The sequence below is a fragment of the Serratia sp. G204Y genome (assembly GCF_051172435.1).
GTDB classification, from domain to species: domain Bacteria; phylum Pseudomonadota; class Gammaproteobacteria; order Enterobacterales; family Enterobacteriaceae; genus Serratia; species Serratia sarumanii.
Genome location: NZ_JBPIZA010000005.1, coordinates 56358 through 110649, shown reverse-complemented (window position 1 = coordinate 110649; position 54292 = coordinate 56358). Strand labels below are relative to the sequence as shown.

At 60.3% G+C, this 54292-nt stretch carries 59 protein-coding genes (2 of these 59 only partly in view); 22 read left to right on the top strand and 37 right to left on the bottom strand.

The window, feature by feature from the left end; genetic code table 11:
- Together elbB and arcB are read right to left on the bottom strand one after the other, a co-directional pair.
- Positions 1-76 carry the beginning of an isoprenoid biosynthesis glyoxalase ElbB gene (gene elbB / locus ACSBQQ_RS20160; protein WP_049196178.1) on the bottom strand. The gene continues 578 nt to the left of window position 1, outside the view, so the window shows 76 of its 654 coding nt (coding positions 1-76); its start codon is at positions 74-76; its stop codon lies beyond the left edge, outside the window.
- A gap of 237 nt (positions 77-313) precedes the next feature.
- Positions 314-2653 carry an aerobic respiration two-component sensor histidine kinase ArcB gene (arcB, locus tag ACSBQQ_RS20155; protein WP_033649005.1) on the bottom strand — a complete coding sequence of 780 codons (2340 nt, stop codon included), beginning with the start codon at positions 2651-2653 and terminating at the stop codon, positions 314-316.
- 411 nt (positions 2654-3064) lie between these two features.
- Here arcB and ACSBQQ_RS20150 point away from each other — a divergent pair, with 411 nt between their 5' ends.
- Positions 3065-3772: an acid phosphatase gene (locus ACSBQQ_RS20150; protein WP_033649004.1), complete on the top strand. Its 708-nt coding sequence runs from the start codon at positions 3065-3067 to the stop codon at positions 3770-3772.
- Here ACSBQQ_RS20150 and ACSBQQ_RS20145 read toward each other — a convergent pair.
- A complete protein-coding gene (locus ACSBQQ_RS20145) occupies positions 3767-4699 on the bottom strand; it encodes a TIGR01212 family radical SAM protein (RefSeq protein ID WP_033649003.1) in 933 nt (310 codons plus the stop codon). The genes ACSBQQ_RS20150 and ACSBQQ_RS20145 overlap by 6 nt on opposite strands.
- A 691-nt stretch (positions 4700-5390) precedes the next feature.
- Here ACSBQQ_RS20145 and gltB point away from each other — a divergent pair.
- The 3 genes from gltB (at position 5391) to ACSBQQ_RS20130 (ending at position 11929) form a co-directional block, all read left to right on the top strand.
- The gene (gltB, locus tag ACSBQQ_RS20140) at positions 5391-9851 is read left to right on the top strand and encodes a glutamate synthase large subunit (RefSeq protein ID WP_060428855.1); all 4461 of its coding nucleotides are present in this window, start codon (positions 5391-5393) and stop codon (positions 9849-9851) included.
- A 14-nt stretch (positions 9852-9865) separates the two neighbouring features.
- Complete coding sequence (locus ACSBQQ_RS20135; protein ID WP_033649001.1) at positions 9866-11284, top strand: glutamate synthase small subunit; 1419 nt, start codon at positions 9866-9868, stop codon at positions 11282-11284.
- A gap of 165 nt (positions 11285-11449) precedes the next feature.
- Entirely contained in the window at positions 11450-11929 is a 480-nt protein-coding gene (locus ACSBQQ_RS20130) for a hypothetical protein (RefSeq protein ID WP_033649000.1), read from the top strand.
- 63 nt (positions 11930-11992) lie between these two features.
- Here the strand turns inward: ACSBQQ_RS20130 and sspB are convergent, their stop codons facing one another.
- The 5 genes from sspB to zapE all read right to left on the bottom strand — a co-directional run bounded on the left by sspB (position 11993) and on the right by zapE (position 15694).
- Positions 11993-12493 carry a ClpXP protease specificity-enhancing factor gene (gene sspB / locus ACSBQQ_RS20125; protein ID WP_004937084.1) on the bottom strand — a complete coding sequence of 167 codons (501 nt, stop codon included), beginning with the start codon at positions 12491-12493 and terminating at the stop codon, positions 11993-11995.
- Positions 12494-12498: 5 nt separating this feature from the next.
- Positions 12499-13140: a stringent starvation protein SspA gene (sspA, locus tag ACSBQQ_RS20120; protein WP_025304366.1), complete on the bottom strand. Its 642-nt coding sequence runs from the start codon at positions 13138-13140 to the stop codon at positions 12499-12501.
- A 325-nt stretch (positions 13141-13465) separates the two neighbouring features.
- Positions 13466-13858: a 30S ribosomal protein S9 gene (rpsI, locus tag ACSBQQ_RS20115; protein ID WP_004937080.1), complete on the bottom strand. Its 393-nt coding sequence runs from the start codon at positions 13856-13858 to the stop codon at positions 13466-13468.
- A gap of 15 nt (positions 13859-13873) precedes the next feature.
- Entirely contained in the window at positions 13874-14302 is a 429-nt protein-coding gene (gene rplM, locus ACSBQQ_RS20110) for a 50S ribosomal protein L13 (protein WP_004937079.1), read from the bottom strand.
- Positions 14303-14566: 264 nt separating this feature from the next.
- A complete protein-coding gene (zapE, locus tag ACSBQQ_RS20105) occupies positions 14567-15694 on the bottom strand; it encodes a cell division protein ZapE (RefSeq protein ID WP_060428853.1) in 1128 nt (375 codons plus the stop codon).
- A 231-nt stretch (positions 15695-15925) separates the two neighbouring features.
- Between zapE and zapG the strand changes: the two genes are divergently transcribed.
- The 3 genes from zapG (at position 15926) to degS (ending at position 19025) form a co-directional block, all read left to right on the top strand.
- On the top strand, positions 15926-16327 hold the full coding sequence (zapG, locus tag ACSBQQ_RS20100; protein WP_004937074.1) for a Z-ring associated protein ZapG: 402 nt from the start codon (positions 15926-15928) through the stop codon (positions 16325-16327).
- A 180-nt stretch (positions 16328-16507) separates the two neighbouring features.
- Positions 16508-17878, top strand: a complete 1371-nt coding sequence (gene degQ / locus ACSBQQ_RS20095) for a serine endoprotease DegQ (protein ID WP_033636125.1) — start codon at positions 16508-16510, stop codon at positions 17876-17878.
- Positions 17879-17966: 88 nt separating this feature from the next.
- Positions 17967-19025, top strand: coding sequence for an outer membrane-stress sensor serine endopeptidase DegS (gene degS / locus ACSBQQ_RS20090; protein WP_033636127.1), 1059 nt, complete (start codon positions 17967-17969; stop codon positions 19023-19025).
- Positions 19026-19096: 71 nt separating this feature from the next.
- Here degS and murA read toward each other — a convergent pair whose 3' ends face one another.
- The 7 genes from murA to mlaF form a co-directional block, all read right to left on the bottom strand.
- Complete coding sequence (gene murA, locus ACSBQQ_RS20085; RefSeq protein WP_004937068.1) at positions 19097-20356, bottom strand: UDP-N-acetylglucosamine 1-carboxyvinyltransferase; 1260 nt, start codon at positions 20354-20356, stop codon at positions 19097-19099.
- 55 nt (positions 20357-20411) lie between these two features.
- Positions 20412-20666 (bottom strand): BolA family iron metabolism protein IbaG, encoded by a 255-nt coding sequence (ibaG, locus tag ACSBQQ_RS20080; protein ID WP_004937066.1) that lies wholly within the window; start codon positions 20664-20666, stop codon positions 20412-20414.
- Positions 20667-20806: 140 nt separating this feature from the next.
- Positions 20807-21109, bottom strand: a complete 303-nt coding sequence (mlaB, locus tag ACSBQQ_RS20075) for a lipid asymmetry maintenance protein MlaB (protein ID WP_016930202.1) — start codon at positions 21107-21109, stop codon at positions 20807-20809.
- On the bottom strand, positions 21109-21738 hold the full coding sequence (mlaC, locus tag ACSBQQ_RS20070) for a phospholipid-binding protein MlaC (protein WP_033636128.1): 630 nt from the start codon (positions 21736-21738) through the stop codon (positions 21109-21111). Before mlaC ends, mlaB begins: the two co-directional genes overlap by 1 nt.
- Before the next feature lie 14 nt (positions 21739-21752).
- On the bottom strand, positions 21753-22301 hold the full coding sequence (mlaD, locus tag ACSBQQ_RS20065) for an outer membrane lipid asymmetry maintenance protein MlaD (RefSeq protein WP_033636129.1): 549 nt from the start codon (positions 22299-22301) through the stop codon (positions 21753-21755).
- 4 nt (positions 22302-22305) lie between these two features.
- Positions 22306-23088 (bottom strand): lipid asymmetry maintenance ABC transporter permease subunit MlaE, encoded by a 783-nt coding sequence (mlaE, locus tag ACSBQQ_RS20060; RefSeq protein ID WP_004937059.1) that lies wholly within the window; start codon positions 23086-23088, stop codon positions 22306-22308.
- A 4-nt stretch (positions 23089-23092) separates the two neighbouring features.
- Positions 23093-23908 (bottom strand): phospholipid ABC transporter ATP-binding protein MlaF, encoded by an 816-nt coding sequence (gene mlaF, locus ACSBQQ_RS20055; RefSeq protein ID WP_028127533.1) that lies wholly within the window; start codon positions 23906-23908, stop codon positions 23093-23095.
- A gap of 303 nt (positions 23909-24211) precedes the next feature.
- Between mlaF and ACSBQQ_RS20050 the strand changes: the two genes are divergently transcribed.
- The 11 genes from ACSBQQ_RS20050 to npr all read left to right on the top strand — a co-directional run bounded on the left by ACSBQQ_RS20050 (position 24212) and on the right by npr (position 32246).
- Positions 24212-25189, top strand: a complete 978-nt coding sequence (locus ACSBQQ_RS20050; RefSeq protein ID WP_025160120.1) for a calcium/sodium antiporter — start codon at positions 24212-24214, stop codon at positions 25187-25189.
- A gap of 16 nt (positions 25190-25205) precedes the next feature.
- Positions 25206-26192, top strand: coding sequence for an arabinose-5-phosphate isomerase KdsD (kdsD, locus tag ACSBQQ_RS20045; RefSeq protein WP_033648998.1), 987 nt, complete (start codon positions 25206-25208; stop codon positions 26190-26192).
- 17 nt (positions 26193-26209) lie between these two features.
- Complete coding sequence (kdsC, locus tag ACSBQQ_RS20040) at positions 26210-26764, top strand: 3-deoxy-manno-octulosonate-8-phosphatase KdsC (protein ID WP_021505108.1); 555 nt, start codon at positions 26210-26212, stop codon at positions 26762-26764.
- Positions 26761-27339: an LPS export ABC transporter periplasmic protein LptC gene (gene lptC / locus ACSBQQ_RS20035; RefSeq protein ID WP_033636134.1), complete on the top strand. Its 579-nt coding sequence runs from the start codon at positions 26761-26763 to the stop codon at positions 27337-27339. Before kdsC ends, lptC begins: the two co-directional genes overlap by 4 nt.
- On the top strand, positions 27308-27847 hold the full coding sequence (gene lptA / locus ACSBQQ_RS20030; RefSeq protein ID WP_004937045.1) for a lipopolysaccharide ABC transporter substrate-binding protein LptA: 540 nt from the start codon (positions 27308-27310) through the stop codon (positions 27845-27847). Before lptC ends, lptA begins: the two co-directional genes overlap by 32 nt.
- 6 nt (positions 27848-27853) lie before the next feature.
- A complete protein-coding gene (gene lptB, locus ACSBQQ_RS20025; protein WP_004937040.1) occupies positions 27854-28579 on the top strand; it encodes an LPS export ABC transporter ATP-binding protein in 726 nt (241 codons plus the stop codon).
- 52 nt (positions 28580-28631) lie between these two features.
- Positions 28632-30065 (top strand): RNA polymerase factor sigma-54, encoded by a 1434-nt coding sequence (rpoN, locus tag ACSBQQ_RS20020; protein WP_060428849.1) that lies wholly within the window; start codon positions 28632-28634, stop codon positions 30063-30065.
- 23 nt (positions 30066-30088) lie between these two features.
- A complete protein-coding gene (gene hpf, locus ACSBQQ_RS20015) occupies positions 30089-30376 on the top strand; it encodes a ribosome hibernation promoting factor (protein WP_004937038.1) in 288 nt (95 codons plus the stop codon).
- 155 nt (positions 30377-30531) lie between these two features.
- Entirely contained in the window at positions 30532-30993 is a 462-nt protein-coding gene (ptsN, locus tag ACSBQQ_RS20010) for a PTS IIA-like nitrogen regulatory protein PtsN (RefSeq protein ID WP_016930212.1), read from the top strand.
- 129 nt (positions 30994-31122) lie between these two features.
- A complete protein-coding gene (rapZ, locus tag ACSBQQ_RS20005; RefSeq protein WP_015379177.1) occupies positions 31123-31977 on the top strand; it encodes an RNase adapter RapZ in 855 nt (284 codons plus the stop codon).
- The gene (gene npr, locus ACSBQQ_RS20000; RefSeq protein WP_033648996.1) at positions 31974-32246 is read left to right on the top strand and encodes a PTS phosphocarrier protein NPr; all 273 of its coding nucleotides are present in this window, start codon (positions 31974-31976) and stop codon (positions 32244-32246) included. The genes rapZ and npr overlap by 4 nt, the downstream gene beginning before the upstream one ends.
- Before the next feature lie 33 nt (positions 32247-32279).
- On the opposite strand, the gene ACSBQQ_RS19995 is transcribed toward npr, so the two are convergent.
- The 10 genes from ACSBQQ_RS19995 to ACSBQQ_RS19950 all read right to left on the bottom strand — a co-directional run bounded on the left by ACSBQQ_RS19995 (position 32280) and on the right by ACSBQQ_RS19950 (position 41089).
- Entirely contained in the window at positions 32280-34196 is a 1917-nt protein-coding gene (locus ACSBQQ_RS19995; protein WP_060426828.1) for a BglG family transcription antiterminator, read from the bottom strand.
- A 51-nt stretch (positions 34197-34247) separates the two neighbouring features.
- Positions 34248-35462 carry a lactonase family protein gene (locus tag ACSBQQ_RS19990; RefSeq protein ID WP_060426830.1) on the bottom strand — a complete coding sequence of 405 codons (1215 nt, stop codon included), beginning with the start codon at positions 35460-35462 and terminating at the stop codon, positions 34248-34250.
- Positions 35463-35556: 94 nt separating this feature from the next.
- Complete coding sequence (dagF, locus tag ACSBQQ_RS19985) at positions 35557-36297, bottom strand: 2-dehydro-3-deoxy-phosphogluconate aldolase (RefSeq protein ID WP_004937022.1); 741 nt, start codon at positions 36295-36297, stop codon at positions 35557-35559.
- A complete protein-coding gene (locus ACSBQQ_RS19980) occupies positions 36294-37412 on the bottom strand; it encodes a DgaE family pyridoxal phosphate-dependent ammonia lyase (RefSeq protein WP_033648992.1) in 1119 nt (372 codons plus the stop codon). The genes dagF and ACSBQQ_RS19980 overlap by 4 nt, the downstream gene beginning before the upstream one ends.
- A complete protein-coding gene (locus tag ACSBQQ_RS19975) occupies positions 37396-38535 on the bottom strand; it encodes an amidohydrolase/deacetylase family metallohydrolase (RefSeq protein WP_060428847.1) in 1140 nt (379 codons plus the stop codon). The genes ACSBQQ_RS19980 and ACSBQQ_RS19975 overlap by 17 nt, the downstream gene beginning before the upstream one ends.
- Before the next feature lie 60 nt (positions 38536-38595).
- Positions 38596-39246 (bottom strand): DUF4310 family protein, encoded by a 651-nt coding sequence (locus ACSBQQ_RS19970; RefSeq protein WP_033636148.1) that lies wholly within the window; start codon positions 39244-39246, stop codon positions 38596-38598.
- 11 nt (positions 39247-39257) lie between these two features.
- Positions 39258-40034: a DUF4311 domain-containing protein gene (locus tag ACSBQQ_RS19965; protein WP_004937006.1), complete on the bottom strand. Its 777-nt coding sequence runs from the start codon at positions 40032-40034 to the stop codon at positions 39258-39260.
- Positions 40035-40064: 30 nt separating this feature from the next.
- Complete coding sequence (locus ACSBQQ_RS19960; RefSeq protein ID WP_041036832.1) at positions 40065-40361, bottom strand: DUF4312 family protein; 297 nt, start codon at positions 40359-40361, stop codon at positions 40065-40067.
- A complete protein-coding gene (locus ACSBQQ_RS19955; RefSeq protein WP_033636151.1) occupies positions 40361-40726 on the bottom strand; it encodes a glycine-rich SFCGS family protein in 366 nt (121 codons plus the stop codon). The genes ACSBQQ_RS19960 and ACSBQQ_RS19955 overlap by 1 nt, the downstream gene beginning before the upstream one ends.
- 36 nt (positions 40727-40762) lie before the next feature.
- Complete coding sequence (locus ACSBQQ_RS19950; RefSeq protein ID WP_086557014.1) at positions 40763-41089, bottom strand: glycine dehydrogenase; 327 nt, start codon at positions 41087-41089, stop codon at positions 40763-40765.
- Positions 41090-41533: 444 nt separating this feature from the next.
- On the opposite strand from ACSBQQ_RS19950, the gene rnk reads away from it, so the two are divergent.
- Complete coding sequence (gene rnk / locus ACSBQQ_RS19945; RefSeq protein WP_004936993.1) at positions 41534-41944, top strand: nucleoside diphosphate kinase regulator; 411 nt, start codon at positions 41534-41536, stop codon at positions 41942-41944.
- A gap of 37 nt (positions 41945-41981) precedes the next feature.
- Here rnk and ACSBQQ_RS19940 read toward each other — a convergent pair whose 3' ends face one another.
- Genes ACSBQQ_RS19940 through ACSBQQ_RS19930 form a run of 3 tightly spaced genes read right to left on the bottom strand, consistent with a single transcriptional unit; the run spans position 41982 to position 45095 of the window.
- Positions 41982-42770: a sulfite exporter TauE/SafE family protein gene (locus ACSBQQ_RS19940; protein ID WP_033636153.1), complete on the bottom strand. Its 789-nt coding sequence runs from the start codon at positions 42768-42770 to the stop codon at positions 41982-41984.
- The gene (locus ACSBQQ_RS19935; protein WP_060388258.1) at positions 42763-43644 is read right to left on the bottom strand and encodes a formyltransferase family protein; all 882 of its coding nucleotides are present in this window, start codon (positions 43642-43644) and stop codon (positions 42763-42765) included. Before ACSBQQ_RS19935 ends, ACSBQQ_RS19940 begins: the two co-directional genes overlap by 8 nt.
- Positions 43641-45095, bottom strand: coding sequence for an FAD/NAD(P)-binding protein (locus ACSBQQ_RS19930; protein WP_049234175.1), 1455 nt, complete (start codon positions 45093-45095; stop codon positions 43641-43643). The genes ACSBQQ_RS19935 and ACSBQQ_RS19930 overlap by 4 nt, the downstream gene beginning before the upstream one ends.
- Positions 45096-45378: 283 nt before the next feature.
- On the opposite strand from ACSBQQ_RS19930, the gene ACSBQQ_RS19925 reads away from it, so the two are divergent.
- Positions 45379-46161 carry an AraC family transcriptional regulator gene (locus tag ACSBQQ_RS19925; RefSeq protein ID WP_041036839.1) on the top strand — a complete coding sequence of 261 codons (783 nt, stop codon included), beginning with the start codon at positions 45379-45381 and terminating at the stop codon, positions 46159-46161.
- A 4-nt stretch (positions 46162-46165) separates the two neighbouring features.
- On the opposite strand, the gene cybC is transcribed toward ACSBQQ_RS19925, so the two are convergent.
- The 4 genes from cybC to ACSBQQ_RS19905 form a co-directional block, all read right to left on the bottom strand.
- Entirely contained in the window at positions 46166-46552 is a 387-nt protein-coding gene (gene cybC, locus ACSBQQ_RS19920; protein ID WP_060388259.1) for a cytochrome b562, read from the bottom strand.
- 138 nt (positions 46553-46690) lie between these two features.
- Positions 46691-48031: a metalloprotease PmbA gene (gene pmbA, locus ACSBQQ_RS19915; RefSeq protein ID WP_033648986.1), complete on the bottom strand. Its 1341-nt coding sequence runs from the start codon at positions 48029-48031 to the stop codon at positions 46691-46693.
- Between the two features lie 175 nt (positions 48032-48206).
- The gene (locus tag ACSBQQ_RS19910; protein WP_033648985.1) at positions 48207-48545 is read right to left on the bottom strand and encodes a helix-turn-helix domain-containing protein; all 339 of its coding nucleotides are present in this window, start codon (positions 48543-48545) and stop codon (positions 48207-48209) included.
- Positions 48529-48891, bottom strand: coding sequence for a type II toxin-antitoxin system RelE/ParE family toxin (locus ACSBQQ_RS19905; protein WP_033648984.1), 363 nt, complete (start codon positions 48889-48891; stop codon positions 48529-48531). The genes ACSBQQ_RS19910 and ACSBQQ_RS19905 overlap by 17 nt, the downstream gene beginning before the upstream one ends.
- Before the next feature lie 190 nt (positions 48892-49081).
- On the opposite strand from ACSBQQ_RS19905, the gene yjgA reads away from it, so the two are divergent.
- On the top strand, positions 49082-49630 hold the full coding sequence (gene yjgA / locus ACSBQQ_RS19900; RefSeq protein ID WP_004936968.1) for a ribosome biogenesis factor YjgA: 549 nt from the start codon (positions 49082-49084) through the stop codon (positions 49628-49630).
- Positions 49631-49660: 30 nt separating this feature from the next.
- On the opposite strand, the gene ACSBQQ_RS19895 is transcribed toward yjgA, so the two are convergent.
- The 5 genes from ACSBQQ_RS19895 to aaeX all read right to left on the bottom strand — a co-directional run bounded on the left by ACSBQQ_RS19895 (position 49661) and on the right by aaeX (position 53827).
- Positions 49661-49960: a barstar family protein gene (locus tag ACSBQQ_RS19895; RefSeq protein ID WP_004936963.1), complete on the bottom strand. Its 300-nt coding sequence runs from the start codon at positions 49958-49960 to the stop codon at positions 49661-49663.
- 5 nt (positions 49961-49965) lie between these two features.
- A complete protein-coding gene (locus ACSBQQ_RS19890; protein WP_033648983.1) occupies positions 49966-50433 on the bottom strand; it encodes a ribonuclease in 468 nt (155 codons plus the stop codon).
- Between the two features lie 280 nt (positions 50434-50713).
- Complete coding sequence (gene aaeB, locus ACSBQQ_RS19885; RefSeq protein ID WP_049234171.1) at positions 50714-52681, bottom strand: p-hydroxybenzoic acid efflux pump subunit AaeB; 1968 nt, start codon at positions 52679-52681, stop codon at positions 50714-50716.
- The gene (aaeA, locus tag ACSBQQ_RS19880) at positions 52681-53616 is read right to left on the bottom strand and encodes a p-hydroxybenzoic acid efflux pump subunit AaeA (protein ID WP_033648981.1); all 936 of its coding nucleotides are present in this window, start codon (positions 53614-53616) and stop codon (positions 52681-52683) included. The genes aaeB and aaeA overlap by 1 nt, the downstream gene beginning before the upstream one ends.
- 7 nt (positions 53617-53623) lie before the next feature.
- Positions 53624-53827 carry a p-hydroxybenzoic acid efflux pump operon protein AaeX gene (gene aaeX / locus ACSBQQ_RS19875; protein ID WP_004936952.1) on the bottom strand — a complete coding sequence of 68 codons (204 nt, stop codon included), beginning with the start codon at positions 53825-53827 and terminating at the stop codon, positions 53624-53626.
- A gap of 314 nt (positions 53828-54141) precedes the next feature.
- Between aaeX and aaeR the strand changes: the two genes are divergently transcribed.
- On the top strand, positions 54142-54292 hold the start of the coding sequence (gene aaeR, locus ACSBQQ_RS19870; RefSeq protein ID WP_033636163.1) for an HTH-type transcriptional activator AaeR. It continues 761 nt past the right edge of the window; the window shows 151 of its 912 coding nt (coding positions 1-151); its start codon is at positions 54142-54144; its stop codon lies off the right edge, out of view.

The window sequence follows — 54292 nt, the reverse complement described above, 5'->3', positions numbered from 1 at the left end:
GCGTCAGCACCGCTTCATGGATCTCCGTACCGTCATAAACGCCGCTGCCGCTGAGGACTACACCCACCTTTTTCATCACTCTTACTCCTGTCGCTGCTGTCAACTGGTTCGTACTCGGAGTTGACAAACACTAATCTACATCACACATTTTAATGAATCTTCTAACAAGAGCGCTTACATTTGCTATGTTGTTGGCTGTATGATGTTTAGGAATTCGCTACAACCTGCTCGACCAGAACACTGAAACCAATACGCAGGTTCACAATTTCCCTGGTGTTGGCGCAATATTCGCGCACCCCGGCTTAGGTCGGGGTCATTTTTTTTCAGCGTTCTCTACCCAAGCCCGCAGTACCTGCACGTCGTTGCGCCACTCTTGCTTCAACTCATCCACCCAATCCTGCACGTTATCCCACCAGGCCGGCAGCGTCGGCGTTTGAATCTGCTGAGCCAGCTGCTGCAGATGGCGCAGACCGACCGAACCGGCGGCGCCCTTGATCTTGTGCCCTTCCTCGGTGATACCTTTCTGATCGCGCGCCGTCATGTTGGAGTCCAGCACCGCCAGATAGCCCGGCATCATCTGTTCGAACATTTCCAGGCTTTGGTGGATCAGCTGCGGGCCAACCAGATCCATGTACTGTTCCAGCATCGCGGTATCGAGTAACGACTCATTAATCTGCATCGCCTTGTGCTCCGTTTTCTTTGAAGTGTGAGAAGGTTGATGATCCCAATAGTGTTTGATGACCTGGGTCAACGCCGGCACCGACAGCGGCTTGCTCAGCACATCGTCCATGCCCGCCTCGAGGTACTCTTTTTTGTCTTTCAGCACGTTGGCGGTCAGCGCAACCAGCGGCGGCAGCGCCTGACCGGCATAGCGCTCACGCAGCGCCCGGGCGATGTCCAGCCCGGTCATGTCCGGCAGTTGAATGTCTAGCAGCACCAGATCGAACTCGTCCGGATCGAACATCGCCAGCGCATCGTGGCCGTTCATCGCCACCTCGACGCTGTTGCCCAGCTTCTCCAGCACCGAGCGCGCCACGATCACGTTCAGTTCGATATCCTCCACCAGCAGGATGTGCAGCGCCGGCAACGGCAGCTCCTCTTCCTCCGGCGCCGCGCTGACGGCTTCCTGCACCGCCGGCGCCTGGATGGTCAGAGTGAAGCAAGAACCGTGCCCCTGTTCGCTGCGCACGGTGATGTCGCCGCCCATGCTCTGCGCCAGCCGCTTGGAGACCGCCAGCCCGATGCCGGTGCCGGTGGCCGGGCGGCCGCCGCGCTGATCTTTCACCTGGTAATACATGGCGAAGATCTTGTCCTGCTCGTCCTGCGGGATGCCCATGCCCGAGTCTTCCACCTCGAACACCAGCTTCTCCTGCGCCTCGCGCCGCACGCGCACCACGATTTGCCCCTGCTGGGTAAATTTCACCGCGTTGCCGATCAGGTTCCACAAAATCTGCCGCAGGCGCGTGCCGTCGGTCACGATCTGCTGTGGCAGCGGCGTTTGCGGCTCCATGATGAACTGCAGCCCTTTCGGCTGCGCCAGCAGGCCGGAGAGATTCTCCAGATCCGCGAGGAAACCGGTGAAGTCCACCGGCTGGTTGTCGAGCTGCACCTTGCGCCGCTCGAGCTTGTCCATTTCGATAATGTCGTTGAAGATATTGCCGAGGGTGATGGCGCTGACGTGAATGGTCTTCAGGTATTTCAGCTGCTCGTCGTTCAGCTCGGTATCGAGCAGGATGCGGCTCAGGCCGACGATGCCGTTAAGCGGCGTACGCAGCTCGTGGCTGATGGTGGAGATAAAGGTGGTCTTCTCCCGGCTGGCGTTCTCCAGCGCGTCCTGGTAGCGCTTACGCTCGGTAATATCGCGGCCGAAGCCCATCAGCCCGTGGCGTTTGCCCACCCGGTCGTAAAACGGCACCTTGCGCAGTTCGAAACAGGCCTTGCGGCCGTCGGGATACACCAGCCATTGTTCGTAGGTCAGCGAGACGTTGTGGCGGAACACCTTCTCGTCGGTCTCAATGACCTTTTCGGCGATCTCCTGGCCGTAGACGTCGAACGGCGTCAGGCCGATCAGCTGCTTCTCGCTCTTGCCGGTCAGCAGCTCCATCGCGCGGTTGCAGCCGGAGAACTCTTTGTCTTCGTTGCGGTAGTAGACCAGGTCCGGCGAGGCGTCGAGGAAGGAACGCAGCAGCGCCGACTGCTGGCCCAGCTCAATCTGCGCCAGCTCGCGCTGTTCCATCTCTTCCGTCAGCTTCTCCATCACCTGCAGGCGCTCTTCTTCCGCCTTGATGCGATCGGCGATCTCCTGATTCAGCTGGCTGATATTGTCTTTGAGCTGCTGATTGAGCTCCAGATCGCGGTGGCGCATCTCTTCCAGCTTGTCCACCAGCCGCGCCAGCCGTTGGCGCGACTCCTCCAGCTGCTCCACCACCACCGAGAGGAAGTAGACCGCCCACGGGGTGATCAACAGGCCGAAGAAGATTGAACGCACCACGTCGATGCTTTCCACTTCGCCGCGCAGCAGCATGGTCACCGCCATCTGCACCACCATCGCCAGCACCACCAGCGCCGAGGCCAGCAGCAGCGAGAAGCGCACCAACCCCAGTTTCACCATTAAATCAACGTAGTACTGGGCCAACACCCGGATTTGCTTCATAGCGGCTCCCATCAGACACAATCTTTTGAATCATACCGTAAATTTTTCCGCCGTGTCTGAGAGTCAAGTCCTGCTAACGGAAAATAGCGGCGTCTGGCGTGCATCGGGCGGTTCATTGCCGTCGACACCGTGGAAAAGCACGTTGATCAATCCGCTCATACTTAGGGATTAATCACTTGTAACTAAAAGACTTTTTATGTGACGCACCCCACACCTCAGCCGCTTGAGAAGGCCTTTCCGTTAATATATTAATGATGCACCGTGCATGACGCATGCTTTAGCAGACACGGATAGCGAAGCCCTGAGGCTTGAAGTAAGGGAAAGGATGTTATCCCGCGGTTTACTTTCACCGGCAGCAGCGTTGTGGCCAGCCCGGCAGGCTTCCTCATTTCCCTGACGTGAGGATTGACCATGTTAACCATCTATCGCACTACCCTGTTCGTCCTGTCTTTGACCGTTATTTTGCCCCTGAAGGCCGCCACTGCCGTGACCGGCTATCTGAGTGCAGAGCAACGGCAAATCGCCACGCTGTTGCCGCCGCCACCTTCAACGGATACGCCGCAGAATCGGGCGGATCTGCAGGCGGTGCTGGCCATTCAGGCTAACCGCACGGCGGAACAAATCGCCAAAGCCAAGCGGGATGACCACCTGGAAGACGCCGCCTTCCCCTTCGCCCGCGAGATCTTCGGCCCGACCTTTACCGTCGATCGCCATCCGCTCACCGCCGCCCTGTTCCGCCGGGTCTATCAGGACTTTGAACAAAGCCTGATGCCCGCCAAGGCCTTCTATGGCCGCCCGCGCCCCTATGAGGCCGACAGCCGCGTGAAACCGCTGCTGCCGCCGCCGGAAGGCGATTCCTACCCTAGCGGACACGCGATGGACAGCTACCTGACGGCGCTCCTGTTGGCGCAGATGGTGCCGGAAAAACGCAGCGCGCTGTTTGAGCGGGCGGCAAGCAATGCGCAAAGCCGGGTGATTGCCGGCGTTCACTACCCGAGCGATCTTGAAGGCGGCAAGTTGGCGGCGACGGCGCTCGCCGCACGACTGCTGGCGAATCCGCAGCTGCAGGCCGATCTGCAGCGCGCCCGCGTGGAGGTGCGCGCCAACCTGCAGTTATAACGTCGGTGAATAATGCAGGGCGGCATCCAGCGCGCTGCCCTGCCCGCCGTATTGCTGCAGATAAGCGCCCACCGCCTGCATGCCGCGCCAGCGGTTTTCGCACCACAGCGGCGCCAGCAGCGTAGGCCGACGGGCGCTGGCGGACAGGCGGTGATACACCACCTCGCCCGGCGTGTGGCGGATCATCTCCCCGGCGCTGACGGCGTAATCTTCCAGCGCCAGTTCGGACAAGCGCCCGGCGCGCCACGCGCGGGCCAGGGTGCTGCCGGTAACGACGTGCAGCGGATGCAGCTTGATGCCATCCACGCCGCTCTCCACCACCCGCTGCAGCGTGAGCAGATGATCGCGCTGGGTTTCTCCCGGCAGCCCGACGATCAGATGGCAGCACACCTTCAGCCCGCGCTGCCGAGCCCGTTGCGCGGTCTGCTGATAGCAGCGGAAATCATGGCCGCGGTTGATGCGTTTGAGCGTTTTATCGTGCGCCGTCTGCAGCCCCAGTTCCAGCCACACTTCATAACCCTCTTCGCGATACCCCGTCAGCAGATCCAATGCGGCGGACGGCACGCAGTCCGGGCGAGTGCCGACGCACAGGCCGACCATGTCGCTCTGCGCCAACGCCTGCCGATACATCGACGCCAGCAGTTCGACCTCCGCATAGGTGCTGGTATAGGCCTGAAAATAGGCCAGATAGCGCCGCGCCCGGTCGACCCGCGCGGCCTGCTGCGCCAGCTGTTCGGCGATACTTTGCCGCTGCATCGCCTCATCGGCGAATGAAGCGACGTTGCAAAACGTACAGCCGCCGCGCCCCAACGTGCCGTCGCGGTTAGGGCAGCTGAATCCGCCATGCAGCGTGAGTTTATGGATCTTTTCGCCATGGCGGCGCTGGAGATCTGCGCCAAACATATTGACTAATTGCGGCAACTGCATAATCTTGGTGATTCTCTGTGTTCAAAGCCGCGATGCTAATAAGAAACGGCTTTTCCCGCGATGACAGAGATCAACGCTTTCCCCGCAAGGCGCCACCAAGCATAACTATTCATCATAAACGCAAATCAATTCACTATAATTCTGATGAATTATTCTAATCGTCACGCAACCGTTAACGGCAATATGACAACACGGTGAAAAATAGTCATAAACATCAACCAAGCAATATCTTATAGAATAAAACTCTGACATTAACCCCCGCACTAGCATGGTGCAGAGATTAAGGGGTTGCACTATAGTGAGACAGCTCACACTTCTGCGGGGATCGGCGTTGCCCCACGATAGTGCAAAAATGCATTAAACACCTTATTTTTCAAATAAATAAATACCATAAATTCGATAAGAATCTATCTTAAGCCCACATTTGACCTGCGAATTCTTTCTCGCTAAGTTGGAAGTCCGCTGGAAGCTTTCTGGACGGGCAAACGTCTCGTCATATTTATGCAGTAATTGAAGACTCCCTCTTAAAACAAGTCCTATACCACTTGTGAGACCGTCACGAGAGGCCATTGATGGAGGGCGGAAAAGCAGATTGGCGGGGTTAACTTGCTGATTGGACTTCTGCCTGAAATTGGGAAGCCCCCTCGCAGTAGGTTGTGAGAGTCACGCAGAGCCTGGGGAGGTTCACGATATGTTGTACGATAAATCCCAAGAGAGGGACAACTGTGGTTTCGGCCTGATCGCCCACATAGAAGGCGAACCTAGCCACAAGGTGGTGCGCACCGCCATTCACGCGCTGGCCCGCATGCAGCACCGCGGCGCGATCCTGGCCGACGGCAAGACCGGCGACGGCTGCGGCCTATTGCTGCAAAAACCCGATCGCTTCTTCCGCATGGTGGCGGAAGAGCGCGGCTGGCGTTTGGCCAAGAACTACGCCGTCGGCATGATGTTCCTCAGCCAGAATGAAGAGGAAGCGCGCCTCAGCCGCCGCATCGTGGAAGAAGAGCTGCAAAATGAAACGCTGTCGATCGTCGGCTGGCGCGAAGTGCCGACCAACCCGGACGTGCTGGGTGAAATCGCCCTCTCCTCCCTGCCGCGCATCGAGCAAATCTTCGTTAACGCCCCGGCCGGCTGGCGCCCGCGCGATATGGAGCGCCGCCTGTTCGTGGCGCGCCGCCGCATCGAGAAACGCGTGCAGGACAACAGCTTCTACGTCTGCAGCTTCTCCAATCTGGTGACGATCTATAAAGGCCTGTGCATGCCTGCGGATCTGCCGCGCTTCTATCTCGATCTGGCGGACCTGCGCCTGGAATCGGCCATTTGCCTGTTCCACCAGCGCTTCTCCACCAACACTGTGCCGCGCTGGCCGCTGGCGCAGCCGTTCCGCTACCTGGCGCACAACGGCGAAATCAACACCATCACCGGCAACCGCCAATGGGCGCGTGCCCGTACCTACAAATTCCAAACGCCGCTGATCCCGGATCTGCAGGCCGCCGCGCCGTTCGTCAACGAAACCGGCTCCGACTCCAGCTCGCTGGACAACATGCTGGAGCTGCTGCTGGCGGGCGGGATGGATCTCATCCGCGCCATGCGCCTGCTGGTGCCGCCGGCCTGGCAGAACAACCCGGACATGGACGGCGATCTGCGCGCCTTCTTCGACTTCAACTCGATGCACATGGAGCCGTGGGACGGCCCGGCCGGCATCGTGATGTCCGACGGCCGCTACGCCGCCTGTAACCTCGATCGCAACGGCCTGCGCCCGGCGCGCTATGTGATCACCAAAGACAAGCTGATCACCTGCGCCTCCGAAGTCGGCATCTGGGATTACCAGCCGGATGAAGTGGTGGAAAAAGGCCGCGTCGGCCCCGGCGAGCTGATGGTGATCGACACCCGCAGCGGCCGCATCCTGCACTCGGCGGAAACCGACAACGATCTGAAAAGCCGCCACCCGTATAAAGAGTGGATGGAGAAAAACGTCAAACGTCTGGTGCCGTTCGAAGATCTGCCGGACGATCAGGTCGGCAGCCGCGAACTCGACGACGCGCAGCTCGAAACCTACCAGAAACAGTTCGGCTACAGCAGCGAAGAGCTGGATCAGGTGATCCGCGTGCTGGGCGAGATCGGCCAGGAAGCCACCGGTTCGATGGGCGACGATACCCCGTTCGCCGTGCTCTCCAGCCGGCCGCGCATCGTTTACGACTATTTCCGCCAGCAGTTCGCGCAGGTCACCAACCCGCCGATCGATCCGCTGCGCGAAGCGCACGTCATGTCGCTGGCCACCAGCATCGGCCGTGAAATGAACGTGTTCTGCGAAGCCGAAGGCCAGGCGCACCGCCTGAGCTTCAAATCGCCGATCCTGCTGTACTCCGATTTCAAACAGCTCACCACGCTGGAAGGCGAATACTATCGCGCCGAGACGCTCGATCTGACCTTCGATCCGCAGCAACAGGATCTGGAGCAGACCATTCGCGCCCTGTGCGACGAAGCGGAACGCAAGGTGCGCGAAGGCGCGGTGCTGTTGGTGCTGTCCGACCGCGCCATCGCGCCCGGCCGCCTGCCGGTCCCGGCCCCGATGGCCGTTGGCGCCGTGCAAACCCGCCTGGTGGAGAAAAGCCTGCGCTGCGACGCCAACCTGATCGTTGAAACCGCCAGCGCCCGCGATCCGCACCACTTCGCCGTGCTGCTCGGCTTCGGCGCGACCGCCATCTACCCGTACCTGGCCTATGAAACCCTGGCCAAGCTGGTGGACAGCCAGGCGATCGACAAGAAATACCGCGACGTGATGCTGAACTACCGCAACGGCATCAATAAAGGCCTGTACAAGATCATGTCCAAAATGGGCATCTCGACCATCGCCTCTTACCGCTGCTCCAAGCTGTTCGAAGCGGTCGGCCTGCATCGCGATCTGGCGGATCTGTGCTTCCAGGGCGTGGTCAGCCGCATCGGCGGCGCCAGCTTCAGCGACTTCCAGCAGGATCTGCAGAACCTTTCCAAGCGCGCCTGGCTGAAACGCAAACCGCTGGAGCAAGGCGGTCTGCTGAAATTCGTGCACGGCGGCGAATACCACGCCTACAACCCGGACGTGGTGAACTCGCTGCAAAAAGCGGTGCACAGCGGGGAATATAGCGACTATCAGGCCTACGCCAAGCTGGTGAACGAGCGGCCGGTCGCCATGCTGCGCGATCTGCTGGCCATCACGCCGAAAGGCGAACCGATCCCGGTCGATCAGGTTGAACCGGCGGAGTCGCTGTTCAAACGCTTCGACACCGCGGCGATGTCGATCGGCGCACTGAGCCCGGAAGCGCACGAGTCGCTGGCGATCGCCATGAACGGCCTCGGCGGCTTCTCCAACTCCGGCGAAGGCGGCGAAGATCCGGCGCGCTACCGCACCAACAAGTTGTCGCGCATCAAACAGGTGGCCTCCGGCCGCTTCGGCGTGACGCCGGCCTACCTGGTGAACGCCGACGTGATCCAGATTAAGGTGGCGCAGGGCGCCAAGCCGGGCGAAGGCGGCCAGCTGCCGGGCGACAAGGTGACTCCGTACATCGCCAGACTGCGTTACTCGGTGCCGGGCGTAACGCTGATCTCCCCGCCGCCGCACCACGACATCTACTCGATCGAAGATCTGGCGCAGCTGATCTTCGACCTGAAGCAGGTCAACCCGAAGGCGGTGATCTCGGTGAAACTGGTGTCCGAGCCGGGCGTCGGCACCATCGCCACCGGCGTGGCGAAAGCCTATGCCGATCTCATCACCATCGCCGGTTACGACGGCGGCACCGGCGCCAGCCCGCTGTCCTCGGTGAAATACGCCGGCTGTCCGTGGGAGCTGGGCCTGGTGGAAACCCAGCAGGCGCTGGTGGCCAACGGCCTGCGCCACAAGATCCGCCTGCAGGTGGACGGCGGCCTGAAAACCGGCGTCGACATCGTCAAGGCGGCGATCCTGGGCGCGGAAAGCTTCGGCTTCGGCACCGGGCCGATGGTGGCGCTGGGCTGCAAATACCTGCGCATCTGCCACCTCAACAACTGCGCGACCGGCGTCGCGACTCAGGACGACAAGCTGCGCCGCGATCACTACCACGGCCTGCCGGAACGCGTGACGAATTACTTCCAGTTTATCGCGCGTGAAACCCGCGAGATCATGGCACAGCTGGGCGTGAGCCAGCTGGTGGATCTGATCGGCCGCACCGAGTTCCTGACCGAGCTGGACGGCATCTCCGCCAAGCAGAACAAGCTGGATCTGTCGCCGCTGCTGAAAACCGCCACGCCGCATCCGGGCAAAGCGGTGTACTGCACCGAAAGCAGCAACCCGGCGTTCGACAAGGGCCTGCTGAACAAAGAGCTGCTGGCGCAGGCGCAGCCGCATATCGAAGCGAAGCAGGGTAAAACCTTCTACTTCGACATTCGCAACACCGACCGCTCCGTGGGCGCCATGCTGTCCGGCGCAATCGCCGACGTGCACGGCGATCAGGGCATGGCGGCCGATCCGATCAAGGCGCACTTCTCCGGCACCGCCGGGCAGAGCTTCGGCGTCTGGAACGCCGGCGGCGTCGAGCTGACCCTGACCGGCGACGCCAACGACTATGTCGGCAAAGGCATGGCCGGCGGCAGCATCGCGGTGCGTCCGCCGATCGGCTCCGCCTTCCGCAGCCATGAAGCCAGCATCGTCGGCAACACCTGCCTGTACGGCGCCACCGGCGGCAAACTGTTCGCCGCCGGCCGCGCGGGCGAACGCTTCGCGGTGCGCAACTCCGGCGCCATCACCGTGGTGGAAGGCATCGGCGACAACGGCTGCGAATACATGACCGGCGGCATCGTCTGCGTGCTGGGTAAAACCGGCATCAACTTCGGCGCCGGCATGACCGGCGGCTTCGCCTACGTGCTGGACGAAGACGGCGAGTTCCGCAAGCGCGTGAACCCGGAGCTGGTGGAAGTGCTGGATGTCGATCAGTTGGCGATCCATGAGGAGCACCTGCGCGGCCTGATCACCGAACACGTGCAGGCGACCGGCTCTTCCCGCGCGGAAGAGATCCTGGCCAACTGGCCGGAATGGGCGCCGAAGTTCGCCCTGGTCAAACCGAAGTCCAGCGATGTCAAAGCGCTGTTGGGTCACCGTAGCCGTTCCGCAGCCGAGCTGCGGGTGCAGGCGCAGTAAGAGGTAGGTCATTAATGAGCCAGAACGTTTATCAATTTATCGACCTGCAGCGTGTTGATCCGCCAAAGAAACCGCTGAAGATCCGCAAAATCGAGTTCGTCGAGATCTACGAACCGTTTTCGGAAACCCAGGCCAAGGCCCAGGCTGACCGCTGTCTGTCCTGCGGCAACCCGTATTGCGAGTGGAAGTGCCCGGTGCACAACTACATCCCGAACTGGCTGAAGCTGGCCAACGAAGGCCGCATCATGGAAGCGGCGGACCTGGCGCATCAGACCAACAGCCTGCCGGAAGTGTGCGGCCGCGTGTGCCCGCAGGATCGCCTGTGCGAAGGCTCCTGCACCCTGAACGACGAGTTCGGCGCGGTCACCATCGGTAATATCGAGCGCTACATCAGCGATAAGGCCATCGAAATGGGCTGGAAGCCGGACATGTCACACGTGCAGCCGACCGGCAAGCGCGTGGCGATCGTCGGCGCTGGCCCCGCCGGGCTGGCCTGCGCCGACGTGCTGACCCGCAACGGCGTCAAGGCGGTGGTGTATGACCGTCATCCTGAGATCGGCGGCCTGCTGACCTTCGGTATCCCGGCCTTCAAGCTGGAAAAGGAAGTGATGGTCAAACGCCGCGGCATTTTCAGCGAGATGGGCATCGAGTTCCAGCTGAACACCGAAGTGGGCAAAGACGTCAGCATGGAGACCTTGCTGAGCGAGTACGATGCGGTATTCCTCGGCGTCGGCACCTATCAGTCGATGCGCGGCGGCCTGGAGAACGAGGAAGCGCAGGGCGTGTACGACGCGCTGCCGTTCCTGATCGCCAACACCAAGCAGCTGATGGGGTATGAAGCCGATCAGCACGAGCCTTACGTCAGCATGGAAGGCAAGCGGGTGGTGGTGCTGGGCGGCGGCGATACCGCCATGGACTGCGTGCGCACCTCGGTGCGCCAGGGCGCGACGCAGGTCATCTGCGCCTACCGCCGCGACGAAGCCAACATGCCTGGCTCCAAGCGCGAAGTGAAGAACGCCCGGGAAGAAGGGGTGGACTTCCAGTTCAACCTGCAGCCGCTGAGCATCGAACTGAACAGCGCCGGCCGCGTGGCCGGGGTGAAAATGGTGCGTACCCAGCTGGGCGCGCCGGATGCCAACGGCCGTCAGGCGGCGGAGCAGGTACCGGGTTCCGAACACGTGATCGACGCGGACGCGGTGGTGATGGCGTTCGGCTTCCGCCCGCACCGCATGGACTGGCTGGCGGCGCACGACGTGCAGCTCGATAAACAGGGCCGCATCCTGGCGCCGGAGGGCAGCGACAACGCGTTCCAGACCAGCAACCCGAAAATTTTCGCCGGCGGCGACGCGGTGCGCGGCTCCGACCTGGTGGTGACAGCGATTGCCGAAGGCCGCAAAGCGGCAGATGGCATCATGAACTACCTGGAAGTGTAAACCTTCCGTACCATCGGAGGCCCGGCATATTGCCGGGCCTCCGTTTTTAGCCTGCCACGCTTTGTCACCCCTCCCCCTCTCCTCACCGTCTCAACGCGCTATAGTATTGAGTTGGCACCATTGCGGGGCGCGGCTGCGCCTGACACCGAGATAAGGATAGCGAACATGAAATGCTCCATTTCCCTGTTGGCCGGCGCGCTGCTGGCCGTCAGTTTCAGCGCTTCAGCCATGGCGCTGGATTCGCAGGAGGTTGGTTACAATATCGAAGCGCGCGGCGCGCGGCCGGTCGTGGCTCAGTTAGGCAAGGCCGGGCAGTTCAACGCCGTGGAAAACAGCATCCGGCTGGGGGACGACAATTGGATTGCCCTGGCGCCCAAGCTGGCCGGCGGCGGCAATGCCGGCTTTACCGCCGGCATCAAATCGGCCCTCTCCGCCGCCCTGATCTACAATCCGGCGGCGGTGTTGCAGGCGCTCAACAAAGGCAACGATCTGCCGCTCAATGACATTTGCACCGCGCCGCCGGAAGTGCAAGGCGACACCGCCGTCACCAGTTTCCGCCAGCGCGCAACCCGCGCCTTGTCCACCGTGCGCGTAGGCGATCTCAGCGCGCCGCGCGATGCCTGCATTGCCGCCTTGAAAGGCTGATTCATTTCTGCCGGGCAAAAAAAAAGCACCCCATAGGGTGCTTTTTCGTTTGTTCGCGCGGGCTTATTTCACCACGCGCAGCGCCGGGCGGCCACCGCGCGGCGGCTGCGGCGGTTCGTCGTCCGGGCCGTTGTCTTCCGCGGTGTCCGGGCGATCGCCGTCGATCACGGACATCAGCGTTTCCGAAGGGATCGTCTCATTGTCCAGGCCTTCGAACACGCCTTCGCTCTCGTCGTAGGCGGCTTCCGGTTCGAACATCGTGCCGGCACCGTTTTCACGCGCATAGATCGCCAACACGGCGGCCATCGGCACCGAAACCTGACGCGGCACGCCGCCGAAGCGCGCGTTGAACTGCACGTCTTCGTTACCCAACGCCAGGTTGCCTACCGCCCGCGGCGCGATATTCAGCACGATCTGGCCGTCACGCGCGAACTCCATCGGCACCTGCACGTCCGGGCGAGTCACGTCGACCACCAGGTGCGGCGTCAGCTGGTTATCCAGCAGCCAGTCGTAGAACGCCCGCAGCAGATACGGGCGACGCGGCGTCATCTGAGACATGTCCATCGCGCTTAGCCCCGGGTCTGCAGGCGCATTTCACGCTCGGCTTCGGTCAGGGAAGCCAGGAAGGCGTCGCGTTCGAAGACGCGGGTCATGTAGCCTTTCAGCTCTTTGGAGCCGGCACCGCTCAATTCGATGCCCAGCTGCGGCAGACGCCACAACAGCGGCGCCAGGTAGCAATCCACCAGGCTGAACTCTTCGCTCATGAAATACGGCGTCTGACCGAAGATCGGCGCGATCGCCAGCAGCTCTTCGCGCAGTTGGCGACGGGCGGATTCCGCTTCCTGGCCGCTGCTCTTCTCGATCTTGTCCATCAGCGAGTACCAGTTCTTCTCGATGCGCAGCATCATCAGACGGCTCTCGCCACGGGCAACCGGGTAAACCGGCATCAGCGGCGGGTGCGGGAAACGCTCATCCAGGTATTCCATGATGATGCGGGATTCATACAGGGTCAGTTCGCGATCGACCAGCGTAGGCACCGTCTGGTAAGGGTTGAGGTCAATCAGATCTTGCGGCAGGTTATCCATTTCGACCTGCTCGATCTCGACGCTGACACCTTTCTCCGCCAGTACGATGCGTACTTGATGGCTAAAAATGTCGGTCGGGCCAGAGAACAGCGTCATTACCGAACGTTTGTTGGCAGCGACAGCCATGAAAACCTCCAAGTTATCTAGAAAATACTGCGAATAGCCAACTGACAGGCTGCTATCCTGAATAATCTTGCCGCAGGCCGGCAGCACGCAGCGCGACCCGAGCCCATGAAAAACCGGCTCAGGGGGTCAACTGCACGGCGAACAGGCACAAAAGTGGGTGATAGTTTACCAGATTTTGCTTGTCTTGTGGGGGCGGTGCGGCGAATTCATGTTGAATTGTCTGATATGCCACAGATTTTAGTCGGGGATGGCGGATTTCAGGCATAAAAAAACCCGGTGAAGCACCGGGTTTTTTGCGTAAATCGCACTGCCGAAGCAGCGAAAATTAACGCTTGGAGAACTGCGGACGACGACGTGCTTTACGCAGACCGACTTTCTTACGTTCAACCTGACGAGCGTCACGGGTGACGAAGCCAGCTTTACGCAGTTCAGAACGCAGAGTCTCATCGTATTCCATCAGTGCACGGGTGATACCGTGACGGATAGCGCCAGCTTGACCGGAGATACCACCACCTTTAACGGTGATGTACAGATCCAGTTTGCCAACCATGTCGACCAGTTCCAGCGGCTGACGAACTACCATGCGGGCAGTTTCGCGACCGAAGTACTGTTCCAGGCTGCGCTGGTTGATAACGATGTTACCGTTGCCCGGCTTGATGAAGACGCGAGCGGCGGAGCTTTTGCGGCGACCAGTGCCGTAGTATTGATTTTCAGCCATTGCCATTAATCCCGATTAAATGTCCAGAACTTGCGGTTGCTGTGCCGCGTGATTGTGCTCGGTGCCCGCGTAAACTTTCAGTTTACGGAACATAGCACGACCCAGCGGGCCCTTTGGCAGCATGCCTTTAACCGCGATTTCAATCACGCGCTCAGGACGGCGGGCAATCATCTCTTCAAAGGTCGCTTGCTTGATACCACCGATGTGGCCGGTGTGGTGGTAGTACACTTTGTCTGTACGCTTGTTGCCGGTTACAGCAACTTTGTCAGCGTTCAGAACGATGATGTAATCACCGGTATCCACGTGCGGGGTGTATTCCGCTTTATGCTTGCCGCGCAGGCGACGAGCCAGTTCAGTAGCGAGACGGCCTAAAGTTTTACCATCTGCATCAACAACGTACCAGTCGCGTTTTACGGTTTCTGGTTTAGCTGTAAAAGTTTTCATTAGAAAGCTTACCCAATAATTAGTTACACGTTGGTGAACACCCAAACGCTCGAAAACAGTTGAGGCTCACACGACCATACAAGTCCAGCAAACCTACCCCTTCGAATAGCCATTGCCGGCACTATAAAGTTTTTGGGAAAAAAAACTTTGTTGTAACGTGGGGTCGCAAGATTATAGAGAAGTCGCTCACAAAGATCGAACGGTTTTTGAATGGAAAATAAATTTATCGCCGGCGGCAGGCAACCGGCGATAGGCCCGGCGGACTCAGGGCAGATGCGGCAGCTTGAGGTACTCTTCGCTCTGCATTTCCTGCAGGCGCGACAGGCAGCGCTGGTACTCGAACTTAAGCCGTTCCCCCTGGTAGATCTCGAACATCGACGCCTCGGCGCCGATCACCAGCTTGACGTGCCGCTCGTAGAATTCGTCCACCAGCGCCAGGAAACGGCGCGCGGTATTCTCTTTCAGCGGCCCCATCACCTGCACATTATACAGGATCACGCTGTGATACAGCCGCGACAGCGCAATGTAATCCAGCTGGCTGCGCGCCTCTTCGCACAGCGTGTGGAAATCCACCGCCAGCACGCCGTCCACCGAACGAATGGCCTGCAGAGGCCGATGGTTGATCTGCAGCACCGGCGCCTCCTCCCCCGCCTTGCCCGCCAGTTTGACGAACATCCGATCCAGGGTCGCGCGCGTCTGGTCGTTCAGCGGCATCAGATAGAGGTGAGCCTGGGTCAGGGTGCGCAGACGATAGTCGATGCCGGCGTCGACGTTCATCACGTCGCAGAACTCGTTGATCAGATCGATAGCCGGCAGGAAACGCGCCCGCTGCAGGCCATTGCGATACAGATCGTCCGGCGGGATGTTCGACGTGGCCACCAGCGTGATGCCGCGGGCGAACAGCGCCTGCAGCAGCGTGGCCAGCAACATGGCGTCGGTGATGTCAGACACGAAGAATTCGTCGAAGCACAATACGTCGGTTTCGGCCTTGAAGCCGTCGGCGACGATGTCCAGTGGGTTTTCCCGCCCTTGCAGTTCGGTCAGCTCTTCATGCACCCGCAGCATGAAGCGGTGGAAGTGCAGACGCATTTTGCGATCGCCCGGCAGGCTGTGGAAGAACATGTCCATCAACCAGGTTTTGCCGCGCCCGACGCCACCCCACATATACAGCCCCTGCACCGGGCGCTGCGGCGCCGTTTCGCCGCCTTTGCCCAGCAAACGGCTGAGCTTGCCGCGCAGCCCGCCGGCCGGCGCGCTCGCCGCCGGTTTTTGCAGCAAGGCCTGATAAATGCGATCCAGTTGAGTGACGGCCCGGCGTTGAACCTCATCGGCCTGATATTCCCCCGCCTCCAGCGCCTGCTGGTAGCGAGATAACGGTGATAGTGCCTGCATCTGTTCGATGTTCCCTAAGAACGCTTAGAAATTATTTAGCCAACGTTGGCGGCAAGTTGATGCCGATTCGCACCGTTATCGCCACAAATGCCCGCTGCGGGCGCCGCTGAAAACCCTGTAAACACTGGGTGGAAGCGCATCAGGATTCCACTCTGACAAGGTTAACGGTTATAGTGGATATTATTAAGTGAAAAATCCCTGCGGAACAACGAAGTCAAAATAGGAGTCATCATGACCTGGGAGTATGCGCTGATTGGTTTGGTCGTCGGTATCGTGATTGGTGCGGTGGCGATGCGTTTTGGCAACCGTAAATTACGTCAACAACAAGTCCTGCAGAACGAGCTGGACAAGAGCAAAACCGAGCTGGAAGAGTACCGTCAGGAGCTGGTCGGCCACTTTGCCCGCAGCGCCGAGCTGCTGGACAACATGGCGCGCGATTATCGTCAGCTGTATCAGCACATGGCGAAAAGCTCCAACAACCTGCTGCCGGATCTGCCGATGCAGGAGAACCCGTTCCGCTATCGCCTGACCGAAGCGGAAGCGGACAACGATCAGGCGCCGGTGGAAATGCCGCGCGACTATTCTGAAGGGGCCTCCGGCCTGCTGCGCGGCCAAAGCGCGCGCCGCGACTGATACCCCTTCTTCACCCGCGGGGCCACCCGCGGGTTTAACCCCGTTTGTGCCTTATTGACCTTCCTTCGCATTACCTTTACTGAACTTTGCACGCAAATTCACGGTCTTACCCTTCACTATGACAAGGTGATTGCCTTATCATCAAATTTTCATCGGCAGGTATTGAGAGAGTTATCATCAATGAAGAAAAAGTCGTTAATTCTTAGTGCATTGGCAATGAGCCTCGGCCTGGCGCTCAGCGCCGCACCGGTGGCCAACGCGGCCCTGCCCGTCGCCGTTCAGGGGCAGCCGCTGCCGAGCCTGGCGCCGATGCTGGAAAAAGTCTTGCCCGCCGTCGTGAGCGTGCATGTCGCCGGCACCCAGGTGCAGCGTCAACAGCTGCCGGAAGAGTTCAGACGCTTCTTCGGCCCCAATTTCCCCGGTCAGCAGCAGAGCTCTCGCCCGTTTGAAGGGCTGGGCTCCGGCGTCATCATCGACGCTGCCAAAGGCTACGTGCTGACCAACAACCACGTCATCAACAACGCCGATAAAATCCGCGTGCAGTTGAACGACGGCCGTGAACTGGACGCCAAACTGGTCGGCCGTGATGAGCAATCCGACATCGCCCTGCTGCAGCTCAGCGACACCAAAAACCTGACCGCCATCAAGATGGCCGATTCCGATCAGCTGCGCGTCGGCGACTTCGCCGTGGCGGTCGGCAACCCGTTTGGCCTGGGCCAAACCGCCACCTCCGGCATCATCTCGGCCTTGGGCCGCACCGGCCTGAATCTGGAAGGGCTGGAAAACTTCATTCAGACCGACGCCTCGATCAACCGCGGCAACTCCGGCGGCGCGTTGGTTAACCTGAACGGCGAGCTAATCGGCATCAATACCGCCATTCTGGCGCCGAGCGGCGGCAACGTCGGCATCGGCTTCGCCATTCCGAGCAATATGGCGCAGAACCTGAGCCAGCAGCTGATCGAATTCGGCGAAGTGAAACGCGGCCTGCTCGGCATCAAGGGCAGTGAAATGACCCCGGACATGGCCAAAGCCTTCAACACCGACGCGCAGCGCGGCGCCTTCGTCAGCGAAGTGCTGCCGAAATCCGCCGCCGCCAAGGCCGGCATCAAAGCCGGGGATATTCTGGTTTCCGTCGACGGCAAGCCGGTGAACAGCTTCGCCGAACTGCGCGCCAAGGTCGGCACCACCGCGCCGGGCAAAACCCTCAAGGTGGGCCTGCTGCGCGACGGCAAACCGCAGGAAGTCTCGGTCACGCTGGACAACAGCGAGAGCGCCTCGACCAATGCCGAAACGCTGTCGCCGGCGCTGCAGGGGGTTTCCCTCAGCAACGGCGCGCTGCCGAGCGGCGACAAGGGCGTGAAGGTGGAGAACGTGGATAAAGGCTCGACGGCGGCGCAAATCGGCCTGCAAAAAGGCGACGTGATCATCGGCGTCAACCGCCAGCGCGTGGACAGCATCACCGCGCTGCGCAAGGTGTTGGAAGCCAAACCGCCGGTGATGGCGCTCAATATCGTGCGCGGTAACGAAACCATTTATCTGCTGCTGCGTTAATTTGTGCAAAAACCGGGCTCGGTGACATACTGCGCCCGGTTAACTCATGCTATCCTCCGAACATCGTTCACCACACCACGAAAACTCCATGTTTGCTAAGCTCTTGCGTTCTGTCGTTATCGGTCTCATCGTTGCCGGCCTGCTGTTGGCCGCTCTGCCCGTGCTGCGCTCTTCCAACGGCCTGTTTGCAGAGAAAACCGAGAATACCAGCGACGAAACGCCGGTGAGCTACAACAAAGCGGTGCGCCGCGCCGCGCCCGCCGTGGTGAACATCTACAACCGCAACCTGAACGGCGCCGCCAACGTGCTGTCGCTCGGTTCCGGCGTGATCATGAACGAACGCGGCTATATCATCACCAACCGCCACGTGATCAAAGACGCTCAGCAGATCACCGTGGTGTTGCAGGATGGCCGCCGCTACGAAGCGCTGCTGGTCGGCTCCGACGGCCTGACCGATTTGGCGGTGCTGAAGATCGATCCCGGCAACCTGCCGGTGATCCCGACCAATAAAAATCGCGTTGCCCACGTCGGCGACGTGGTGCTGGCAATCGGCAACCCGTACAACCTGGGGCAGACCGTGACTCAGGGCATCCTCAGCGCCACCGGGCGCATCAGTATGAGCACCACCGGCCGGCAGACATTCCTGCAGACCGATGCCTCAATCAACCGCGGCAACTCCGGCGGCGCGCTGGTCAATTCGCTGGGCGAGCTGATCGGCATCAATACCCTGACCTATGACAAAATCACCGACGGCGAAACGCCGGAGGGCCTCGGCTTCGCCATTCCGATCGAACTGGCCACCAAAATCATGGACAAGCTGATCCGCGACGGCCGCGTTATCCGCGGCTATTTCGGCATTCAGGGTAAGGAGATCATTCCGCTGCGTTCCTCCAATTCCGGCATCGATCGCCTGCAGGGCATCATCGTGACCGAAATCACGCCGAACGGCCCGGCGAGCAGCGCCGGTTTCCAGATCAACGACATCATCATCAACGTGGATAACAAACCGGCGGTGTCCGTGCTGGAGACCATGGATCAGGTGGCGGAGATCAGGCCGGGCACCGAGATACCGGTTATCGTGCTGCGCGACGGCAAACGCATTACGTTGAAAATGACGGTGGGCGAATTCCCGGAAGACAACAATTAAAAAAGGGCCGGCATTGATAGCCGGCCCTTTGATTTTCATCCTGCCGACGCAGCCGCGCCGGCGCTAATGACTTACTCGCCTTTCACGCGCTCGATGTTCGCACCCAGCGCGCGCAGCTTGTCTTCAATACGCTCATAGCCGCGATCGATGTGGTAGATGCGATCGACGACGGTCACGCCGTCGGCGATGCAGCCGGCGATCACCAGGCTGGCGGAAGCGCGCAGATCGGTCGCCATCACCTGAGCGCCGGACAGCTGCTCAACGCCGTGGCAGATCACGGTGTTGCTCTCGATTTCCGCGTGCGCGCCCATGCGGATCAGTTCCGGCACGTGCATGAAGCGGTTTTCGAAGATGGTCTCGGTGATGACGCCGGTGCCTTCCGCCACCAGGTTCAGCAGACTGAACTGGGCCTGCATGTCGGTCGGGAAGCCCGGGTGCGGCGCGGTGCGCACGGTGACCGCTTTCGGGCGTTTGCCGTGCATGTCCAGGCTGATCCAGTCCTCGCCCACTTCGATATCGGCACCGGCTTCGCGCAGCTTGGCCAGCACCGCGTCCAGCGTGTCCGGACGAGTGTTGCGGCACATCACTTTGCCGCCGGAAACCGCGGCGGCGATCAGGAAGGTGCCGGTCTCGATGCGGTCAGGCAGCACTCGGTACACGCCGCCGCCCAGACGCTCGACGCCCTCGATGGTGATCTTGTCGCTGCCGGCGCCGCTGATCTTCGCGCCCAGCGTATTGAGGAAGTTGGCGGTATCGACAATTTCCGGCTCACGCGCGGCGTTCTCGATAACGGTGGTGCCGGTCGCCAGGGTCGCGGCGCTCATGATGGTCACGGTCGCGCCCACGCTCACCTTGTCCATGACGATGTGTGCGCCCTTCAGGCGGCCCTCGACGGACGCCTTGACGTAGCCTTCTTCCAGCTTGATCTCGGCACCCAGCTGCTCGAGGCCGGTGATGTGCAGATCGACCGGACGCGCGCCGATCGCACAGCCGCCCGGCAGGGAAACCTGACCGCGGCCGAAACGCGCCACCAGCGGCCCCAGCGCCCAGATGGAAGCACGCATGGTTTTCACCAGATCGTAAGGGGCGCAGAACTCGTTCACGCCGCTGGCGTCCACGAAGACCGAACCGTTGCGCTCAATCTTGGTACCCAACTGATTGAGTAGTTTAATGGTGGTGTCGATGTCCTTCAGCTTGGGGACATTCTGCAGCTCGACCGGCTCTTCCGCCAACAGGGCGGCGAACAGGATCGGCAGGGCGGCGTTTTTGGCCCCGGAAATAGACACTTCACCGCTCAGGCGGGTCCGACCCTGCACACGAAATTTATCCATCTGACTACTCTCTGTTATCTAATCTGAAGCTGCCCGCCCGGCAGGGCAAACAGCCTTAAAATCCGTTGAGTTTGCGGTCTCGCTGCCACTCTTCAGGGGTGTACGCCTTGATAGACAAGGCATGAATGCGGTTGTCCGCAATGTATTCCATCAGCGGTGCGTAAACCGTCTGCTGTTTTTTGACGCGGCTCATGCCGGCGAACAATTCGCCGACCACGATCGCCTGAAAATGGCTGCCGTCGCCCGTCACATGTACTTCATCCAGTGCCAATGCCTGCATCAGCACGTCTTTAATCTCGTTGGTTTCCATAGTATCCAGTTCTGCCGCTAAAGGATCATAAACAGCCTAGTATCTTAGTGGAATACGATGTTTTCTTAAACTAAAGAAAAAGCCCCTGCATAACAGGGGCTTTGTATCGTTTTACCACGCAAGGGCGGCGTAAAACGCCGCTAACCGGCGGTATCGACAGGCATTATCGCCTGCAGGTTGTAGAGCGCAATCAGCGTTTTCAGGCGCTCGGTGGCGCCGAAAATTTTCAGCGCGACGCCGCGCTCGCGCTGCTCTTCCTGCAGATGCAGCAACAGTGCCAGCCCGGCGGAGTCTACGCGCTGCAGTTGCGCCACGTCGATCGCGGTTTTATCCGCCATCAGCGCGTCGCGCTGCCGCCACAGCGGCTGCAGCGTTTCCCGGTCCAGTTCACCGCGCAGGATCAGCGTCTGCTGCTCTGATTCGAAGCTGAGCGCTGCCGACATCAGTTTTTCTTGTCCAGCGTGATAGGCTGCGCGGCGGCGGCCTGCAGCTGTTTGGTCAGGCCGTCGATGCCCTGAGTACGCAGCGTGGACGCCCACTCGTTCTGCTTGGTGGTGATCATGCTGACGCCTTCGGCGATCATGTCATAGGCCTGCCAGTAGCCGGTTTTGCTGTTCTTGCGCCATTGGAAATCCAGACGCACCGGCGGGCGGCCGCCGTTGTCGATGATGGTGACGCGAATGGCCACGATGTCGGCATTGCCCAGCGGCTGTTCAGGCGCGATCTGGTAAGTCTGGCCGTGATACATCGCCAGCGCCTGGCCGTAAGCCTGCTCCAGGTAAGCCTGGAAGGCGGTGAAGTAAGCTTCGCGCTGTGCAGGCGTCGCCTCTTTATAGTAACGGCCCAGCACCAGCGCGCCGGCGTATTTCACCTGCACGAACGGCATCAGTTCCTGATGCACGATGGAGCGCAGGTAGTTCGGGTCCTGCTTGATCTTCGGCTGTTCATTCTTCAAACGGCTGAAGGTCTTCTGCGCCGCTTCTTGCATCATGCTGTAAGGATTGGTTTGGTCGGCTGCGCTCGCCAGCGGTGCAACCACCAGCAGAGCCACCATCAGTAAACGTTTAAACATGCAGGTATCCCCTCTTAATGATTTGGAACAGCGGGTTGCGGTGCGGCACCGGCAGCCGGCTCAGCGGCCGCGTCTCCCGGTTTGGCGCTGTCCTGACCGCCGCTTTTATACAGGAACTGGCCGATCAGGTCTTCCAGAACCATGGCTGATTTGGTGTCCTGAATGGTGCCGCCGTCTTTCAGGATGGCGGTGCCCATATCAGGATCTTCGAAGCCCACGTTAAGCGCCAGATATTGCTCGCCCAGCAGGCCGGAGGTGCGGATCGCCAGCGAGCTGGTATCCGGGATTTGGTCGTACTTTTTCTGGATATCCAGCGCCACGCGCGGCGTGTAGGTTTTCGAATCGAGTTCGATGTCCGCCACGCGGCCGATCACCACGCCGCCAATCTTCACCGGCGAACGCGGTTTAAGGCCGCCGATGTTGTCGAACGTCGCGTAAATGCGGTAGGTCGGCTCGCTGCCGATCGATTTAAGGTTCGCCACCTGCAGGCAGATAAACACGATGGCGCACAGCGCGATCAGCATAAATGCCCCAACCCAGATTTCACTCTTCTTCGTTTGCATCGAATCAATTCCCAAACATCAGTGCTGTCAGCACGAAATCCAATCCCAACACCGCCAGTGACGAATGCACCACGGTACGCGTCGTCGCCCGGCTAATCCCTTCAGAGGTAGGCACGGCGTCGTACCCGTTGAAAATGGCAATCCAGGTTACGGTAATGGCGAATACCACGCTTTTGATCAGGCAGTTGAGCAGATCTTTTTTCCACTCTACGGCGCCCTGCATCGCCGACCAGAAGAAGCCGCTGTCGATGCCCTTCCAGTCCACGCCGACCACCGAGCCGCCCCAGATGCCGATCGCCACGAAAATGATGGTCAACAGCGGCATGCTGATCAGCCCCGCCCAGAAGCGCGGCGCCACGATGCGCCGCAGCGGATCGACCGCCATCATCTCCAGGCTGGAGATCTGCTCCGTCGCCTTCATCAGGCCGATTTCCGCCGTCAGCGCGGAACCGGCGCGGCCGGCGAACAGCAGCGCCGTCACCACCGGCCCCAGCTCGCGCAGCAGCGACAGCGCTACCATCATGCCGAGGCTGGCCTCGGCGCTGTAGGTGGTGAGCACGATATAGCCCTGCAGGCCCAGCACCATGCCGATGAACAGCCCGGAGACCATGATGATCAACAGCGACTGCACGCCGACGCTGTAGAGCTGTTTCAACAACAGCGGCCACTGCTTGCCGGGTTCCGGCCGGCCAATCAACGCGTTGAACAGCATCAACCCGGCGCGGCCGAAGCTGGCGCTGGTGTTGATGCCACTGCGCCCCAACGACGCTAACGCTCTTAATAACATGAGCTTATTTACTCCCTAAGCCTAGCAGTTCGGTCTGATAATCCCCGGCCGGATAGCGGAACGGCACCGGCCCATCCGCTATACCATCCAGAAACTGGCGCACGCGCGCATCAGGATTGTTCTGCAATTGCTGCGTGGTGCCTTCGGCGATCACCCGGTGATCGGCCACGATATAGGCGTAGTCGGCGATGCTGAGCACCTCCGGCACGTCGTGCGACACCACGATGCAGGTAATGCCCAGCGCATGGTTCAGCTCATCGATCAGCTTGACCAGCACCCCCATGGTGATCGGATCCTGGCCGACGAAAGGTTCGTCGAACATGATCATCTCAGGGTCCAGCGCGATCGCGCGCGCCAACGCCGCCCGGCGCGCCATGCCGCCGGAAAGCTCATTGGGCATCAGCTGGGCCGCGCCGCGCAGCCCCACCGCTTCCAGCTTCATCAGCACCGTGCTGCGCAGAAGGGGTTCAGGCAGGTTGCTGTGCTCGCGCAGCGGGTAGGCCACGTTTTCGAACACGGTCAAATCGGTGAACAGCGCGCCCGACTGGAACAGCATGCTCATCTTTTTGCGCGCGTCGTATAACTGACGGCGGGACAACGCGGGAATGTTGTCGCCGTCGAACCAAATCTCCCCGCTGTCCGGCGCCAGCTGGCCGCCTATCAGGCGCAGCAGCGTGGTTTTGCCGATGCCCGATGGCCCCATGATCGCCGTGACCTTACCGCGAGGCACCGTCAGGTTGATGTCTTCAAATATCCGTCGGTCGCCGCGCGAGAAGCTCATGTCGCGCACTTCGACCAAATTATCTGCCTTTTGGAGCATGTTAATGGACCCTTTACGACTCATCTTTTGCTGAATCTACCCGTGATGTTAAAGCAATGGGCGCAATCCGTCTCATCTTTACAAAAACTTACTGCCATTTCGCAACCAATGGTGCCATTGGTTTTACTTTTCCGCGCCACCCGGTCAAAATTGGCGCCATAACGAAAAAAAACGAAACTGTTCAACTATTAGCCGGGAAAAACCGTTGCTGCGGCTCATGCGCGCGCAACGGAGGGCAAGCAATACCGCCGCATTGACGGCTTTAACCAACGAACCGGGATAATACCCGACAAAGGACCCTGCATGTTTCTCGCGATAGCATTATTAATCGTTGGTTTATTTCTACTGGTGTATGGTGCAGACCGCTTAGTTTATGGTGCTGCCGTGATTTCCCGCTCGCTCGGCGTCCCGCCGTTGATCATCGGCATGACCATCGTCGGCATCGGCACTTCACTGCCGGAGCTGATCGTGTCCACCACCGCCGCGCTGAACGGGCAGATAGATATGGCCGTTGGCAACGTATTAGGTTCCAACATCACCAACATCTTATTGATCCTGGGTGTGGCGGCGCTGATTCACCCGCTGGCCGCGCGTTCCGAGATACTGCGGCGCGAACTGCCGTTGATGTTAGCGGTCACAGTATTGTGCGGTTTTGTGTTGATGGACGGCACCCTGAGCAGGCTGGACGGCGTGCTGCTGCTGGCCGCCGCCGCCGGCTTCATCCTGCTGATGCTGAAAATCGCCCGGCTGGCGCAGCGCGAAGGCAGCGACAGCCTGACCATGGAGCAGATCGCCGAGCTGCCGCAGGACAGCAGCAACACCGTGGCGGTGCTGTGGCTGGTGCTGGCGTTTATCATTCTGCCGCTCTCTTCCAGAATGGTGGTCGATAACGCGACGGTGATTGCGCACTATTTCGGCCTGAGCGAACTGGTGGTCGGCTTGACCATTATTGCCATCGGCACCAGCCTGCCCGAATTGGCTACCTCCATCGCCGGGGCGCTGAAGGGCGAGGATGATATGGCGATTGGAAATATCATCGGCTCCAATATTTTCAACACGGTGATCGTGCTGGGCGTCCCCGCCCTGCTGTCGCCGGGCAGCGTAGACGCCGCCGCCTTCCAGCGCGATTACTGGGTGATGCTGGCGGCCAGCGTGCTGCTGAGCGTACTGTGCATCGGCCGCAAGCATCGCATCGGTCACCTGGCGGGCGCTCTGTTATTATGTGGCTTTATTGCGTATCTTGCGGTGCTGTTCTTTAACCCTTTCAGTACTTTCGGCTAAACCGACGGGAATGAGTATGTCGAACATTGAGTTGCAACCGGGCTTCGATTTTCAGCAGGCCGGCAAAGAAGTGCTTCAGATAGAGCGTGAAGGGCTGGCTCAGCTCGACAGCTACATCAACGCAGACTTCACCCGCGCCTGCGAAACGATCGCCGCCTGCGGCGGCAAAGTGGTGGTGATGGGCATGGGCAAATCCGGCCATATCGGCTGCAAGATCGCCGCGACCTTCGCCAGCACCGGCACCCCCTCATTCTTCGTTCACCCGGCGGAGGCCAGCCATGGCGATTTGGGCATGGTCACCCCACAGGACATCGTGCTCGCCATCTCCAACTCCGGCGAGTCCAGCGAGATCCTGGCGCTGATCCCGGTATTGAAACGCCAGCAGATCACCCTCATCTGTATGACCAACAATCCGGAAAGCTCGATGGGCAAGGCGGCGGATATCCACCTGTGCATCAAGGTGCCGCAGGAAGCCTGCCCGCTGGGGCTGGCGCCGACCACCAGCACCACCGCCACGCTGGTGATGGGCGATGCGCTGGCCGTCGCGCTGCTGAAAGCGCGCGGTTTCACGCAGGAAGATTTCGCGCTGTCGCATCCGGGCGGCGCACTCGGCCGCAAACTGCTGCTGCGGGTTAGCGATATCATGCACAGCGGCGACGAAATGCCCCACGTCAGTGCCGACGCCTCGTTGCGCGACGCGCTGCTGGAAATTACCCGCAAAAATCTGGGCCTGACGGTTGTCTGCGACGATTTGATGAAAATCGCCGGCATCTTCACCGACGGCGACCTGCGCCGGGTATTCGACATGGGCATCAACCTGCACGAGGCGAAGATCGCCGATGTCATGACGCCGGGCGGCGTACGGGTGCGCCCCAACATCCTGGCGGTCGATGCATTGAACCTGATGCAACAACGCCACATCACCGCGCTGCTGGTTGCCGATGGCGACCAGTTGCTGGGTGTGGTACATATGCATGACATGCTGCGCGCCGGCGTCGTTTAATTAAGGAATAGAACGGAATGGGTATGGTAGAAACCTGCTACGGGCCGGTAGAACAAGAGGTTATGGCGCGTGCCGGGAACATCCGCCTGTTGATTTGCGACGTTGACGGCGTGCTGTCGGACGGCCTGATCTTCATGGGCAACAACGGTGAAGAATTGAAAGCGTTCAACGTGCGCGACGGCTACGGCATCCGCTGCTTGAAAACCTCGGACATCGAGGTGGCGATCATCACCGGTCGCTCCGCCAAGCTGCTGGAAGACCGCGCGCAGACGCTCGGTATCACCCATCTGTATCAGGGGCAATCCGATAAGCTTTTGGCCTTCCGCGAACTGTTGGATAAACTGTCGTTAACGGCGGATCAGGTCGCCTATATCGGCGATGACCTGATCGACTGGCCGGTAATGGCGCAGGTCGGCCTGGCGGTCGCGGTGGCGGACGCCCACCCGCTGCTGACGCCGCGCGCCCACTACGTCACCCGCATTGCCGGCGGCCGCGGCGCGGTGCGCGAACTGTGCGACATCATTCTTTTGGCTCAAAATAAGCTGGAGGACGCCAAAGGGCTGTCGATATGAGTAAAACCAAACTGTGGATCACCATCCTGTTGACGGTGATCGTTCTGGCGCTGATCGGCTGGAACATGACGGATTTTAGCGACGACACGGCCCCTGGCCCGGTCAACGATAAGGATCCGACCTACCAGAGCCAGCACACGGTCACCGTGGTGTACAACCCGGCCGGCAAGCTGAATTACAAACTGGTGGCGGAAGACGCGAAGTATTACACCGCCGGCGAGCTGAGCTGGTTCACCCAGCCGGTGATGACGCTGTTCGATGAGAATGCGGTGGCCACCTGGTCAGTTCGCGCCGATCGCGCCAAACTGACTAAAGACCGGATGCTGTATCTGTATGGTCACGTCGAGGTAAACAGCCTGACCACCACCTCGCAGCTGGAAAAAATTAAGACGGACAACGCTCAGGTAAACCTGGTCACCCAGGACGTCACCTCCGATGACGAAGTCACGATTTACGGGACCAATTTTACCTCTAACGGCATGAAAATGCGTGGGAACCTGCGGACCAAAACCGCTGAGCTGATTGATAAGGTTAAGACCAACTATGAAATTCAGAACCAAAAACCAACTCCGTAACCTGTTGCTCGGCAGCTTAGTTTTGGCCGCCAGCGCCCCCGCTCTGGCGCTGAAATCCGACTCCAGCCAGCCGGTCAGCATCGACTCGCTCAAGCAGTCGTTGGACATGCAGAGCAACGTCAGCACCTTCACCGACAACGTGGTGATCAAGCAAGGCACCATCGATATTCGCGCCGACAAGGTGGTGGTCACCCGCCCGGGCGGAGATCAGAATAAGACCTATATTGAAGCGTTCGGCAACCCGGTAACCTTCTACCAGATGCAGGACAGCGGCAAGCCGGTCAAAGGCCACGCGCAGAAAGTGCGTTACGACGTGGCGACCCAGCTGGTGACCCTGACGGGCAACGCCTATCTGGAGCAGCTCGACAGCAACGTGAAAGGCGATCGCATCACCTATCTGGTGCAACAGCAGCAAATGCAGGCGTTTAGCGACAAAGGCAAACGCGTGACAACGGTTCTGGTACCGTCGCAGTTGCAAGACAAAAACGAGCAGAAAAAGAGTAACTAATCACTTATGGCAACACTCATCGCAGAAAACCTGGCGAAAGCCTACAAGGGCCGTAAAGTTGTCGAAGACGTCAGCCTGAAAGTGAAATCCGGCGAGATCGTCGGCCTGCTCGGGCCGAACGGCGCCGGTAAAACCACCACCTTCTACATGGTGGTCGGCATCGTGCCACGCGACGCCGGGCGCATCGTGATCGACGAAGAAGACATCAGTCTGCTGCCGCTGCACGCCCGCGCGCGCCGCGGCATCGGTTACCTGCCGCAGGAAGCCTCGATCTTCCGCCGCCTGAGCGTGTACGACAACCTGATGGCGGTGCTGGAGATTCGCCCCGACCTCACCAGCGAACAGCGCGAAGACCGCGCCAAGGAGCTGATGGAAGAGTTCCATATCTCCCATCTGCGCGACAGCCTCGGCCAGGCGCTGTCCGGCGGTGAGCGTCGCCGTGTCGAAATCGCCCGCGCGCTGGCGGCCAACCCGAAATTCATACTGCTGGACGAACCCTTCGCCGGGGTGGATCCGATCTCCGTTATCGATATCAAGAAAATCATCGAGCACCTGCGTGACAGCGGCCTGGGCGTGCTGATCACCGACCACAACGTGCGCGAGACGCTGGACGTGTGTGAACGCGCCTACATCGTCAGCCAGGGCAAACTGATTGCTCACGGCACGCCGGATGCTATTCTGGCCGACGAGCAGGTTAAACGCGTTTATCTGGGCGAAGAGTTCCGCCTCTAAGCGCCGGCGCGCCCTGCGGGGCGACACCGTTAACGGAAGTAGACAGAAAACTATGAAGCAAGGTTTGCAACTCAGGCTCAGCCAACAGCTGGCCATGACTCCTCAGCTCCAGCAGGCGATCCGCCTGCTGCAGTTGTCCACGCTTGAGCTTCAGCAAGAGATCCAGCTGGCGCTGGAGAGCAATCCGCTGCTTGAACAGACCGATCTGCACGACGAAATCGACGCCAAAGAAACCCAGGAGACCGAGGGGCTCGATACCCGCGAGGCGCTGGAACAGAAAGACATGCCGGAAGAGCTGCCGCTGGACGCCACCTGGGATGAGATCTACACCGCCGGCACGCCGTCCGGCACCGGCACCGACTACAGCGACGACGAACTGCCGGTCTATCAGGGCGAGACCACCCAAACGCTGCAGGATTACCTGATGTGGCAGGTGGATCTGACGCCGTTCTCCGATACCGACGCCGCCATCGCCACCTCCATCGTCGACGCGGTGGACGACACCGGCTATCTCACGGTGCCGCTGGAAGACATTCTGGAAAGCCTGGGCGACGAGAACGTGACCCTCGAGGAAATCGAGGCGGTATTGAAGCGCGTGCAGCGTTTCGATCCGATCGGCGTCGCCGCGCGCGATCTGCGCGATTGCCTGCTGGTGCAGCTCTCCCAATACGCCAAAGACACCCCTTACCTGGCCGAAGCGCGGCTGATCATCAGCGACCATCTGGATCTGTTGGCCAACCACGACTTTCGCAGCCTGATGCGATCAACCCGGCTAAAAGAAGATACACTGAAAGAAGCGATGCTGCTGATTCAGTCGCTCGATCCGCGCCCGGGGCAGTCGATCAATACCGGCGAGTCGGAATACGTGATCCCGGACGTGCTGGTGCGCAAGACGCAGAACAAATGGACGGTCGAGCTCAACGGCGACAGCGTGCCGCGTTTGAAGATCAATCAGCAGTACGCCGCGCTGGGCAACAGCGCCCGCAGCGAAGCCGACGGCCAGTTTATCCGCAGCAACCTGCAGGAAGCCAAGTGGCTGATTAAAAGCCTGGAGAGCCGCAACGAGACGCTGCTGAAGGTCACCCGCTGCATCGTCAGCCAACAGCAGGCGTTCTTCGAGCAAGGCGAAGAGTTTATGAAACCCATGGTGCTGGCGGATATCGCCCAGGCCGTGGAGATGCATGAATCGACGATCTCGCGCGTCACCACGCAGAAGTTTCTGCACAGCCCGCGCGGCATTTTTGAATTGAAGTATTTCTTCTCCAGCCACGTGAATACCGACAGCGGCGGCGAAGCCTCCTCGACGGCGATCCGCGCGTTGGTGAAGAAATTGATTGCGGCGGAAAACCCCGCCAAGCCACTCAGCGACAGCAAGCTAGCCACCCTGCTCGCCGATCAGGGGATCATCGTGGCGCGGCGCACCGTCGCCAAGTACCGAGAGTCTTTGTCCATCCCGCCGTCGAACCAGCGTAAACAGTTGGTTTGACCTCTATTGAGAAGGAAGACACTATGCAGCTCAACATTACCGGACACCACATCGAAATCACCGATCCGTTGCGCGAGTTCGTGAACAACAAGTTCGCCAAACTCGAACAGTATTTTGATCGCATCAATCAGGTGTATGTTGTATTAAGTGTGGAAAAAGTGCAGCAAATTGCGGAAGCAACGGTGCACGTGAATGGAGGCGAGTTGCACGCCACCTCGGAAGACGAGAATATGTATGCCGCAATTGATACGCTGATCGACAAATTGGCACGTCAATTGAACAAACATAAAGACAAATTGAAGCAACACTGACACCCTAACCCACTCCATGAGGCGGCATCCGTCGCCGCCTCGCCCTTCGGCGCGTGACCCGCATGGGTGACGCGCCGAACGGTAATCAGGGTTAAAACCGACGAAAAACCGCCTTGCCGGGTGCGCCCGGCGGCGCGGTTTTAAGTGAAGATGAGATGAACAACGAATATATGCAATTAAGCTCGGTGTTAAACATCGAGTGCACCAAAAGCTCGGTACACTGCACCAGCAAGAAGCGGGCTTTGGAAATTATCAGCGAACTGGCCGCCAAACAGCTCAATCTGCCTTCGCAGGTGGTGTTTGACGCGGTTCTCACCCGGGAGCGCATGGGCAGCACCGGTATCGGCAACGGTATCGCCATTCCCCACGGCAAACTGGAAGAGGACACACTGCGGGCCGTTGGCGTGTTTATCCGTCTCGACCAACCCATCGCTTTCGACGCTATCGACAACCAGCCGGTCGACCTGCTGTTCGCGCTGCTGGTGCCTGCCGATCAGTGCAAAACCCATTTGCATACCCTGTCGCTGGTCGCCAAACGCCTGGCCGACAAAACCGTATGCCGCCGCCTGCGCGCCGCGCAAAGCGACGAAGAACTTTACCAAATCATCACCGAGTAATGTCCGGCCGGCGTGACTTCCAGCCCGGATAACGTTACTGTTTCACGATGATGGATCCGGCCTCGGCCGGAATAACAAAGTTTCCACCGGTGGCGATGAACGCCGCCGCGATGCCAGGGGAGTTGCCACATGGTGCTGATGATTGTCAGCGGCCGTTCCGGTTCCGGAAAATCCGTCGCCTTGCGGGCGCTGGAAGACATGGGTTTTTACTGCGTTGACAACCTGCCGGTGGTGCTGCTGCCGCAACTCGCCAATACGCTGGCGGAACGCAATATCTCCGCGGCGGTCAGCATCGACGTGCGCAACATGCCGGAATCGCCGGAAGTGTTCGAATACGCGATGACTCAGCTGCCAGACAGCTTCTCGCCGCAGCTGCTGTTCCTCGACGCCGATCGCAACACGCTGATCCGCCGTTACAGCGACACCCGCCGCCTGCACCCGCTCTCCAGCAAAAACCTGTCGCTGGAAAGCGCCATCGACGAAGAGAGCGATCTGCTCGAACCGCTGCGCTCGCGGGCTGACCTGATTATCGACACCTCGGAAATGTCGGTGCACGAGCTGGCCGAAATGCTGCGCACCCGCCTGCTGGGCAAGCGTGAGCGCGAGCTGACCATGGTGTTCGAATCCTTCGGCTTCAAGCACGGCATCCCGATCGACGCCGACTACGTGTTCGACGTGCGCTTCCTGCCGAACCCGCACTGGGATCCGAAGCTGCGGCCGATGACCGGTCTGGATAAGCCGGTCGCGTCGTTCCTCGATCGCCATACCGAAGTGCACAACTTCATCTACCAGACCCGCAGCTACCTGGAGCAATGGCTGCCGATGCTGGAAACCAACAACCGCAGCTACCTGACGGTCGCCATCGGCTGTACCGGCGGCAAGCACCGCTCGGTGTACGTGGCGGAACAGCTGGCCGATTACTTCCGCTCGCGCGGCAAGAACGTGCAGTCGCGCCACCGCACGCTGGAAAAGCGCAAACAATGACGGTCAAACAGACGGTTGAAATCAAAAACAAGCTGGGCATGCACGCGCGCCCGGCGATGAAACTGTTCGAGCTGGTGCAAAGCTTCGACGCCGAAGTGATGCTGCGCAACGAAAGCGGCACCGAAGCCGAGGCCAGCAGCGTCATCGCGCTGCTGATGCTGGACTCCGCCCAGGGCCGGCATATCGAAGTCGAAGCGACCGGCCCCGACGAAGTCAACGCACTGGAGGCGGTCGTCGAGCTGTTCAACTCCGGGTTTGATGAAGATTAGCCGCTGAGCCCAATCCCCCATATCCTCTCCCACTCAGCTCCGGCTCAGGCAGTCCAGCGCCACCGCTTTAAAGCTGTCGAAGCTGTCGCTGCTCAGCAGGAGGCTCATTGAGCGTTCACGCACGAAGGTGACGAACAGCTCGTAGATCGCCATCGCCTCTTCATAGTCGCTCTTGCTGATCGCCAGCAGGAAAATCACGTGCGCGACCTCGCCTTCTCCCCAGGCGACGCCCTGCGGCGCCAGCAGCGTCACCACCACGGTCTTTTTGGCCAGCAGCCCCAGCGAGTGCGGCAGCGCGATGCCCTCGCCCAGCAAGGTGGAGACGATCGCCTCGCGTTCGACCACCGACGGATAAAAGTCCGCGCCGACGTACCCTTCCCGCTCCAGCTGGCCGCACACCCGGCTGAACAGTTCCGCCTGCGTCAGCGGCTCGTTGAGCACCATGAAATGCTCGGCGTCGAAAAACTTCTCCAGCATGTACGGTCGGGTGCGATCCACCAGCACCAGCTTGCCCAGCTGCTCCAGCTGGTAATCGGTTGGGAACGGCGACATCACCACCACCGGCTTGTTCTTTTCGCCGATGCGGGCGGTGGAAATCACGAAGTCTTCGTCGATATGCGCAAGCATCTCGTAATCGCGCAGCGAGACGATGCGCGTCATCACCAACTGCGGATACTTACGCGCAATCTGCGCCTGGATCATGCGCACCGTCGAGTTGCCGGTATCGCACACCAGCATCACCTGCGGGTGGCGTTCATAACCGATGTTGTAATGCCGCTCCAGCCCCACGCCGATGTGCAGCACCAGGTAGCCTATCTCATTCTCGCTCAGGGTATAGGGGGTGTATTTGCCCCAGCTGGAGACCGCCGCCAGCGTCACGTCGTAAGCCATCGGATAGTGCTGCTTGATGTTGGCCAACAGCGGATTGGGGATATTGATCTGGTATTTCACCCGCGTAATCATGGTCTTGATATGGGTGAGCAGATCGGCCCGCAGCTGCTCGTCGCCCTGCAGGTTGTAGTTATAGTGTGCGTTGATGTAGGACAGGATGTAGTCCACCAGCGCTTCTTCATCGTCGGCGTTGATCTCGGTCGGCTGCACGTCCTGCACGCGCCGCGCGGCGATATTGACCCGCAGATAGGCCTCTTCGGCCATCGAGATCTCTTTGCCGGAGGCCGAACGCAGTTCCGCCGCCAGGCGGGTCGATACCTGGCGCACCGCGTCGTCGCCGTCTTCCACCTCGAAGTCCGGCAGCGGATAGCCGTCGTTGATGCGCCGCAGCGCCACCGCGCAGTAGAAGATCAGGTACTGCTCGCCCTCGTCGGTCAGGCGAATGGCGTATTGCGACAGCAGCGGGTGCAGCAATCCGGCGAACGCCGCTACCTGCGGCTGCAGCAGGATCTCGTTGTTGAGCAGCGGGTTCTCGGCGTCGGCCAGCTGCAGTTGGAACAGCAGATCGGTCAGGCAGGCGCGGATCGCCATCTCCGTGCCGAACAGCTTCATGCCGTAACGCGGCTTGGTTTCAATCGTCAATTGATAGTGCGCCAGACGCTCTCTCACCTCAGCCATGTCGTTTTGCAACGTACCGCGGCTGACGAACCACTCGTCGGCCAGATCTTCCAGTTTAAGGGAGAAGGCTGAGGTCAAAAAACGCACCAGCAGATAATGCACACGCTCCTGCGCGCTGCGCGGGGTGGCATGCTTGCGGCGCTCCTGATGCTGCAGGGCGCTGAACAGCGCGGCGTTATCGACCTGCAGGCGATAGCCGGCCCCGCGGTTATGCACGAAACGCGCGCCGTATTTGTCCAGAATCTCGTTCAGCGCGGTGATGTCCGCCCGCACCGTGCGGGTGGACACGGCGAAACGCTTCGCCAGCTCATCCTGCGGCAAAGTCTCGGTTTGCAAAGCATCGAACAAGTAAGCCAAACGCGGGTAAGGAAATCGCACCATTCTGTGTCCGTCAATCAGGCGACCCGCCCGGCGAACCGGGCGGGCCACGGGTTACTTCGGCGGCGGCAGAAACGCCATTTGCGAGGGGCTGCCGATCGGCAGATAGCCGCCCACAACGCTGAGTTTGCCGTCCGTCGGGTTTACGCTGAAGCGGGTGATGTTATCGCTGCGCTGGTTCAACGCATACAGATAGCGGCCATCCGGGCTCAGCGCCAGCGAACGCGGGTAATCGCCGCGCGTCCAGGTTTCCGCCACCGGCTTCAACTCACCGCCGGCGCCCACGCTGAACTGGGCAATGCTGTTATGCAGCCGGTTGGCGACGTACAGCGTGTCGCCGTTCTTGCTGAGCGCCAGCCCCGAAGCGAAGCTGGTGCCCTGATAGTCGGCGGGCAGCGCGGAAACCGCATGCAGTTGTTTCAGAGTACCTTTTTGGCGATCAAAACGGTAGCTGGTCAACGTCGAGGCCTCTTCGTTCACCAGCAGCACGGTTTCGCCGTCCGGATGGAACACAAAGTGACGCGGACCCGCGCCGGCGGAAGAGGCGGCGATCCACGGCGGATCGTTCGGCGTCAGCCGGCCGCTCGCGGCGTCAAAGCGCCATTGGTAGATGCGATCCAACCCCAGATCGGTGGAGAACACGAACTTGCCGCTCGGATCGCTGGCGATCATATGGGCATGTGGGCCGTTGTGATCGCTGATGGCGAAGCTGCCGTTCACCGCCGCCGCCGGTTTGGCTGCGCCCGCCGGGCCCTGCTGTTGCTGCACCGAGCTGGCGGCGCCCAGGCTGCCGTCCGCTTCGATCGGGAAAGCCGCCACGCTGCCGCTGACGTAATTGGCCACCAGCAGATGGCGCCCGTCCGGCGTCGATGAGAGATACACCGGCCCCGCTCCCTGCGAATCCACCTGGTTGAGCTGCGTCAGGCCGCCGTCGGCCGGATTGACCCGGTAAGCGGTGATGCCGCCGTGCTTGCCGCCGTTGAAATCGGCCACTTCGCTGGCGACATACAGCGTCTTGCCATCGGCGCCCAGCGTCAGCTGCGCCGGATTCGGCACTTTGCTGACCAGCGTAGTGTGACTCAGCGCGCCGCTGGCCGGATCGACCTGCACCCGGTAAACGCCTTCGCCGTTGGGATTGTAGGTGCCGATATAGGCGAAATGAGATGACGTGGAATTCATTGCATCCTCAGCATGCAGCGCCGGGCCGGTCACGGCCAGCAGCGCCAGGAACAACGCGGTGCGTCGGGTTGGAGCCTGCCAGTTTCGCATAGTTATCCTCAGACCTGAGTATAGGTAACGGCGCGGCATGCCGCGCCAGGGGAAAGCCTTCGCCTCCCAGCCTTTACCTCATCCCATTGCGCGTTCAGCCCACCAGCTTTTTGGTCATCGCCAGCAGGGTTTTCACGTCCTGTGGGCGCGTGTCGCCGCTGGCGGCGTCGATGATCGAACTGTAGATATGCGGGATCACGCGTTTCACGCCGGCCGCCAGCGCGATCTCGACGATCGGCTCGTAGTTCTCCAGATCGATGCCGCCGGTCGGCTCCAGCATAAAGTCATGCTCGGCGCAGGCCTTGGCTACGTACTGATATTCGTCCTTGCACTTCAGGCCGCCCATCGGGAAATACTTGATGGAGCTGCCGCCCATGTCTTTCAGCAGGGCGATGGCGGTTTCCACCGGCACGATGCCGTCCGGCGCCGCGGCGCTCAATGGGCCGGTAGAGATCTTCACCCAACCGACGCGGCCGGTTGGCGACACCAGGCCGTTGACCACGCTGTCGTTCTGGCCCAGCAGCGCGCGGCTGGCGCCAACGCCGGTAAACACCTGGTTGACGTGCTGCGGCTGCACCTGCTGAGCGATCAGGCTGACCATCGCCGACTGCTTCGGATCGCCGGCGCCCAGGCCGACCGAGAGCGCGTTGTCGATCAGGCGCGCATAGCGCAGCATGTCGGTCACCGCGCTGTCGACGTCCGGGTAGTTCTTGGAGAGCACGCCCACCAGCACATGGCCTTCCGCCGCGGCGTAGATGTCCTGCGCATTGGCTTTGGAGCCGGCCAGCACGTTCAGGCAGACGCGGTCGCGATAGTAGTTAGGCTGCAGCTTCATGCTTGTTTCTCCGTAAACAGGTTCTTGATACAGCTAAAGACGGTCATCAGCTGTTGCTCATCGACGCTGCGCACGTCGACCTCAATCTTGCCCTCGTTGGCCTTGTAGCCGCGGAAGTAGATGGCGATGTCGCCGGTTTTCAGCGCCTGGACGATGTCATAGGTCGACCGCCCCAGCACCGCTTCGTCGAAGGCGATCTCGGCGCGGGCGATATCGCGGCCGGCGCTGTCCCAGACGGTTCTGGCGCTGACGCCGGTCAGGGTGTTGAGGCTGTCGAGGAACGGCGTCATCCGCGCCACCATCTGTTGCCCGGTGGTTTTCTCAAGCGTCAGATAGCTTTCGATCGCCTGCGTCAGGCCGAGGATGCCCTCTTTGCCGACCTTCATCGCCCGGCCGATGCCGCCGGACTGCAGCTTCACCCACTCGACGTACTGTTTCTTGCCGATAACCAGGCCGCTGGTCGGCCCCTCGATGGCTTTGGCGCCGCTGTAGATCACCAGATCGGCTCCCATCTGGTAATAACACATCAGATCTTCTTCCGCCGCGGCGTCGACGATCAGCGGCAGGTTATGCTTGCGCGCCACCACCGCCGCCTGTTCGACGGACAGAATGCTTTTCTGCACGCAGTGGTGCGATTTGACGTACAGGATCGCCGCCGTCTGCGGCGTGATGCAGGCTTCAATCTGCTCCGGCGAACATTCGTTGGCGTAGCCCGCTTCCACCACCTTGCCGCCGCCCAGCGCCACCATGGTGTCCACCGGCGCGCCGAAGTTGACGTTGTGGCCGCGCGGCAGCACGATCTCACGCGGCACGGCGATCGGCGCCGAGTGCAGGTTCACCAACAGATTGGCGTTATCTTTGACGATCACCGCCGCCACCGACTGGGCGATGCCCGCCGAGGCGCAGGAAACGATCACCGCGTCCTCCACGTTGAGCAGATCGGCGATGTAGGCGCCGGTCTTGTTGACCAGATCCTTGATTTCGAAATAGTGATTCAGGCCGTAGTCAACGGCGTCGATCACATCCTGGCGCGGCGTGGAAACGCCGAGAATGGTCATGCGGCCGGAGGTGTTGATCACCTGCTTCAAACCGTATTTTTCATAAATCGAAGACATGGCTTGCCTCCCCTTGTTCGGTTAATAGGATTTCCCCGGCCACCACCGCGGCCAGCGGCACCAACAGCTGTTCGCCCTCGGCGGTTTGCCCTTCGGCGTCGGCGAACACCTGCGGTTCGCGGCGCAGTTCAAACAGCGTGAAATCGGCGTCATAGCCCGGCTCCAGCCGCCCTTTGCCGCTGAGCTGCAGCGCCGACGCGGCGTTCTCCGTCACGCAGGCGATCACCTGCGGCAGCGTCAGGCCGACGCTGAAAAATTTGGACATCACCGTCGCCAGGCTGTGCACCGGCCCGTTTATGCGGTTGCGGCAGTAAATATCGGAGCTGATGGTGTGCGGCAAAATGCCCAGCTTGATCGCCTGGCGCGCCACCTCGAAGCTGAAGCTGGCGGTGCCGTGCCCCACGTCGAGCAACACGCCGCGCCGCAGCGCGCGCTGGATCGACTCGCGCAGCGTGCCCGCCGGCGTCAGAATGCGGTTCGGTTTGCCGTTGTAGCAGTGGGTGATGATGTCGCCACGGGTCAGCAGATCGGCGATCTCGTCCAGATCCGGCGGGTTGTTGCCGATATGCACCATCAGCGGCAGCTGGCGGTTTTCCCGCTGGATCTCTTTGGCCAACACCAGCGGCCGGGTGCCGTTCTTGCCCACCACACTGCTGCTCATGCGCGCCTTGATGCCGATGATGAAGCCGGGATGATTGGCGATGGCCTGGCCGGCCTCGCGCTTGTCGATGTCCGTCAACTCCGCCAGCTCGTTCTGCCGCAGCAGGCCGATGCGCGAGATGTTGAGGAAGGCGAACACGTTGGTTTTGGCGCTGCGCGTCAGCTGATAAAAGGCGTCGATATCGTCGGCGCCGGTGCTGCCGGCATCGACTACGCTGGTGACGCCGCTGGCGACGCCGACCCGATCCGGCTCGTCATGGTAAATCGGCGAGTCGGGATAGCAGTGCACGTGCGCATCGATCCAACCGGGGCTCAGGCGGCAGTTGCCCGCCAGATCCAGTTGGCGAACGGCGCTGACGTCCGCCGCCAGCCGCCCGACCGAGGCGATTTTGCCGTCTTTCACCGCCAGATCGATCAGCGTGTCGTCCGCCAGTCTGGCGCCTCTGATTACTAAGTCATACATACCGCATTGCTCCTGTTAGCCCGGGCGCCGCCGCATCGGGCGGCGCCTGGCGCAGGCCTCTCAAGAAATGGCTACCGGGAAGATCGCCCCCAGGATCATCGCGCCGAGGATCGCTCCGCCGGTGATCGGTTTACCCCAGATATAGAACAGCAGCGCGCCGAGCAGCGAACCGATGCCGATCGGGATCGAGGCGGTCATCGCCGACAGGATGATCAACGGCCCGAGGAAACGGCCCGACGAGTTGCCCGCGCCCATCATCACGTCCGCCCCGTAGGTGGAGTTGCTCTGATTGATGGTGAATTTGCGCGCCAGGATGATCACGTAACCGATCGCCAGGCCGATGACCAGGCCGGTCACCAGCGAAGCGGCGAAGTTGGCGACCGGGAACACGATGCCGGCTCCCAGCAGCAGCGCCGGCACGCCCAGCCCGACGCCGGTCTGGATCGCGCCGCCGATGTCCAGGATGCCCACCAGCGAGCCTTCGATGATGCGCGCGAACAGGAAGCTGGCGCCGAACGCCGCCACCGCGCCGTATACGCCGGTATCCATCCCCGCCCGCAGCATGGAAACGAACGCCACTTCGTTAAAGGCGCCGATGCCGTACAGGTAATACATGTGCGTCCCGGCGAACACGCCGGAGGACAGCAGGCCAACAAAAATCGGGAATGACCAGTCGGCGTACCAGAAGCCTTTTTGGGTTTGCTCTTCCATCATCCCGCTCCTTATTTACCGCTCAGGGTGTTGTGAATGGCGTCCAGCCAGCCCGGCACGCCGAGGCTGAAGGACTCGAGAACTTTCATGTCGAAGCCGCGGAAGAAGCCGCTCAGCACGAACAGCAGCACGATCACCGCCATCATGATCTTGGTGATCTTGTTCCAGCCGCTCTCTTCCACGCCTTTGCCGATCAGAATGCCCAGCACCAGGCCCGGCACGGCGTTGCCCATGATCAGCTGCGCCAGGCCGCCGAAGATGGTGCCCCAGAAGCCGGAACGGCGCCCGGCGTCGATCGCCGCCAGCCAGAAGATCACTGGCATCACGGTGTTCACCAGCAGGTTGGCCGCCGGCACCAGCACCTTGATCGCGGTGACCTGCAGCGCGGCCGGCACGGCGGAAGCGGTGGTATTGAGGAAGGCCACCACCAGCATGCCGATGATGCCGCAGGCGATGGCCATTTTTTTCGGATCGTGCAGCGTTTGCGCCAGATTGCGGTTCTTGACCATCAGGGCCGCCGCGCCCCAGTGCGGGATGATGCGGTGGTCGACGTCCTGCGTGAAGGAACCCGCCGCCACGGAAGACGCCCAGGCGTTGAAGAAGAAGCCCAGACCGAATGAGAAGTGGGAAGCCGGATCGCCCTCGCAGGAATTCAGCTCGCCCAGGGTGCGAAACGCCCCCATGCCCTGTGTTGTCGGCGCGTGGAACATGCGTGCGGCGCCGGCCCCTACGCCGACCCCCACCAGCCCACCGATAATAATCGATTTAAATAAGATGATTAAAAACATCAGTATACCCTTTCATTTATGCTAACGTTTTTATTTCGTGACGAAGACAACCTTCTCGGTATTGATAATGGTTACGCTCACGGTTATTTCCAGAGAAACGGCATAGCTCTTTCTTTCACGCGGCAAAAAGAAGAAAAGAAATTTCTCTTTAGTTATTTTCTCTTCCGCTCTCACGACGCTGACGTCCTGCGGCTCGATACGCAGCAGAATATTGTTGGTGGACTTTAATACCGCACCCTGCACATTAGCCAAGGCGGAAGCAAAAGCTTTCGCTTTGCTGTCGCCTTTACCCTCCACCTTTACCGATGTGGTATATTGCTCTTTCATTATGGATTGCCATGTTTTTTGATGTAGGCTTCCACCAATTTCTGGCCCAACTCTTCTTTATCCATAAAGCCGAAGCCCAGCACGTTGCAGCCTTCGTTAATTGCCGTCACGCCCTCTTCCACCGAACGCATGCCGTATTTAGCTTTGTAGCCGTGTTTGGTTTGCGCGGTAATCGCGCCGGCGCCGCCGCTGCCGCAAAAAGAGATGCCCAGCTGCGCGTTTTCCGCTTTCATGACGTCACCCAGCTTCATATCCGCCGCCACGCCGGGGATAACCACCGCTTTTCCGCCTGCGTTTTCAACGCCCTGGCCGACTTTTTGCCCTTTACCCAAACGATCGCCGATCACTACGGTAATTTGACCCATGGTATATTCTCCTGATTGAAATCGATGCGTTAACCGCTATGCGTTATTATCTTTCGCCACTTCGAAGTGCACCGACAATAAATAGGCTTCTTCGATAGGCAATGTGCCAAACTGATTCACCACGCGCTCCGCCATTTGCATGGATTCGGCGGAGATTTCGTCGAACAACGATTTATCCACCTCCGGCAACGGCTCGCCGGTTATTGAACGCTGCACCATGGCGCGAATATGCGATTCCAGCATCTGTTGCTGCACCGCATTGGTATAAATATTTTCAGCATTCAGCATCGCGGCAATATCCGCCAACACCCGAGCGGTGATCTCACCGGCTGCGCTGACATCGGATTGTTCAATTTCTTTTATCGAAGCAGATCCATCATTCACTTTTCAGTACCCCTAGATCCCACATTAATCAGTAAGCCGTAAAGCGCATCACCTGAATAACCCGCTTTCTGTGATGTCTTTACCCTACCCCCGGTAGGATTTTCTGTGTAGACCGGTTTTTTCCAGTTCGAAGTGGAAATCGCATGACGCGCGGGGATCCATTTCGCAAAACGGCGCTGCGGTGAAAAAGTTAATGAGATAACAAATAGATAACCGGGCTAACCGTTTCTTTCGCCACAATTGACGATAAAAGCCTTCGTGATCGGGATCTCTTTCTTTTCTCGTCCCAACCGCCTACTATCAATGGGACAAATCGACATTACCCACACCCCCGCTCCTCTGGCGCGGGGGTGTTGCTTTGTGTTGTTTTTCCGAATTTATGGGTGCACAGACTGGCACCCTTTGATTTGACTGGAGAGTGGAATGACCAAACCCATCATTACTATTAATGAGCTGGATGCGGAACGCCTGGATGCGCTATTGGAACAACCGGCCTTTGCCAACACCGACGTCGCCGCCGCGCTGAACGACGAGTTGGATCGCGCGGAAATCCTGCCGCCGGAAAAAATGCCGGCCAACGTGGTGACCATGAACAGCCGCGTGCGTTTTCGCGATCTGCACACCGATGAAGAGCACGTGCGCACGCTGGTTTACCCGGCATCGCTGAAAGACAGCCACGATCAGCTGTCGGTGATGGCGCCGCTGGGCGCAGCGCTGCTCGGCATGCACGTCGGCAAGCAGATTTCCTGGCAATTGCCGAACGGTGAAGAAGCGCGGATTGAAGTGCTGGAGTTGCTGTACCAGCCGGAAGCGGCGGGCGAATACCACCGTTAAGCGGTTCTCAGGGCGGCATCCGGCCGCCCTTTCTGTTTCAGACGCAGATAGCGATCAGCACGGCGATCAGCAGCAGCACGTAGATTTTGGCATGCAGCGCATCGCTCACCTTAGGCAAACAGCGCCTGGCAAATACGATCCCCGCAATCCCCGCCACCACCAGCAGCCCCAGAACGTTCAGATTGACGTAGCCCAGATACTGCGGCCCGCTCATCTCGCGCCACCCCAACACGATATACATCAGCGCGCCGATCACCGCCACCGGGATCGACAGCGGGTTGGCGGCGCTGACGCAATACTTCATGTCGTAACCATGGCGGCGCAGCAGCGGCACCGTCATCACGCTGCCGCCCACACCCAACAGGGTGGCGATGCCGCCGATCAGCGGCCCGCCGCCCCACAGCGTGGCGGGGGAGAGTTCGGCGCGCGCCGGTTTGATCAGGAAGCCCCGGCGGAACAGACAGTCGGCGATGGTCACCGCCATATAGGCCACGAACAGCCCGCGGATCACGCCGTCCGCCAGCAGCGAAGAGGCGAACGCGCCCAGCGCCGCGCCGATGCCGATGAAAAAGATCAGCGGCACGATGGTTTCGCGCAGCAGGTTGCCGCTGCGCCAGTTGGTCAGCGTGGCGTAACTCGCGTTGAGGATCATCACCGCCGTCGAGGTCGCCACCGCGATATGCATCGCCTGGCCGGGCTGCTCGCCCGACGCGGAGATCAGGTGATAGACGAAAGGCACCACCACAAAGCCGCCGCCGAAGCCGAACAGAATGGTGGTGATGCCGGTCAGAAAACCGGCACCCAGTACAATCAAGGTTTCAATCATGGCCGTGCGCCCGCACGAAGTCGTCGAACCCGGCGCAGAACTGCCCCGCTAGCGGGTGGAAACGATCGCCGACGAACAGCCCCAGATACTGCTCGCGCACGGCGTCATGGTCCACCAGCTCAATGCCCGCCTGTTCCGCCTGCGCCAGCGTCTGCGCGTCCGGGAAGCCCCAATAGCGCGAATCGCCCTGCTTTTCCGCCGCGATCGCTTCGCTGTGCTCCGCCAACATCAGCCGGCGCGCCAGGAAAGAGCCACTCTGCACGCCCAACAGCATCATGTTTTCCAGGAACGACAGATCGTGACGCAGCTCGGCGGGCAGGCGGGCGATAACCGGGCCGGCGTCCCAGTGCTCATCCATTTCATGCAGCGTTACCGCACAGTCCCTGTCACCGTTCATCAACGCGCGGAACAGCGTCATCACCCCGCGATAACGCGGCAAGTCCCCCGGATGCAGGTTCCACAGCAGCTTGCCGCGTCGGCTGAAGGCGCGCACATAGTCGGCGGAGAATTTCTGATAACAGCGCAGGGAGATCACCCCATCCATATGCCCCAGGCTGCTGATAAACGCGGCGTCATTGATGTCGAGAACGCGATGCGCTTTGACCCCGGCGGCGGCCAGGAACAGGGCCGGCGGCTGATAGGCCCCCTCGCAGGCGGCAGCGTTGCGGCCAACGAACGGGAACACGAAATCGTTCAGCACTTCGCGCTCATACAGCCCCAGGCGGCGAACCGCCGGCTCCTGCGTGCGCCCGGCGCTTTTCGCCAGGGGGAAATACACCGTAAAGGCACACTCGCCCTTCAGGGTGGCGATCAGATCCTGACACACCAGCCAGGAGAAAATGTCGTTGCCGACAAAGAGCGCTACGTTTTTCATGCTTCAGCCTTCTTTGCGTTGAAAATAGGGTTGTTGAACACGATCTTGCTGATATCCCGCGTGATGGACTCCATCGCCGAGGTGTAAAAAAGATCGCCCTTGGCAGGCGCGCCGAGCGAGTAGAGATGCTGCTCGCGGCCGCGCCGGTCGGCGATTTTCAGCGTGTGCGGGTTGCACTTCACGCCGCCGAACAGGTTCTCTTGCACCAGCCCGTCTTGCAGCAGTTGCTGGCTCAGCCGGTTGGGCGGCAGTTGATAGGACGGCGTGGTGCAGTTGAACAGATACTGCGCATGTACCCGCGCCTCATGGCAACGAAGGATAAACCCGTCCGTTCCCTTGCTGATATCCGCCAGGCCGCCACAGGCGCGCAGGCGTTGGCTCTCCAACGCCGCTACGATCTTGTTGGCGTTCTTGATCGGCATGGCGTGCCGATTGCGCATCCAGGAGGAGTTGTAAAAGCGCATGAAGACCTGCCGGTTGTTGGCATCCATCTTGACCCAGGCGGCGCACACCGCCGGGTGGATCGCCGCCAGATAGCTGCAGATATGCTCCCGGGCAAAACGCGCGCGATCGAGGCTTTCCGCCAGATCGCGGTAACAATCGCGCCTTTCCCCCAGCGCCGAGAGCACCGTCAACCGCTCCGGCCCCGGATAGTGGCGCGCCAGCGCGGCGTTGATCGCATGCACCAGTTGATGCGCGTCAATGAAATCGCGGCCGGCGACAAAGCGCCGAACCCCCTCCACAAACGCCTCCGGCGGCGGACGCATCAGCGCCGGCTGCACGCTGGGGAACAGGCCCGAGCGCGACAGGGCGCAGATGTCGGTCGCCCCCAGACGCTCCATCAGCTCAACGATGGCGTCAATCGCCGTCAGGCTGCAGCCGATCACGCCGATGCTCGAATAAGGGTTGATCGGCGGCAGATCCTGGTGGGCCTGATAAGCGATCACCCCATCCACCGGATAGAGACATTCCGGCGGGTTGTGCCCCGAACACAGCACCAGCGCGTTCATCTGTTCGGCGCCGCCACAGGTGGTGGTCAGCCGGTAGCCGGCCTCCAGCGGCGCGATGGTATTCACTTCGGCGGTTATGAAATTCAGCGCTACGTTGCTGTCCGCCGCCATATAAATCGTCATGTCGCGAATAAAATCGAGATATTCCCGATACAGCCAGCGCGGCGGATAACGATCCTGGCAAAACTGTGGGAAATGCATGGCGATCCAATCGACGAAGTGCGCATCGTCGAAAATATCCGCCGACATATTTTCCGGCGTCATATTTAATATATGGCTGTCAAAATCGCTGCTGTATGCCATACCGCCCTTGAAGCCCTGCTTGTCGAACACCGTCAGGGAAAGCGGCCTTTTGCAATGATTAACCGACTTATTTTTTATAAAGTTATACGCAAAAGCGATCCCGGCGGCTCCGCCGCCAACCACACCGAACTTATACATGAAATATCACCTTATAGTCATTGAACTGCGCTAAGAACTATTGCTTCAGGTGTTGGAATAAAAAGACGATTTATTCCTTATTAACTTCTTGTATTGCGAGAACGAAAATCTTCGTCCCACCCCGGTGTGAAAACTTGCACGGGCTATATGGCCGATAAAATAGCGGCGCCCCGAACAAGCGTTATTTTTCTGCTCCGATAGTAGGGCGACGGCCGTTGGCTTGCTTTATATGAAGGGCCAACTATCATTGCGTTTCGGCCAATCTGCCCGCCAAAGGGAACACATGCGCAACGTCCGCATTGATGACATCGACCACGTAACGCGCGCGGTGATCGCCATCGGCACCGATTATCCGCCGGGGCACCTGCTGCCGATGCACAGCCACCGGCGCGCGCAGTTGTTGTACGGCGCCACCGGCGTCATGCACGTTTTCACGCAGCAAGGCAATTGGGTCGTCCCGCCGCAGCACGCAGTGTGGCTGCCGCCGCAGATGCCGCACGCGGTGAGGATGGTCGGCGTCACCACCCGCAGCCTTTATCTCGAACCCGGCGCGTTGCCCGCCGAACGGCCGCAGGTCTGTCAGGTGGTCAGCGTCACCCCGCTGATGCGCCAGCTGTTGATGGCGGCGGTGGATATGCCGCTGGAGTATGCACAAGAGGGGCGCGACGGAGCGCTGGCGACGCTGTTGCTGCATGAGCTGGCTCGGCTGCAGCCCTTGCCCCTGCACATTCCGCTGCCCGCCGATCCCCGGCTGGGCGAGCTGTGCCGCGCCTTTTTGCAGCACCCCGACGCCCACGACTCCGCGCAGCGGTGGGCCCCTCGTCTGTACATGAGCATTCGCACCTTCAGCCGCTTCTTTCGCGCGCAGACCGGCCTGCCGTTTTCGCAATGGCGCCAGCGCGCCTGCGTGGTGCTGGCGTTGGCGCTGCTGGCCGAAGGGCGCAGCGTAACGCAGGTGGCGATGGAGATGGGATATGACAGCAGCGCGGCGTTTTCAACCATGTTTCGCCGCGTGCTGGGGCAGGCGCCCTCCTCCTATCTGACGGAAGACGGGCGCGACGGTTGACGGGTTAGCGGAATTTCTTGTGGTTGGCGTCGCGGGTTTGCTTGAAGCCCTGCGCCAGCTGCTTCGCTTCGGCGACTTTGCCCTGGTTAGCCATCGCCAGCGCCTGATCGATCTGGCCGATCAGGGTATCCAACCCGCTGCGGAAATCTTTCATCTCCGGGCTGTCGGCGGCTTTGTCTTCCAGCTTCGGCGGGGTGCCCTGTTTGGCGTCCTGCGCGGCGGCGCGCATGTTTTGCAGGCTCTGTTTGAGGGTGGCGGCGGAATCGGTATTCAGCACCGTTTTGTAGTTTTCCGCCAGGGTGTCCATATCGTCGCCCAGATCGGCGGCGACCGCCAGCGAGCTGGCTGCCAGCAGCGTCAACGCCGCCAGCGCTTTCAGGGTATTCTGCATGTTTGCTCACCTTCCAGTTATTGTTTTAATTAACCCACCGTTACCATAGGCAAGGCCGGGCAAAACCGAAACCGGAGATTTGTAAGCAAGGTTGAGGCGGGATAACGCGCGACCGGCGGGCGCCGGCCGCGCAGAGGATCACTGGCCGGCGATCTTCATTTCCGGCAGCAACACCGAACCGCACTGGATATTGCTGCGGGTTTCGATATCGCTGCCGACGCTGACGATGTTGCGCAGCATGTCTTTCAGGTTGCCGGCGATGGTGATCTCGCTGACCGGATATTGGATCTCGCCGTTTTCCACCCAGAAACCGGCGGCGCCGCGCGAGTAATCGCCGGTGACGCCGCTGACGCCCTGGCCCATCAGCTCGGTGACCACCAGGCCGGTGCCAAGCTGTTTCAGCATGCCGGCGAAGTCGGCGCCCTGCCCGGCAATGCGCCAGTTATGGATGCCGCCGGCATGGCCGGTGCTGTGCAGGCCCAGCTTGCGCGCCGAGTAGCTGGTCATCAGCCAGGTTTGCAGCACGCCGTCCTTGACGATATCGCGCCGCTGGGTGCGCACGCCCTCGCTGTCGAACGGCGTCGACGCCAGCCCTTTCAGCAGGTGCGGATGCTCTTCGACGGTCAGCCACGCCGGCAGGATCTGCTTGCCGAGCGAGTCCAGCAGGAAGGTCGATTTGCGGTAAACGCTGCTGCCGCTGATGGCGCCCACCAGATGACCGAACAGCCCGGTGGCCACCTCGGAGGCGAACAGCACCGGCGCCTTCATGGTCGACAGTTTGCGCGGCGCGAGACGCGCCAGCGTACGGCGGGCGCACTCCTGCCCCACCCACTCGGGGCTTTGCAGATCGCCCATCGCACGGCCGATGGTGTAAGCGTAATCCCGCTCCATATCGCCGTCCTGCTCAGCAATGACGCAGCTGGACAGCGAGTGGCGGCTGGAACAGTAGCTTTGCAGCATGCCGTGGCTGTTGCCGAACACCTTGATGCCGTAGTGGCTGTTGAAGCTGCCGCCTTCGGTGTTGGTGATGCGCTTGTCCGCCGCCAGCGAAGCCTGCTCGGCGCGCGCCGCCAGCTCGATGCCGCGCTCGGCGTCCAGCTCGATCGGGTGGAACAGATCGAGATCCGGCGCCTCGAACGCCAGCAGATCTTTCTCCGCCGGGCCGGCGCAAGGATCCTCAGAGGTGTAGCGCGCGATATCCAGCGCCGCCTGTACGGTGCGGGCGATGGCGTCCGGGCTGAGATCGGTGGAAGAGGCGCTGCCTTTGCGCTGGCGGTGATACACGGTGATGCCCAGCGCGCCATCGCTGTTGAACTCGACGTTTTCCACCTCGCCGAAGCGGGTACTGACGCTGATACCGGTCGATTTGGTGACCGCGACTTCCGCCGCGTCGGAACCGGCGCGGGCCAGCTCCAGCGCCTGAGAAACGGCCTGTTCCAGCGCCTTGCGCTGTTCTGCAACTTGAGTGACTACTTTCATCAATCTGCCATAATTAATCAGAAAATCGTTGAGAAAAGTGCCGGAGCGGCGTAGTTGTGCACGCGGAGCGGCGCGCAAAAATCCTGAGATCTCTGCCGTTGAGTCTAACAGGAACCGCGTTGAATTTCGCATAAAGCCGAACGGCAAAGCCGGGATAACATGCAAAAGCCGTGCATCACTCGACGATCAGTTTTACCGACTTGCCAATATTCGCCATCATGTTGACCAACGCATCCAGCGTGAACTTCTCGGTTTTCTGATTCACCACGTCGGACACGCGCGGCCGGGAAGTGTGCAGATAACGCGCCGCCTCCTCCTGGCGATAACCTTCTTCCTCAATCCACGCGCTGATCTCACCCATCAGCTGTTTTTTCAGTGCGATAAGCTGCGCAATTTCCGCATTGGACTGCGCTTGCAATTGCCGAGCCTCGTCGGCGGAAAATCCCAGATCCACAAACACATTGCCGCCTGCGGGCGTAACGTGGCGCGAATCGATATCAATCGGCTTGGTCATGACCTTTACTCCGCTCATTAATGACCGCGTCATAACGCGCTTTGATTATCTGAATATCGTGGCGGCTGGTTTTCTCCGCCTTCTTCTGAAAGCTGTGCAAGACATAGATCGCTTCGCTGAACTTTGCCACATAGACCACCCTGAATGCCCCACCGATGGCATATAAACGGATTTCGATAACGCCGCTTCCGCAGTTGGCCATCGGTTTCCAATTACCGGGTTCCAGACCTCTTTGCACTTTACTCAGTTCAAATCCTGCCGCTTTTCGCGCATCGATTGGGAAGGCCAGCAAATCCTCTAGCGATGAGCCACGCCAATCAATGGCTTTCTCGATGCCATCATCCATGAATATCACCTCCTTTTGTATAAAATTTTATACAGACAGGGTGATAAAAACAACCGTGCAAATTCCCAAGACGGGCAGCCAGGCGCGATAATCCCCCAACGTGGCAGCTATACTCAGTTTGCTCAAGGCACGCAATTGGCGGGTTGCCGGACAACCTGTTAGGATTAGCCTCTTTTTAACGGAGCCTACCATGAACAAACAGCCTGAAGACTGGCTCGACGATGTCCCGGAGAATGAAAACGAGGACGATGACGAGATTATCTGGGTCAGTAAAAGTGAGATTAAACGTGATGCCGAAGCGCTGAAAGACCTGGGGGCCGAAATGGTCGATCTGGGCAAAAACGCGCTGGACCGCATCCCGTTGGACGAAGATTTGCGCGCCGCCATCGAGCTGGCGCAGAAGATCAAGAAAGAGGGCCGTCGCCGTCAGCTGCAGCTGATCGGCAAGATGCTGCGCGCCCGCGATATCGAGCCGATCCAGACCGCGCTCGACAAGCTGAAAAACCGCCACAACCAGCAGGTTTCGCTGTTCCACAAACTGGAAGCGCTGCGCGACCGTCTGGTGGAAGAAGGCGATGACGTGATTCCGTCGATCCTGGATCTGTATCCGGCCGCCGATCGCCAACAGCTGCGTTCACTGGTGCGCAACGCACAGAAAGAGAAGGCCGCCAACAAGCCGCCTAAGGCTTACCGCCAGATCTTCCAATACCTGCGCGAGCTGGCCGAAGCGGCCGACTAAGCGCCGCCGCCATCCCGGGATGAACCCGTTTCATCCCCGGTGATGGGCCGGTTCGCCGCTGCTTTCGCGGATATTGAAACGCAGGCTGCCTTCCAGCTCTTCTTCCGCCTCTTCAAACAGCAGAATGATCGCGCCGAAACGACGCTTGCTGCGGGCATTCAGGTGAGTGAACTCGATTTCCACCGGCAGGCCGATATCGCCGGTCACCACGTCCCACAGCGCGTCGAGGTTGGCGCCGAACCCCTCGTCCAGCGCAAACTTGTGCGCGAAATCGCGGTAGAAGGTCGGCACATCCTGGATCTGTTCGAAATCAAACTCTACTTTTGCCATCAAACTCACTCCACACGAATGAAGTTTTTGTAATGGTCGCGCGTGACGAAGATCAGACCGTCGCTCGAATACAGCAGGCGATCGGCGCCGCGCCGGCCACACTGATAATTGATGTCCGCTTCGCGCCAGACCCGGCCGCCGGCGCTCGGCAGTTGCCCTTCACGGTTAGAGAACCGATCGCCGCCGATCGCCTTGCCCGGCAATACCGCACAGAGGTTGCCTGAACGCGGATCCCAGCCCTGCTCGCGCGCCTGCTTCTTGGTGACGTAATAGCCCGGCAGCCGCTGATGCTGCTGCAGGTAACTCACCACCGTTTGCTGCTGCGTGAGCCGATCGATGCTCTGCTGCTGTCCCGCCGGCGCTTGGGCCACCGCCGGGTTGCCGTCGATCGCACGGTGCTCGTTGCCGCGCAGCGCGCTGAAGACGGCGATGACCACGGCGATGACAATCGCCAACAGAATCCGCTTGTTCATGACATTCCCTGAAATTATGCCGCCGAAGGCACCGCAGCGCCCCCAGGCTAGTTAGCTATATAGTCGACCTGGATGAAACTAAGATGACCGGCACGTCACATTTTCGCGGCGGTAAGAGTTTCATCCATTCATGACAATGATGCCACTTTCCAGCCGTTCTGGCACTCGGAGTCGCTCTGAAAACGGGCCGCACCACATGAGACGGCCCGCCGTGCCAGGCGCTGCTTTCAGTATAGTCGGGGAAGGCGCCGCACAACGCGGCGCAACAGGCGGGAACGCATCAATCGATCAAGGCGTGGCGATAGCGATGCAGCATGTCGGCCAGGCGCTTCACCGGCCCGGTGACGCTGAGCGGCGCCTGATTGTCCACCAGCTTCTGCTGGTACTCGTTCATTTCACCCAGCAAGCGATCGTAGTAATAGGCGCGCTTGACGTCGTTTTTGGCCGAGACCACCCGATCGGCGGTGCTGCGGATCTGGCGGTGGAAGGCCGACAGCTCTTCGCTGACCGGAATCTCCGCCCGCTGCATGCGCTGGTGGGCGATGATCAGGTTCAGCGCCAGACGATACTTGGCGATGTCGTTCGGGAACATCATCAGCAGTTGGTTAAGCTGTTGATACAGCGCAGGCAGGTGGTTCTGCCGACGGCGCGCCGCCTTGGTGGTCAGCGCCGACACCGCGCTGCTGACGAACTGGTTGAGCAACGTGCGGCCGGTGCGTTCGCGCGAATTGTCGCGGATCAGCAGCAGCACCATCAGCCCGACGCAGCTGCCGAGGAACTGGCCGAGCGCTCCGTCGAGAAACTGGGTGACGTTGAACTCCATCGGGTTGCTCAGCACCAGAATGTTGATGGTCCCCGCCAGCAGCCCCAGCGAACCGAGCCGCCGCTTCTGCACCTCGATGCCGATGAAGAACGCCAGCAGGCCGAGGCTGAGGCACAGCAGCAAAATGCTCTGCTGCGTCGCCGGCAGGATCACCATGAAGAACAGGGAGCCGACCGGGATCGCCGCCAGCATGCCCAGCACGAAATCCATCGCCACCATGCGCGGCGCCGGGGTGCGCATCGCCAGCGAGGTGATTACCGCAATGATCACCATAAAGCCGCTGCCGGACGTCCAGCCGGTCCACAGCCACAGCAGGCAGCCGAACGCCGTGGCCACAAAGGTGCGCAGGCCGTTGATCATCGCATGATGCCCTTCCGCCGAGGTCGGCTTGACCACGGTTTCATTGCTCAACACGTCCTCTTCCACCGCGCTGATGCTGCCGTTGGTGTGTACGCCCTTCGACAGCAGCAGGTAGCGCGTTGCCGCGCCGACCCAGCCGGTGAGGGTCGGCAGCGTTTCTTCGGAGCGATGCGTGGTCAGCACCTGGCGCAACAGCTTCATGCGCCTGTGGATCTCCTGCGGGGTTTCCGCCGGCACCATCAGTTGCTCCCGCAGGCTCGCTTGCAGCACGTCCGGATGATTCACCAGGATCAGGTAGGTTTCGCAAGCCTGGGTAATCAGCGTCAGCGACAGGGTATGCAGCGCCTTCACCCGGCGATTGACCTTCTGCCAGCGCGAAGACTCCATCATCAGGTTGTTGCGCATGCCGTCCAGCGCCGTGGTGCTCTTCACCAGATTGCTCCAGGCGCGGTCGATGTCTTCTTTGTCGGCGTTGCTGATGCACATCTGCATCAGGCGATATTGATCCACCAGCAGCTGATCCACCGCCCGATCGATATCCTGCTTGATCGAACGCGGCGAGAACAGCAGATCCGCCAATACGGCGCTGACGATGCCCAGCACGATCTCGCTGCAACGCTCGATGGCGAACTGCGGCGCTTCCAGCAGATGGGCCTCGCTGGTGGCGACCGTCACGATGATGATCAGCGCGGTATAGCCGGCCAGGCCCCAGGCGTAGGAGTTCTCGACCTTGATCAGTGAAGAGAGCCAGGTGCAGAAACCGGCCCAGATGCAGCACAACAGCAGCATCACCACCGGCGCGCGGGCGGTGGTGATGATAATGAGCAGGCCGACGAAGCAGCCGATAAAGGTGCCGATAATACGCAGCCAGCCGCGGTGGCGGATGGCGCCGGAGAAGGGTTCACCGCCGGCGGCAAAGGCCGGGCCGGCGGCGACGATGGCGGCGGTCATCGCCGACCAGCGCGGGGTTTCCAGATTGAGATGGAAGCCGACGAACAGCGCAAACACAATCGCGAAGCTGAGCTTGAAGGCGAATCTCAGCCGGATAAAGGTTGGGCTGTTCATTAGCCGAACTCACGCAGCCGGTGCATCAGGCGCACAAAAGGCGAGCCGCTGTCGGCATTGCGATCGTTCTTGCCGACGATCACCACGGTGGCGGTGGTGCCGGCCGGGTACGGATGCTGTTGGTCCTTGGCGTCCAGCAGGATCTTCACCGGCACGCGCTGCGCCAGGCGCACCCACTCCAGGTTGCTGTCGATCGAGGCTAATCCTTTGTTGTTCACCGTGCTGCTGCTGTTGTTCACCGCCGCCGCCACGCTGTCGACGGTGCCATGCATGATGCGGTTGCTGCCGAGCGGGGTGATCTCCGCACGATCGCCCTTATTCAGGCCGTTCAGCTTGGTTTCTTCCAGATAGGCCAGGATGTAGAAGGAGTCTTTCTTCACCAGCGCCACCGCCACCGAACCGCGGGTGATGTATTCGCCGGCGTGTACGTTGAGGTTGGTGATCCAGCCATCGGCCGGAGCGCGCACCGTGGTGCGTTCCAGATCCAGCTGCGCCAGCTCACGCGTCGCCACGGCCTTCGCCAGCTGGTGTTGCACGGTCTGCAGCGAGTTGTTCGACTGGTCGATTTCTTCCTGCGACATCGCCTGCACGCCCAGCTTCACGCGGCGGCCGGCCTCGCGCCGCTTTTCCGCCGCCAGCGTCTGATAGTAGGCGACGTCGGCACTGGCTTGCGCCAGCGCCTGCTCATAGCGCGGCCGATCGACCACGAACAGCACCTGCCCTTTCTTCACCAATTGGTTATCCACCACCGGCACGTCGGTCAGCAGGCCGCTGACGTCCGGCGCGATCGCCACCACGTCGGCGGTGAACTTGGCGTCACGCGTCCACGGCGACTCGGTGTAAAACACCCAGGCCTTGAATACCGCGACGATGCCCAGCAGCACAAGAATCAAAGTGATCGCGATTCGGGTTATTTTTATCGAAAAATTTTTCACAGCGACCTCAAACAAAAAGACATGAAATCAGATAAAACAAGCAGCAATACAGCGCGGTGTTAAACAGCGCCGGATGCCAGACAAAATCGTAAATCCCCGTCGGCTGCAGCAGGCGGCGCAAGAGGAAAAACAGCGCCAGCGACACCAGCAGCTCGAAAAACACCGGCGGAAACGACAGTCCGAAGATGACCATAACCGGAAGCAAACTCATCACTTTTTCCTTATTGTTCACTGCGCCGGGGAAAGACAGGTCTCGCCATTCACATTCTCTTTACATTTTAGCGTGCGCGCGCCACAAATCTTGACCAGGCAGCTTGTCCAGGTCACGAACCCGAAAAAAGGTTAAACTTTGGGGCAGACATCCACGACAGGGATTGCGAGGGTGCCGGAGGAGCGGCAGGATTGCGTTGCCGATCGCTCTCGCACGTTGGTAAGGTCTATTCACCCGACCACGTTATATTAGCCTGCTTACTATCAAGGCATCAACAATCTGTGATCTAAATCACTTTTAAGCCAGAGTGAATAATGGAAAGATTAAAACGGATGTCGGTATTCGCCAAAGTGGTTGAGTTCGGGTCGTTTACCGCGGCCGCGCGCCAACTCGGCATGAGCGTTTCATCGATCAGCCAAACCGTCTCGAAACTGGAAAATGAGCTGCAGGTCAAGCTGTTGAACC

What these genes read in the sequence shown, in the direction of transcription:
- aaeX (WP_004936952.1), bottom strand. Translation starts at nt 53,827, where the DNA reads ATGAGTTTGCTTCCGGTTATGGTCATCTTCGGACTGTCGTTTCCGCCG.
- rapZ (WP_015379177.1), top strand. Translation starts at nt 31,123, where the DNA reads ATGGTGCTGATGATTGTCAGCGGCCGTTCCGGTTCCGGAAAATCCGTC.
- sspA (WP_025304366.1), bottom strand. Translation starts at nt 13,140, where the DNA reads ATGGCTGTCGCTGCCAACAAACGTTCGGTAATGACGCTGTTCTCTGGC.
- hpf (WP_004937038.1), top strand. Translation starts at nt 30,089, where the DNA reads ATGCAGCTCAACATTACCGGACACCACATCGAAATCACCGATCCGTTG.
- lptA (WP_004937045.1), top strand. Translation starts at nt 27,308, where the DNA reads ATGAAATTCAGAACCAAAAACCAACTCCGTAACCTGTTGCTCGGCAGC.
- ACSBQQ_RS20150 (WP_033649004.1), top strand. Translation starts at nt 3,065, where the DNA reads ATGTTAACCATCTATCGCACTACCCTGTTCGTCCTGTCTTTGACCGTT.
- degS (WP_033636127.1), top strand. Translation starts at nt 17,967, where the DNA reads ATGTTTGCTAAGCTCTTGCGTTCTGTCGTTATCGGTCTCATCGTTGCC.
- ACSBQQ_RS20135 (WP_033649001.1), top strand. Translation starts at nt 9,866, where the DNA reads ATGAGCCAGAACGTTTATCAATTTATCGACCTGCAGCGTGTTGATCCG.
- ACSBQQ_RS19965 (WP_004937006.1), bottom strand. Translation starts at nt 40,034, where the DNA reads ATGTTTTTAATCATCTTATTTAAATCGATTATTATCGGTGGGCTGGTG.
- kdsC (WP_021505108.1), top strand. Translation starts at nt 26,210, where the DNA reads ATGGGTATGGTAGAAACCTGCTACGGGCCGGTAGAACAAGAGGTTATG.
- pmbA (WP_033648986.1), bottom strand. Translation starts at nt 48,031, where the DNA reads ATGAAAGTAGTCACTCAAGTTGCAGAACAGCGCAAGGCGCTGGAACAG.
- ACSBQQ_RS19980 (WP_033648992.1), bottom strand. Translation starts at nt 37,412, where the DNA reads ATGTCTTCGATTTATGAAAAATACGGTTTGAAGCAGGTGATCAACACC.
- ACSBQQ_RS19905 (WP_033648984.1), bottom strand. Translation starts at nt 48,891, where the DNA reads ATGGATGATGGCATCGAGAAAGCCATTGATTGGCGTGGCTCATCGCTA.
- kdsD (WP_033648998.1), top strand. Translation starts at nt 25,206, where the DNA reads ATGTCGAACATTGAGTTGCAACCGGGCTTCGATTTTCAGCAGGCCGGC.
- mlaC (WP_033636128.1), bottom strand. Translation starts at nt 21,738, where the DNA reads ATGTTTAAACGTTTACTGATGGTGGCTCTGCTGGTGGTTGCACCGCTG.
- rpsI (WP_004937080.1), bottom strand. Translation starts at nt 13,858, where the DNA reads ATGGCTGAAAATCAATACTACGGCACTGGTCGCCGCAAAAGCTCCGCC.
- ptsN (WP_016930212.1), top strand. Translation starts at nt 30,532, where the DNA reads ATGAACAACGAATATATGCAATTAAGCTCGGTGTTAAACATCGAGTGC.
- ACSBQQ_RS19955 (WP_033636151.1), bottom strand. Translation starts at nt 40,726, where the DNA reads ATGGGTCAAATTACCGTAGTGATCGGCGATCGTTTGGGTAAAGGGCAA.
- mlaB (WP_016930202.1), bottom strand. Translation starts at nt 21,109, where the DNA reads ATGTCGGCAGCGCTCAGCTTCGAATCAGAGCAGCAGACGCTGATCCTG.
- ACSBQQ_RS19930 (WP_049234175.1), bottom strand. Translation starts at nt 45,095, where the DNA reads ATGTATAAGTTCGGTGTGGTTGGCGGCGGAGCCGCCGGGATCGCTTTT.
- ACSBQQ_RS19990 (WP_060426830.1), bottom strand. Translation starts at nt 35,462, where the DNA reads ATGCGAAACTGGCAGGCTCCAACCCGACGCACCGCGTTGTTCCTGGCG.
- arcB (WP_033649005.1), bottom strand. Translation starts at nt 2,653, where the DNA reads ATGAAGCAAATCCGGGTGTTGGCCCAGTACTACGTTGATTTAATGGTG.
- npr (WP_033648996.1), top strand. Translation starts at nt 31,974, where the DNA reads ATGACGGTCAAACAGACGGTTGAAATCAAAAACAAGCTGGGCATGCAC.
- mlaE (WP_004937059.1), bottom strand. Translation starts at nt 23,088, where the DNA reads ATGTTATTAAGAGCGTTAGCGTCGTTGGGGCGCAGTGGCATCAACACC.
- cybC (WP_060388259.1), bottom strand. Translation starts at nt 46,552, where the DNA reads ATGCAGAATACCCTGAAAGCGCTGGCGGCGTTGACGCTGCTGGCAGCC.
- degQ (WP_033636125.1), top strand. Translation starts at nt 16,508, where the DNA reads ATGAAGAAAAAGTCGTTAATTCTTAGTGCATTGGCAATGAGCCTCGGC.
- ACSBQQ_RS20145 (WP_033649003.1), bottom strand. Translation starts at nt 4,699, where the DNA reads ATGCAGTTGCCGCAATTAGTCAATATGTTTGGCGCAGATCTCCAGCGC.
- ACSBQQ_RS19970 (WP_033636148.1), bottom strand. Translation starts at nt 39,246, where the DNA reads ATGGAAGAGCAAACCCAAAAAGGCTTCTGGTACGCCGACTGGTCATTC.
- ACSBQQ_RS19940 (WP_033636153.1), bottom strand. Translation starts at nt 42,770, where the DNA reads ATGATTGAAACCTTGATTGTACTGGGTGCCGGTTTTCTGACCGGCATC.
- ACSBQQ_RS19910 (WP_033648985.1), bottom strand. Translation starts at nt 48,545, where the DNA reads ATGACCAAGCCGATTGATATCGATTCGCGCCACGTTACGCCCGCAGGC.
- ibaG (WP_004937066.1), bottom strand. Translation starts at nt 20,666, where the DNA reads ATGGAAACCAACGAGATTAAAGACGTGCTGATGCAGGCATTGGCACTG.
- murA (WP_004937068.1), bottom strand. Translation starts at nt 20,356, where the DNA reads ATGGATAAATTTCGTGTGCAGGGTCGGACCCGCCTGAGCGGTGAAGTG.
- lptB (WP_004937040.1), top strand. Translation starts at nt 27,854, where the DNA reads ATGGCAACACTCATCGCAGAAAACCTGGCGAAAGCCTACAAGGGCCGT.
- gltB (WP_060428855.1), top strand. Translation starts at nt 5,391, where the DNA reads ATGTTGTACGATAAATCCCAAGAGAGGGACAACTGTGGTTTCGGCCTG.
- dagF (WP_004937022.1), bottom strand. Translation starts at nt 36,297, where the DNA reads ATGAAGCTGCAGCCTAACTACTATCGCGACCGCGTCTGCCTGAACGTG.
- ACSBQQ_RS20050 (WP_025160120.1), top strand. Translation starts at nt 24,212, where the DNA reads ATGTTTCTCGCGATAGCATTATTAATCGTTGGTTTATTTCTACTGGTG.
- rplM (WP_004937079.1), bottom strand. Translation starts at nt 14,302, where the DNA reads ATGAAAACTTTTACAGCTAAACCAGAAACCGTAAAACGCGACTGGTAC.
- rnk (WP_004936993.1), top strand. Translation starts at nt 41,534, where the DNA reads ATGACCAAACCCATCATTACTATTAATGAGCTGGATGCGGAACGCCTG.
- ACSBQQ_RS19890 (WP_033648983.1), bottom strand. Translation starts at nt 50,433, where the DNA reads ATGAACAAGCGGATTCTGTTGGCGATTGTCATCGCCGTGGTCATCGCC.
- rpoN (WP_060428849.1), top strand. Translation starts at nt 28,632, where the DNA reads ATGAAGCAAGGTTTGCAACTCAGGCTCAGCCAACAGCTGGCCATGACT.
- ACSBQQ_RS20130 (WP_033649000.1), top strand. Translation starts at nt 11,450, where the DNA reads ATGAAATGCTCCATTTCCCTGTTGGCCGGCGCGCTGCTGGCCGTCAGT.
- ACSBQQ_RS19960 (WP_041036832.1), bottom strand. Translation starts at nt 40,361, where the DNA reads ATGAAAGAGCAATATACCACATCGGTAAAGGTGGAGGGTAAAGGCGAC.
- mlaD (WP_033636129.1), bottom strand. Translation starts at nt 22,301, where the DNA reads ATGCAAACGAAGAAGAGTGAAATCTGGGTTGGGGCATTTATGCTGATC.
- zapE (WP_060428853.1), bottom strand. Translation starts at nt 15,694, where the DNA reads ATGCAGGCACTATCACCGTTATCTCGCTACCAGCAGGCGCTGGAGGCG.
- yjgA (WP_004936968.1), top strand. Translation starts at nt 49,082, where the DNA reads ATGAACAAACAGCCTGAAGACTGGCTCGACGATGTCCCGGAGAATGAA.
- ACSBQQ_RS19975 (WP_060428847.1), bottom strand. Translation starts at nt 38,535, where the DNA reads ATGTATGACTTAGTAATCAGAGGCGCCAGACTGGCGGACGACACGCTG.
- mlaF (WP_028127533.1), bottom strand. Translation starts at nt 23,908, where the DNA reads ATGCTCCAAAAGGCAGATAATTTGGTCGAAGTGCGCGACATGAGCTTC.
- ACSBQQ_RS19935 (WP_060388258.1), bottom strand. Translation starts at nt 43,644, where the DNA reads ATGAAAAACGTAGCGCTCTTTGTCGGCAACGACATTTTCTCCTGGCTG.
- lptC (WP_033636134.1), top strand. Translation starts at nt 26,761, where the DNA reads ATGAGTAAAACCAAACTGTGGATCACCATCCTGTTGACGGTGATCGTT.
- ACSBQQ_RS19895 (WP_004936963.1), bottom strand. Translation starts at nt 49,960, where the DNA reads ATGGCAAAAGTAGAGTTTGATTTCGAACAGATCCAGGATGTGCCGACC.
- ACSBQQ_RS19995 (WP_060426828.1), bottom strand. Translation starts at nt 34,196, where the DNA reads ATGGTGCGATTTCCTTACCCGCGTTTGGCTTACTTGTTCGATGCTTTG.
- sspB (WP_004937084.1), bottom strand. Translation starts at nt 12,493, where the DNA reads ATGGACATGTCTCAGATGACGCCGCGTCGCCCGTATCTGCTGCGGGCG.
- aaeB (WP_049234171.1), bottom strand. Translation starts at nt 52,681, where the DNA reads ATGAACAGCCCAACCTTTATCCGGCTGAGATTCGCCTTCAAGCTCAGC.
- ACSBQQ_RS19925 (WP_041036839.1), top strand. Translation starts at nt 45,379, where the DNA reads ATGCGCAACGTCCGCATTGATGACATCGACCACGTAACGCGCGCGGTG.
- zapG (WP_004937074.1), top strand. Translation starts at nt 15,926, where the DNA reads ATGACCTGGGAGTATGCGCTGATTGGTTTGGTCGTCGGTATCGTGATT.